Genomic DNA, 57,366 nt, shown 5'->3' with positions numbered 1-57,366 from the left:
AAGATACCTATGTGAAGTACAACGATATCGTGGCGAAATTGATCCACGATCCGCAGAAGCGCTTTAGCCAGCATTGGGATGATGAAGCAAAAGCACCGTGGCTGTCAGTGCAGTCTGTGGAGGGAAAAGCTCTCTTTGCCCTCTCTTATGAAAACCCGCGCTCGGTAGCGATCAAGGCTGACTACATCAAGAGCAAGGGGCTGGGAGGCGCCATGTTCTGGGAATACGGTGCAGATGACCAAAACCAGTTGGCGAAGCAGTTAGCCGATTCGTTAGGCATCAAACACTGATCCCAACGCCTGACACAATAGGTTATGATTATCGCATTCTGCTGCGCCAGCTTTTGGCGCAGCTTTTCATTTTCTACTGGAGGCATGAGCTTTATGGCTTTTATCCCTAAAAATTACGCCCGTCTGGAAGTCGGTTACCGGGAAAAGGCGCTTAAACTCTTCCCCTGGGTCTGCGGACGTTGTTCCCGTGAGTTCGTGTATTCAAATTTGCGCGAATTGACGGTACACCATATCGATCACGATCACTCCAATAACCCGGAAGATGGTAGCAACTGGGAAATGTTGTGCCTGTACTGCCACGATCACGAACATTCCAAATATACGGAAGCGGACCAGTATGGTTCAACGGTGGTTGCAGGCGAAGATGCACAGAAAGCGGTGGGCGAAGCAAAATATAATCCGTTCGCCGATCTGAAGGCGATGATGAACAAGAAATAACTTCAACTGCGGGCCCGACATAGATGTTTGCCGGGCCTGAGTAATCAGGATTTAAACGTCGCAATGGGTTCGGGCGTAATACCAAACTCCACTTTCAACTGCTGCTTACTCTTCATCACCATCTCACCGTTGGTATCAATCGTCATATGCTGCGCGTCAATATTGTTTCGCGCCTGCCACAGCATCACCAGTTGTAAGCAGTTCTCTTTTTGTTCTACAGTTAGCGCCACGCCATCCGGCCATTTTCCGAGTTCAACGGCAGTTGATAAGCGCTGATAAACTTCCGGCGTCATGCTGTTGATCATCTCATCAAGATTCATGTTAAATCCACTCTCCGTAGAATAATTTGCTGAATCGTTTCTTCAGCCTTTGGTCTGCTCACCGTTTTCACCATCGGTGAAGTTCAAAGAGGCTGAGTTAACGCAGTAACGTTCACCGGTAGGTTGCGGACCATCCGGGAAAACGTGCCCCAGATGCGCATCACAGTTACCACAGCGGATTTCAATGCGCTGCATACCGTGTGAAGTATCTTTAATGTAACGGATAGACTCTGCGCTGACAGGCTCGTAAAAGCTGGGCCAGCCGCAGCCAGAATCATATTTTGTCTCGGAACGAAATAGCGGTTTGTCGCAGACCAAACAGTGGTAGATGCCGTCACGCTTGTTGTGCAGCAAACGCCCGGTAAATGGTGGTTCTGTCCCGTGATTCTGCGTCACGTAGAACTGCATTTCGGTTAAATTTTTTTTTAGTTCTTCTGGAGAAGGTTGATTAGCCATTTGCTCACATCTCGCTTTATCTAAACTCACATCGCGAGACAGATTCTAACAAAACATTAACACCAGAGTGCGAACTTTTGTTCTAAACTTGATCCGTGCGAAATGGCAGCCTGCAATTCGTGATCACAATCACGTTTTTATCTTGATTGCCCTTTAAAATTCGGGCCGCCGACCCCATGTGGTTTCAAGCCCAAAGGAAGAGTGAGGCGAGTCAGTTGCGCAAAGCTTAAGCAGCAGATTGATTTGTCGCAATGATTGACACGATTCCGCTTGACGCTGCGTAAGGTTTTTGTAATTTTACAGGCAACCTTTTATTCACTAACAAATAGCTGGTGGAATATATGACTATCAAAGTAGGTATCAACGGTTTTGGCCGTATCGGTCGCATTGTTTTCCGTGCTGCTCAAGAACGCTCTGACATCGAGATCGTTGCAATCAACGACCTGTTAGACGCTGACTACATGGCTTACATGCTGAAATATGACTCCACTCACGGCCGTTTCAACGGTACCGTTGAAGTGAAAGACGGTCATCTGATCGTGAACGGTAAAAAAATCCGTGTTACCGCTGAACGTGATCCGGCTAACCTGAAATGGGACGAAGTTGGTGTTGACGTAGTAGCTGAAGCTACTGGCCTGTTCCTGACAGATGAAACCGCTCGTAAGCACATCACTGCTGGCGCGAAAAAAGTGGTTCTGACTGGTCCGTCCAAAGATAACACTCCGATGTTTGTTAAAGGCGCTAACTTTGACAAATACGAAGGTCAGGACATCGTTTCTAACGCTTCCTGCACCACTAACTGCCTGGCTCCGCTGGCTAAAGTTATCAACGACAACTTCGGCATCATCGAAGGTCTGATGACTACTGTTCACGCGACCACCGCTACTCAGAAAACCGTTGATGGCCCGTCTCACAAAGACTGGCGCGGCGGCCGTGGCGCATCCCAGAACATCATCCCGTCCTCTACCGGTGCTGCTAAAGCTGTAGGTAAAGTACTGCCAGAACTGAACGGCAAACTGACTGGTATGGCGTTCCGCGTTCCTACCCCGAACGTATCTGTTGTTGACCTGACCGTTCGTCTGGAAAAAGCTGCTTCTTACGAAGAAATTAAGAAAGCAATCAAAGCTGCTTCCGAAGGCCCGATGAAAGGCGTTCTGGGTTACACCGAAGACGACGTAGTATCTACCGATTTCAACGGTGAAGTTTGCACTTCCGTGTTCGATGCTAAAGCTGGTATCGCACTGAACGACAACTTCGTGAAACTGGTATCCTGGTACGACAACGAAACCGGCTACTCCAACAAAGTTCTGGACCTGATTGCTCACATCTCCAAATAAGTTGAGATGAAACAGTAATCTGTAAGAGCGACTCAGGTCGCTCTTTTTTTTGCCTGAAGATACCCGTCATACTTCAAGTTACCGGTGTGTTGGCAATGCTCTCTCACCCGAATCACTTACTTCTGTAAGCTCATCGGGATCGTTCACTTGCCGCCGTCCTGCAACTCGAATTATTTAGGGTAAAAAAAAGGATTGCGTAATGATTAATAAAATTTTTGCACTTCCGGTAATCGAACAAATTACCCCGGTCCTCTCCCGCCGCCAGCTTGATGAACTTGAGATTCTTGTGGTCGATCATCCACAGGTTAAAGCATCTTTCGCACTGCAGGGCGCACATCTTCTTTCCTGGAAACCCAACGGCGAAGAGGAAGTCCTGTGGTTAAGTAACAATACCCCGTTTAAAACCGGCGTAGCGCTGCGTGGCGGCGTACCAATTTGCTGGCCGTGGTTTGGTCCGGCTGCTCAGCAGGGCCTGCCTTCTCATGGTTTTGCCCGCAACCTGCCATGGACGCTGAAAGCGCACAATGAAGACGACAATGGTGTGGTGCTGACGTTTGAATTGCAAAGCAACGCTGAAACGCGTCAGCTATGGCCGCACGAGTTCTGCCTGCTGGCCCGTTTCAAAGTAGGTGCCACCTGTGAAATGGAACTGGAAGCCCACGGTGAATTTGAAACCACATCTGCGCTGCATACCTATTTCAACGTCGGTGACATTGCGGCAGTAAAAGTCAGTGGACTTGGCGATCGCCTGATCGACAAAGTGAATGATGCTAAAGAAGATGTGCTGGCTGATGGTATCCAGACCTTCCCGGACCGCACCGATCGTGTCTATCTGAATCCGCAAGCGTGCAGCGTTATCCATGATGATGCGCTCAACCGCAATATCGACGTCGTCCATCACCACCATCTGAATGTCGTGGGCTGGAACCCGGGTCCGGCGCTGTCCATTAGCATGGGCGACATGCCGGATGACGGCTATAAAACGTTTGTTTGCGTAGAGACGGCTTACGCGACCGCGCCGCAGAAAACCCGCGAAGAAAAACCATCACGCCTGGCACAAACTATCCGCGTTGCTAAACGCTAAAATTGTGTCTGTAGCCTGACGGAGCTTGCGCCTTATCCGGCCTACCAAACATTGCGTAGGCCGGATAAGAAGCGTGAGCATCGCCATTCGGTAAATCAGGCCATATCCAGCGCCGTTTTACCCTTTGGCGCTGGATATGCCTTATCTAACTGCTTCAGCTCATCAACAGAGAGCGTTATCTCCAGCGCGGCGGCATTTTGTTCGACATGCGCTACGCTTGCCGCTTTTGGAATCGCCATCACGCCCGGCAGACGAATCACCCATGCCAGCAAAATCTGCGCAGCACTAACATTGTGCGCGTGCGCGATGTCGTTCACCACAGAGTGAGAAAGCAAGTCACCGCGCAATCGCCCCGCCTGAGCCAACGGACTGTAAGCCATGACCGGCATCTGCTGCTGCTGGCACCACGGCAGTAAATCATATTCAATACCGCGCGATGCTAAATGATAAAGCACCTGGTTAGTGGCACATTCCCGCCCACCTGTGACTTGCCATAACGCCTGCATGTCATCGTAATCGAGATTAGAGACGCCCCAGCGGCGGATTTTCCCCTGCGCAATGAGTGCTTCCATGGCATCAACGGTCTCAGCAAATGAAAAACTGCCCGTCCAGTGGAGCAAATAGAGATCCAGATAATCGGTTTTTAGTCGACGCAGGCTCGCTTCACAGGCGGCAATGGCTTTCTGACCACCGGCATTCCAGGGGTATACTTTCGAGACTAAAAAAGCGCTATCACGACGCCCGATTAATGCTTCACCCACTACCTCTTCCGCTGCACCATCTGCATACATTTCGGCGGTATCGATCAACCGCAGACCGAGATCCAGACCAGCCCGCAGCGCTGAAACCTCTTCCCGACGTTGGCCAGGATCCTCGCCCATGTACCATGTTCCCTGCCCAATAGCAGGCAGCGATACCTGCTTTGTAAACATCACCTGTTTCGCTGTCATCGCACCCTCCTGTGTTAATGCACCACAGTAAAGCAAAACAACTGGCATGTGTCCTGTTAGGGTGCACAAATTGCATCTTCTAAGATTGGAAGTTGACCGCTATGGCAGCGGCAATAAAAAACCCGGGAACAAACAATGCTCCCGGGTCGAATGACAGAAAATCTTAACTGCACTGCGGTTATTTTAAGCGACCTAAATATTTCCCCTCTTTCATCGCGTTAATTTTCCCGTTTTTATAGACAATGACGGAAATCAAGCCCGCGCTATAAGACTGAGCGTCTGCATTGTTCTCATCATTTGCCGCAGCTTTGCCATTAATATAAGCAATACCATCAGCGCCACGTTTAAAGTCTACGCCCAGTTTATTCACATGCACGGGTGTGATTTTACTGGCGTGCACCGGAGCATTAGCATCGCTGACCATCGTTTTATGTTCATGCTGTAACTGCTGACGGTAAGCCTCGCTGATGGCATAGGCTGGTGCAGCAGCAGATGTTGCGACCAGTACAGCGATAATTATTAATTTCTTCATAAGTTACACCTTAATAATTATTGTGTTTGTGGTGATGACTGGAATTAGTATCATTTGAGTTATATACGTTTTGCGCGTTCTCCATAGCTTGTTTTTCAGCTACGGCATTGATTGTCGCCTGACGGTTTTGCTCAGCGATATAGCAGGCATCGCGGCTCACGCCCTTGCTTTCGCAAGCACTCATGCGTGAAGCCTCGGTGGAACATCCCGTCAGAATCCCACCCATCACTGCTATCATGATTAACTTTTTCATTATCTCTACCAGGTTTATTCGCAAGAAAACCACATGACATTTAATATCTGAGCCATGCAGCGTTACTGTCTTTACTTATTAAGTTGGAGTAATATCTGCAATCGTTTATTTAATGTCAATTTTAATTTTTTCAGATAAATACCTAAAAGATGTAAAATAAAAATTAACTTAATGAGTTTCTTTTTTTCAAATGAAAGTTAACTTTCATCGTTACATAAAATAGTCATCTTGCTATTTTTAGTGGCGAGAGTTTCACGATGAAGTTATACCGTGATTATAAAATAGAATATTATCAATATATTGCATAACCAGAAATCACTCTCCCAGAACAATGATTCGTGAAACTGTACAGATACTCTTCCATTCACAAACGAATAGATTTCAGTCTCATCAAAAAACAGGTTTAATTTTGGTAATTGCGGCAGGAAAAATACGTTAACTATTTGTTGCTGCCGATGTAATGCCAAAACAGCACAAAAAATCAAATCACATGTTTTGGATCAATATTCATCTCTGATATGCACAAAAAAGCCCGCATCTCTGCGGGCGAGTGTTTGACACGCAGTGGCATCAGAACTTGTAGGTAACACCCGTTGAAATCAGACCCGTCCAGGATTTGTCCACCATCGGGCTGTCTGTCACTTCATCAGACAGGCGGGTATAACGCGCAGTACCGTATACGCTCCAGTTGCCCAGGAAGTTATAGTTTGCGCTGAGCTCCAGATACGGGTTCCAGGAGCTTTCAGGATCGTAGCTACGCAAGCCGCTACGGGCAGATTCATGGCGTGAAACACCATAATAGTATTCATTCTGGTTTTCACTGTTCCACTCGACACCAATCCCCGGAGTCAACGTCAAACCGCCATTGGTATAGCGGTATAACCACGCCAGATCCCATACAATACCATTGCTGTTATCCAGCGTGTCCCCTGCAAGGCTGGTACGCAGGAAACCGTATTGCGTGTTGTGAATGTAAGAAAGGCCAGCCATCATGGTGCTCTTACGTTTATCCAGACTACGCAGACGGTTGTCGTCGCTGTCACCCGGTTTGAAGTACATTGGCGACCAATAGGCCATCACCGACAGCTTATCGGTATCGTCATTCCACAGGTAGTAACCACCGCCCAGACCACGGAACCAGAAGTTATCGCTTTCATAACTCACAACCGGGACCGGGTAAACGTCACTGTCGTAATCTTTGTAAGGGTGCTCAACCACACCAACGCCTGCGCCCAGCGTCAGGTTGCTCTCTGCCTGTGCGACGTTAGCGGAAGTGGCAATAAGCACGCTAAGTGCCAGAAGTTTGAGTTTGGTCACAGTCAATAATTCCTTATTTAAATGTGTAGCGGTCAAAGTTTAACCGTCAATACGCTTCAGCCCAACTATTTTACGGATTCGCCCCAGAATGTAACCCCCTAATTTCTCAGCGAGTGATGACATTTTGCTTGCAGGACAGTGAACACCGCATGAATCCTGCCCCATATATTTACAAAAGATATGCTTTTTTTGCTGATGAGTTATTGATATGCCATTGAAATTCATTTGCGCACACAGGCAAGTTTTGCAAATGCCATCTACGCTTAATTTTAGAAGGTGTATCACCGAATACGTTGATCTCCTGACCACCACAATGGCATGAGAGTTGCTTATTTCTTCAGCAGCGACGTCGTTCAGTTTACCTCTTCAGGGGCCTCTACTATTCATATGAACGGCTCTTAACATGTGCTAAAAAAACGAAAGGACGGCATACCATGAATATATTCGATCACTATCGCCAGCGTTATGAAGCTGCCAAGGACGAAGAGTTCACGCTGCAGGAGTTTCTTACCACTTGTCGGCAAGATCGCAGCGCTTATGCCAATGCGGCAGAGCGGCTATTAATGGCTATTGGTGAGCCTGTCATGGTCGACACTGCCCACGAACCTCGTCTTTCTCGACTCTTTTCGAATCGGGTGATTGCACGATACCCCGCTTTTGAAGAGTTTTATGGCATGGAAGAGGCCATTGAGCAGATTGTTTCTTATTTGAAGCATGCGGCTCAGGGTCTGGAAGAGAAGAAGCAGATTCTGTATCTGCTGGGGCCTGTGGGAGGGGGGAAATCATCTCTTGCTGAGCGGCTGAAGTCGCTGATGCAGCGAGTACCGATTTATGTCCTGAGCGCCAACGGCGAGCGTAGCCCGGTAAACGATCATCCGTTATGCCTGTTTAACCCACAGGAAGACGCGCAGATCCTGGAGAAAGAGTATGGGATCCCGCGTCGTTATCTCGGTACGATCATGTCGCCCTGGGCTGCAAAACGTCTGCATGATTTTGGCGGGGACATTACAAAATTCCGCGTTGTCAAAGTCTGGCCGTCTATTCTGGAGCAGATCGCTATCGCCAAAACGGAGCCTGGTGATGAAAACAACCAGGATATCTCTGCGCTGGTCGGGAAAGTGGATATTCGTAAACTCGAACACCACGCCCAGAACGATCCTGATGCCTACGGTTATTCGGGCGCACTGTGCCGCTCAAACCAGGGGATAATGGAGTTCGTTGAGATGTTTAAAGCACCGATTAAAGTGCTGCATCCTTTGCTGACCGCAACCCAGGAAGGAAACTACAACGGGACAGAAGGTATCTCTGCCCTGCCGTTTAACGGAATTATTCTTGCCCACTCGAACGAGTCCGAATGGGTGACGTTCCGTAATAATAAAAACAATGAGGCGTTCCTTGACCGTGTTTACATCGTCAAAGTGCCTTATTGCCTGCGGATCTCCGAAGAGATCAAAATTTACGAAAAACTGCTTAACCACAGTGAGCTGACCCATGCGCCTTGCGCACCGGGCACGCTGGAAACGCTCTCTCGCTTTACCATTCTTTCTCGCCTGAAAGAGCCTGAGAACTCGAGCATTTACTCGAAGATGCGCGTTTACGATGGGGAAAGCCTGAAAGATACCGATCCAAAAGCGAAGTCCTATCAAGAGTATCGGGATTACGCCGGGGTCGATGAGGGAATGAACGGTCTTTCCACGCGTTTCGCGTTTAAGATCCTCTCACGCGTCTTTAACTTTGACCACGCCGAAGTGGCAGCTAACCCGGTGCATCTGTTCTACGTACTGGAGCAGCAAATCGAGCGCGAACAGTTCCCGCAGGATCTGGCAGAACGTTATCTTGAGTTCCTGAAAGGCTATCTGATCCCGAAATATGCTGAGTTCATTGGCAAAGAGATCCAGACGGCTTATCTCGAATCCTATTCCGAATATGGACAAAACATTTTCGACCGTTATGTCACTTATGCGGATTTCTGGATTCAGGATCAGGAGTATCGCGACCCGGATACCGGTCAGCTGTTTGACCGCGAGTCGTTGAACTCAGAACTGGAGAAAATTGAGAAACCGGCGGGTATCAGTAACCCCAAAGATTTCCGTAACGAGATCGTCAACTTTGTTCTGCGTGCCAGAGCGAATAACAGCGGTCGCAATCCAAACTGGACCAGTTACGAAAAACTGCGCACGGTCATTGAGAAGAAAATGTTCTCCAATACCGAGGAGCTGCTGCCGGTCATTTCGTTCAACGCAAAAACCTCAACTGACGAGCAGAAAAAACACGACGATTTTGTGGACCGGATGATGGAAAAAGGCTACACGCGTAAACAGGTGCGTTTACTGTGCGAATGGTATTTGCGCGTACGTAAATCGTCTTAAAATAAGTGCCCGGAGGCGCATACGCTTGCCGGGCCGACAATACACATCCGTAGGCCGGATATGCTCAGCGCATCCGGCGTTACTGATGTAGCATAAAGTTGGCAAATGCAGTACGGGGGGCTTATGACCTGGTTTATTGACCGGCGTCTTAACGGCAAAAACAAGAGCACGGTAAACCGCCAGCGCTTCTTACGCCGTTATAAATCGCAAATTAAACAGTCGATCTCCGAGGCCATTAACAAGCGTTCGGTGACTGATGTGGATAGCGGCGAATCTGTCTCTATTCCGACTGATGATATTAGCGAACCGATGTTCCATCAGGGGCGTGGCGGCTTGCGCCATCGCGTGCATCCGGGTAACGACCATTTTGTGCAGAACGACCGCATTGAACGCCCGCAGGGCGGCGGCGGTGGTTCAGGAAGCGGACAAGGCCAGGCCAGCCAGGATGGCGAGGGTCAGGATGAATTCGTCTTCCAGATCTCTAAAGATGAATATCTCGATCTGTTGTTCGAAGATTTAGCACTTCCTAACCTGAAGCAGAATCAGCAGCGTCAGTTAACGGAGTACAAAACGCACCGGGCAGGTTTCACCTCTAACGGCGTGCCTGCCAACATTAGCGTGGTGCGCTCCCTGCAAAACTCACTGGCGCGCCGCACAGCGATGACGGCTGGTAAGCGTCGCGAACTGCATGCGCTCGAAGCGGATCTGGAAACCATCGCGAAAAGTGAACCAGCGCAGTTGCTGGAAGAGGAACGGTTACGCAAAGAGATTGCCGAACTACGGGCAAAAATCGAACGCGTGCCGTTTATCGACACCTTTGATTTACGCTACAAGAATTATGAAAAACGGCCCGATCCTTCCAGCCAGGCAGTGATGTTCTGTCTGATGGACGTCTCCGGTTCAATGGATCAGTCGACCAAAGATATGGCCAAGCGTTTTTATATCTTGCTGTATCTGTTCTTGAGTCGGACCTACAAAAACGTGGAAGTGGTTTATATTCGCCACCATACCCAGGCGAAAGAGGTGGATGAGCACGAGTTCTTCTACTCTCAGGAAACCGGGGGAACCATTGTCTCCAGCGCGCTGAAGTTAATGGATGAAGTGGTAAAAGACCGTTACGACCCAGCCCAGTGGAACATCTATGCCGCACAGGCCTCGGACGGTGATAACTGGGCGGATGATTCCCCGTTGTGTCATGAGATTCTGGCGAAAAAACTGCTGCCGATGGTGCGATATTATAGCTATATCGAAATCACCCGCCGCGCGCACCAGACCTTGTGGCGTGAATACGAACATCTGCAATCAACGTTTGAAAACTTTGCGATGCAGCATATCCGCGACCAGGATGATATTTATCCGGTATTCCGTGAGCTTTTTCACAAACAGGGCGCGTCAGTGAAAGATTAACTGAATCAGCACCATCCTGATAAACGACAATCCCAGCAGACGCTGGGATTGTCAGAATTCACTCAGGGAACTTCAAAGGTTACGGTAGCCGTCGCGCTAAAATCGCCACCACCAGATGGCTTGGTATCTGTCGTCATCGTCGGGTAGGCATAAAACGTCGCCATTGCCTTATTGCCAATGACCTCTGCTCCTTGCAAATTATCACCACCTAGCTTAACAGGCGTATTTCCTGAAGAATCGCTGGTGATTTTCACCCCCACCCCATCAATGGTGTTCCCATTGCTGGGTTTCGCGACCAGCACGCCATCCAGCCCTGAACCACTGCTGGCTGAGGTCGGTGAAATTGACCATTTCATCGCACCGTAGGTATCGCCAATGTCTCGTTTACAGGAAAATGTCAGGACTGTGGGTTTTGGCGTATACCCCGATGGTTTTCCCCCTTTCGTCGTAAACGTCGAACTGACGATGTTACCCAGAGGCACTTCCAGAACGACGGGACCATTACTAATTTGGCAGGACTGATCCATCCTCAAAGTACCCGATAAAAAAAAGTGAAAATAGTCATAGCCTTGGCTACCAACAACACTTTTCGAATAATCGCGGGCAGCGTACCAGCTATCAGTTGAATATGCTGAATGGATCTTGCCCCTGGCAATCTCTATACCGGTGAACGTTATATCATTGGTCGGTATTTTAGGCATATAAAAATAGATCGTACCATTACGCCCGGAAACTGTACCATTTTGATTGATATCAATAGTAAGACTACAAGTATAAGGATCTTCTGTATTGTTGTACGTGTTTACACAATCGGAGTAACTACTCATGGTCTGTATCTCCGTCACCGAGTTATTATGTTCCAGATAGGGTACAAAATAGTAACTCATGGCGTCTGCTGTATTGTCGTAGATACCTTGTCTAATAGCGACATAGAGAGGAATGTTACTCCCTACGTCTGTACTTACCTTATAATATTTAATACCGCCAAACGTTGTGGTACTGGACGTGTCTACTGCACTTGTGAAATCAACTTTAAAAACCTGAGGACCGAAAATATTCAACGTATTAATTTTGTTCGGAAATCTCCAATTCATAGCACCTGAAGGGGAACTAAATTCTGTCTGCTCGGCCAGCGAGCCGACAGTGCCGGTAAAAAGCTTATCCACCTGCATGGTGTAGTTAACATTTGGCACTCCCCCATTTAGGGTTGCAGAGGCTGTTACCGCAGAGGCATTTTCTGAAACAATATATAAACAGACTGCGGGTATCAGTAAAGAATAGTGACAACTACGTAGTTTTGATCTAATCAACTTAATCATAAAATGCACTCACTAACAATGTGGCTGTCACCTGCCCGGCGGTGATTGCGGTTCCCGCTTGCATATATCTGACATAATAATCACGCGGTGTCGCCAACGGAGCCTGAGGGGTAATCGGATACGTCAGAAGGCGACTCTGACCCGTATTATCTAACACGTTCTGATTATCCCGCTGGTCAAATACCGCAAAGCCCACGCCGTTATCAATACGTTGACCAGAACCGTCGACGGCCTGATTGGTAAATATGCCGGGCGCGGCTTTACCATTACTCGCCAACGCATCGAAGCTAATGCGAATGTTCGACGCGGTTATCGGAGACAATATACAGTTTTCAACTATCAACGAAAAATTTTTACTCAGGGAAGAGAGCCTTTGTTCTGAAAATTCCCCTACACCGATGGGTGATAAAAACAATACATCACTATTGAAACGGACATCGCAGGTTGTTTGAATTAGTTCACCGCCAAAATTTAAGCCATACCCACTACCGTCAGCAATAATACCGTCCGCCGCGACAGCATTCCCAGGCATAAAGTAAGGTGTCATCAGAAAGGCTAATGAAATAATTCCCTTTCTTTTCATTATCAACTCACTCACGGTAAACGCTCCAGAATATTCATATCAGATTAAAAAGCGCACGGCATACACGCTACCGCGCGCTTTTATCGGTATTACTCGTACGCAATATTTACATAAGCAGATGCGCTAAGATCTTTACCCGCACTGTTGGTATTGACAGCGGCAGAAGTGTTAAGCAGTGCGTTTTTAGTCACTACCATTTTGGCATACAGCGGTAATTTATAGGTTTCACCTGTCTTGGTCAGGTTGGCAAGCTCGAAAGATTCTGGTATGCCAGCTTTCATGCTAAGGGCTTCAAGATTCGATGTTGTTGTTTGATCTTTGAAAATGGCAAAACCAAGGCCAGATAATGCATTAGCATTAAGCGGATCCACGAAAGACGCCGCGGTACCGTTAAAACCATACCCTGAAAGTGCTGTACCGACAAAATCTAGTGAAACACGGGTAATACCGCCACCACAACCCGTCAATTGTATGGACACATCTTTTACCGGAGCTGCTGTAATAACAGTATTGTCTGCTTTGCCCACAATATCGGATGCGTTGATGTTACCAAAAGCAATATCTGTCCCCCCCGCCATACCGGTAAATGCAGCACTACAGGTTGGCTGGGTCAGCGTTCCTTTGAACGTTAAATCAACAGTTGCATCTGCTGCCAGAGCAGAAAGCGGTGCGCAAAACAGAACCGCAGAGATAATTTTTTTCATTGTAAGCGTCCCTTTCTTACTGATAAGTAATATTTACAACAGCGGTGGAGTTCAGAGAACCTGAAACCATGTTGCTATACGCTGCAACGGTCGGCACGATAGTGGACTTAATATAAACACTCCGTTGTGGCGCAAATTTATCTGTGCCAGTATTCACCGTTTGGTTATCTGCCTGCATCGGATAATAGGTCCCCGTTGAATCGTCTTTCACCTCGGTCTTGAACGCCACACCTGTCGCACCACCGGTGGCAGGGATAACCCATTTACCTTTATAGGCACCAGCGGCAATATCAGTAGTACTGGTGGAACTCAAAGAAAGGGTCATGTTGTTTACAGCGACACAGTTATTCAGTTTGAATGACTGCTCAATATTCCTTGTCCCGGCAAATGCCACAACAGGCGTCACCTCGCCAAAATCATATACCAGCCCTTCAGTCCCCGTACTCAGGGTACAGGTACCACGATTAATATGGGTGCTTGCCGTAAAGTCGACTCGTTCAGCCAGTGCGGAACCACTCAGCATCACTGCGCACAGCAAACCTGAAATAATTGCGGCTTTCCTACCCGCCAAATGCTTATTCATAATCATTCCTTTTTAATTTTAGAGAGTTTTTTACTCTCAAATAATTTGGCAGAAAATATCCTGCCCCTCATACGACAAGAGTGTTATAAGGCGAACACCCGCGCCGCATTTGAAAGAGTGTGTTGCACAACCCCGCTAGCGGGTATTAGTCATAAACAATATTTGCGTAAACATCTGCTTTAAGATCTTTTCCCGCACTGTTGGTATTAACAGCGGCAGAAGTGTTAAGCAGTGAGTTTTTAGTCACTACCATTTTGGCATACAGCGGCCAGGTATAAACTTCGCCCGTTTTGGCCAGGGTCTCCAGTGACAAAACGGTCGGTTCACCTGCTTTATCCGCACTAACGTAAACCGCATCATCAGTCGAGGTAGAGTCGGCATTTTTGAGTAATGCGACCCCCAGACCTGACTCTCTATCACTGGTATCACGGAAATTTACCGCTTTACGGACAAAGCCATAACCTGAAGTGGATGCACCAACAAAATTGACTTTAATATTAGTGATACTATTACAGCCAGAGAACTTCAGAGAGACGTTTTTGACTGGCGCAGCTGGAACAATCGTCCCTTCCGCTTTCCCCACGATATCAGATGCATTGAGGCTGCCAAACGCAATATCCACACCACTAGAACCAGTAAAAGAAGCCGTACAGGTTGGTGCGGTCAGTGTTCCTTTAAAGGTTAAATCAACCGTTGCATCAGCCGCCAGAGCGGAAAGCGGTGCGCAAAGTAACATTGCAGAAATAAGTTTTTTCATTGGTCGCCGCTCCCCTTACAGATAAGTAATATTTAAAACAGCGGCAGAGCTCAGAGAGCCTGAAACCATAGCCGAATACGCGCTAACTGTCGGAACGATAGTTGTTTTGATATAAACGCTCCACTGTGGTGAAAATTTTTGCTCGCCAGTATCCAGCGTGTTGTTATCAGCCTGCAGCGAATAATATGTCCCCGTTGCACCATTTTTTACTTCGGTCTTAAACGCCACACCTGTCGCGCCACCGGTAGCCGGTGCAACCCATTTCCCCTGATAAGTCCCGGAGGCGATATTGACCGTACTGGAAGAACTCAGAGAAACGGATATGTTGTTGACAGCAACACAGTTTTGCAGATTAAATGACTGCTCAATGTTCCTTGTCCCGGCAAATGCCACAACAGGTGTCACCTCGCCAAAATCATATACCAGCCCTTCAGTCCCTGAACTCAGGGTACAGGTACCACGATTAATGTGGGTACTTGCCGTAAAGTCGACTCGTTCAGCCAGTGCAGAACCACTCAGCATCACCGCACACAGGGAACCCGTAATGAATACTGATTTCCCTTTTAATTTGAATTTATTCACTAAAAACTCCTTTTTTAATTAAAGACATCAATGCTGATGTGGCTTAACTTAACGATGATGTTATTAATCACAGATTACGTTATCGACAGACAACGTCTTACTGTTGATATCTTCCTGAGTCGTTTCAGGTAACTGATAATTAAACCGACACTGTTCTTCGGTGTTATCGCCCCAGATAACAGATAACGTCCCGGACTGCTCTATTCCTCGAGTAAAGGCACGACCACCTTGTCCAACCGTGCCCACGACCTCATTATTTTCATTAAATATCTCAGACCCCAGAGGAATATTTTTACCATTTTTCAAACTAAGACGGAAAAATACCGAGCGACGATCGTCCGTAGCGAAAGGAACATAAATAATAGCCCCTGCACGCGGAACAACTTTCGTCGATGTCTCTTTTAATTCGGTATCCTGTTCCATTTTCGATGGATCGATACTCACATCATTAAAGCGGTAAGGTGACAGGCTAGAAACATAGGCATACCCGGCACTGTTAATTCGCGCAGCCCTGTCACCCATCGCCAGTGCGCCTTTCGCACCTTTCGCCTCAATCAATGCAACAGGCGTGTCACCGTTAATGGTTCGTCCGAAAGTTACGCCGCCCTTGTGAATTAAAACCCCACCGCTGCCGTTCACAGACATCTGACGGCTGTTCTCTGTATCGGCAGATATGTTCCCCCCCCAGCTACCGTAACGGGTATCCCAGGAGGCATTCGCCCCAATATTCTCAATCTTATTATCGTCGTAGCCGTTGCGGCGATAACTTGCGTTGACGCCATAGTTCATGCCTGCATCCTGGTTATAACCCGAGGTCGAGGTCGATAAATTACTGTCTCCCTTGCTGCTTCGGGTATAACTGGTGTTCAGATAATCAAACAGCGGCGCTTTATCACCGGAACGATCGCCAAGCGGTATAGAAAACGACAAATAAACCTGATCGTCTTTCTCATTACCGTCAGTGTAGTAACGGTTAACGGAAACGCTATAGCTGACTTGTCCCAGAGAGTTGCTGTAACCCAACTGATAACTTTTCTCTTTGCGCCCTGAACGCCAATACTCTGATAGCATCGCTGAAGAATAAAATGAGCCCCATCCATTTTCCAGCGACTGGTTGACGTTGAGTTGTACCTGTGACTTAAGGCGATCCTCCAGGTCCTTCCAGTCGGTTTCCGATAGTCGATCCACTGCCTCACTCAGCGTATAGAAATCTTTTGTCGAATAACGGTAAGCCGCAATATTGAAACTGGTATTTGTCGAGGAGATAAAACTGTTGTATTTAATCCCCACACTCTGCCCTTCCCGGCTGCCTTCTTCCGCTGACAAATGCGACTGTGTCAAGTCTATTGAGACTGCACCAATCGGCGTATTCAGCGCCACCCCGCCGAGAGCAGAGTAGTAGCCCGACATATATTCAGCACCAGTATATAAAGACAGATAATTATTCAGACCGTATTGCCAGGTTCCCTGGGTGACAACAGGTTTCTCTGCGCTGCTCGATCCGTTATATTCCCCCACCGCCAGCGAATAAAGGCTGACCCCTGGGTAAAGCAACTGCCCACTGCCATTGAAAGGGATAATCAACTGACGCGTCCGACCGTCCGCCTCCTGAATCGTAACGTCAAGCTGTTCGCTGGAGCTGATCGGATTATAATCGTCAATCGAAAATGCTCCCGGCGGCACGGTTGTTTCTAATATTTTAGTGCCAGCCTGGCTGATAATAATTTTCGCATTCGACTCCGCAACCCCACGAATAACCGGACGGAAGCTGTTCAGGGAGTCTGGCAGCATTCGCGTGTCGCTGCTCAGCGTCACGCCGCGTAATGGAAACCCATCAAAAAAGGTGCTGCTGCTATAGATCTCACCGACCCGTAGCCGTGACTTCAGCGGCGCGACATCGTGTTCCACGTACAGGTTCGAACTGTCGAACGTTGTTCCACTGTCTTTTGTGTAGTTCGCGTCGCCACGGACACGGACGCGCCAGCCCAGTAAATTCAGTCCACCATCAAGGCCGACCCAAGCGCTATCAGAGCTAACCCCACTGTAACTTGAACGATAATAACTGGTGTTATAACCGACAAACGCCGCGTTAACGCCGTCATCCCAGAGCGTATCCGGCACTTCATCAGGACGTGTTGCCAGTACCATGGCCTGTGGAATATTCAGCATAAAACGCTGATCGTTGATATCCATTTTCCATTTAGCCTGGGGGATCAGGGTTTTCAGCGAAATGCAGCTTTCCGCCTCTGCGCCAGAAACATTAATGGCACCAGGATCAACACCAAAATTCGCCAATTCTTTCAGGCTCAGGCAAGGAATTGCACGTAACGGATCTTTTGGGTTTTCATCAAACTGAATTTCAAACTTACCCATTTCGCGCTCGTTAAGTACAACGGTTGCGTAATGCTTCCCGGCGGTAACAGGGTTTCCTTTGGAAAAACGGCTAACGTCTATTGGCTGATTAGATAAAAAGATATTACTAAATTCTACCTCTTCATCTTCAGTACCGATTTCCTCACTTTCTTTATTTTCTTCTTTTTCCTGCACATTAGAATTTTCTACTGATGATGCAGGCGAAACACTATTTTGTGCAGGGGTTTCAGTAGCATTCGCTGTCCCGACAACATTCAATAAAATAAATGTGCTAGCAATACTCGACAAACGAAAACGATCGCTAATTAACATATCCATAGAAAAACCCGAACGTTCCATCGTGAAAAAATACTATTTGATAACAGCAGTACCCTCTACATCGTTACCATAATCCGAAATATAGCTATACGTCAGATTGGTTCCTACAGCTGCTTTAAACGTTTTGTTATCAAATGTGAACTTTTCCGTTGCAAAAGGTGCAACCATTCCTGGCTTCGCCGAATTATTACCAACTTTCATCATGTTGAAGGTCAGATAATAAGGGGAGTTATTTTTTGCAACTAATGTGCCATTTTCCGCACGCCATTCAACCTTACCTGCCGCATCTTGTGGTTTTACGGGTAAAGCATCTGGGCGATAAAACATCTTAATCCGAGTACGAAATGCCAGTTGTAATTTATTATTGCCAGCAGCCTCACCTTTTGCTTTTGGCGGAACCTCTAACACGTTCAGATAATAAATACTTTCACGATCTTTCGGCAAACTGGCGTCCATTTTAGAAATACGCAACGTCTGGCCTTTCTTCGCATCAATACGTGACACCGGAGGTGTTAACATAAATGGCAGATCGATATTTTCCGGCGATTCCGTTGCACGACCATCATCCAACCATGACTGCACCAGCAGTGGACGCGGCCCCTCATTGGTCAGGCGAACGTTAACTTCTTTGGCTGCTTCTTTATAAATCACACGCGTGGTATTAATGACGACATCGGCCCATACAGACGAACTGAAGGCCAAAGTCGCGGCCATAATTGCAGATAAATATTTGATGGACATTTAATTTATTACTCTCTGAAAAATAAGGCGGCAATAAAAACTGCCGCCTCAGTCTTAATCAATAATTACTGGTAAACTACGCTGAAGGTAGCTACCGTTTCGATATCACCAGCGACAACATCTGTACCCGTCTGGACATAACGAGTGTTAAAACTGTAGGTCTGGGCATTCGTCTGTGTACTTTTATAATCCGCTGGATCTACAGTATTTGGACCCATCGCCAGTGTTTTGGTAGCGTCAGTGTCTTTAGTGAAGCCAATCTGCACGCCTTTAGCAGCAGTATCCATGGTATTGACGGAGTCCAGCAGGACGTTACGATAGGTGCTGGTGCCTGAATCCGCATAACCAGTAGAATCAAAGCTAACCGCAACACCGGTTTTACCGGCTGGCATCACGCAGCCTTCCAGAGTGATATTTACAGTACGCATATCTCGAGAAGCATTCATATTGGTACCATTCGCGATCGCAACAGAATCCGTCATATCCACAGCAGCAATCGGATCAATCTGCAGCAAAGTAGAAGTCGGTGCACCGTTGATCGCCACAGCACACGTTTTGTTAATGACTTCGCCATTAATACGAATCTGGCCATCAGCCGCCATCGCATTCACCGCACTTAAACCACCTGCAACCAATGCAGCAACCTGAGCAATTTTAATAATTGAACGACACATAATTCATAACTCCATTTATTTACAAAAAATATAACTAATACTTACCGTGCATTATGCTGGCGTATACAAAAGCACCACATTTTAGTTCCACTGCAGCCCGCAATAGCGGTGTAGATCAAAAACAGTAGCAAAGATTATTAAGGGTAACGCCGTGAGCACATTATTATATTAATGGATGTAAATTGCAACCAATTGACACGCTACAAAATATATATGAAAGCATTCACAGACCGTATTTAAAATTCACTTAAAACATAGAAAAAAAGTCACACAAAAAATAAAATAATAAGTTAAAACAATTAGTTAAAGAAAACATAATATAATTTATAAATAGAAAAACCTATGACATCAATAGATGAAATACACTCTATTTTTAGGAATAAATCCAAGATCAATCGATCTCATGAATAAATTCACGAGATGAATTTAAAAAAAATATTGATACAATTACAATATAAGATATTTGAAAACAATTTTATTGTCGCAACTTATTTACCTTATCATTAATAAAACATATACATTAGGAACAATAACCACCGCCGTTATATTCCTCCCAACCCAGAACAATAAACGAGTCACTGGATGTCTGACTCTCCATTGCAAGCAATCTGCCTCTCGGCTTTTATAGATAACGTTGTTATCAGCGACCTTAGTGATAACTTCTGCCTATCTTTATGCCCGTATCAGCATGGTAAACACTCTGTTGCTTTAACGCCCCCGGACGCTGACGGGTTTTGCCCTGGCTGACTAAGAACACACGCGAATGATTTTTATTACAAAATGCCCTTCCCAGTAGCGTTAGAGCGGATGTATGGCGTGTGATAGACTGAAGTATCAGACTTACAGGGCTGTACATCATTATGCAATTGCATCATAAAGCGCTCAGGCTCTTTATCTCCGTCAGCGTCGTTGTTTTGACGTTTTCTTTTTTAGTTTATGAGCTCATTGCCAGCGATAAAGCAATGAATGCGTACATGCGCTATATCAATGAGAAAGCCGACTCATCGTTTCTCTATGATAAGTATACTAATCAAAGTATTGCAGCCCATCTGATGCGCACATTTTCATCCCCCCAGGTACCCGCTTCTATCGAGCAACAAAAAGCACTTTGCAACGCTTTCGACAGCGTTAACGGCACTCATGGGCTCAACCTCACCCAGCATAACTACCTACCATTACACGGTACGTTGCAAACCCCCACCACAAAATGTAGCGAGAAACTTGAAGACATATTTCTACTGCCCTCTTTTGACCGGGCGGTAAACGTTAATCGTGAGCAGAAAGATTACGGTCATGGTTTAGGTATGCAGGAGTATAAATTTCGATATTACGTCGATCTCAAAAATAACTACGTCTATTTCTTTGATCTGGTCGACTCGCGGAAATTTGCGATACACAACTGGTCGTTTTTGCAAAAAGGAAACCTGGGTATCAACCAGAATGATATTGACGGTATTTTCACTGGCCGCACGGTAATCTCCCGTATTTATGAAGATAACCTGACCGAGAAAAAAGTGATGAGCTTTTTAACACCGGTCTACTATGCCGGTAAGTTAAAAGGCGTGGTGATGGTGGATATCAACAAAGAGAATTTAAAGAATATTTTCTATACCAGCGACCGCCCTCTCGTCTGGCGCTATCTTAACGTGACGCTTTCGGACATCAACTCAGGTAAAGAGATACTCGTTCACCAAAGTGAGAACAACCTGTTTAGCTATGTTCACTACCAGGAGGACATGCCCGGCGGTATACGCATCACCTTATCGCTTGATTTTATGTACTTTATTGTCTCCTCCTGGAAAGTATTCGCCTTCTATCTGCTGGCGACAATACTGTTGCTGAATATGGTCAGAACGCATTTCCGGCTGTATCACAACGTCACGCGTGAAAATATCAGTGACGCGATGACCGGGCTCTACAACCGCAAAATTTTAACGCCGACGCTCGAACAGCGTTTACAGCAGTTGGTAAACGCGGGCACCCTCGTGACCTTTATCGCCATTGATTGCGATAAACTAAAAGTCATTAATGATACGCTGGGGCATAAGGAAGGCGATCGAATTATCACCATTCTGGCTAGAGCCATTCAAACCTCGATTCGCAAAAACGACTATGCCATCCGCCTCGGTGGGGATGAATTTTGCATTATCCTCATCGATTACCCCGCTGAATTAACGCCTCGTCTGCTGGAGAGGATTCGCTATAACTTACAAATTATTGCGCAAGATAGAGCAATCAGCTTCTCCGCAGGGATTTATAATATGCAGCCAAACGACACCATTGATGATGCCTACAAAGCATCCGATGCACAGCTCTACCTGAACAAACAGAAAAAACGCGCGGATGCGTAATCATTTTTCTGACAGGATTTTCATTGTTGTACCAGGAGTAAGTCATGACGGAAGTGAACAAAGGTAACGCAACGCATCAGCGTTTAATTTCGCTGTTGTCAGAACAAGGCGCGACGTATCGCGTGGTAAGCCATGAAGCGGTCGGCAAATGTGAAGCGGTTTCTGAAATTCGCGGTACCGCACTGGGCCAGGGAGCAAAAGCGCTGGTTTGTAAGGTCAAAGGCAACGGCGTTAATCAGCATGTCCTGGCGATTCTTTCTGCCGACCAGCAGGCTGACCTGAGCCTGTTAGCCAGTCATATCGGCGGGTTAAGAGCATCACTTGCCAGCCCGGCGGAAGTCGATGCACTGACAGGTTGCGTATTTGGCGCTATCCCACCGTTTAGCTTCCATCCAAAACTTAAGCTGGTCGCCGATCCGCTATTGTTTGAGCGTTTTAATGAAATTGCGTTCAATGCCGGAGTGCTGGAAAAATCCGTGATCATGGATACCGCAGATTACCTACGTATCGCGCAACCGGAATTACTCCCGTTCCGCCGCGTACAATAGCCGCCCGAGTCAGGTGTAAAAACGTAGCATCGTGCATTAGCCCAAAAAAAATCATAATCATTAAAAAAAGCCTGTTCCGTCACGCGTTTACGCGTACAGTAAGCAGGCTTATTTTTTCTTTTGGCAAGGAAACTACGATGTTTGATGTCACTCTGCTGATCCTGCTCGGACTGGCAGCTCTGGGCTTTGTCAGCCACAACACCACTGTCGCTGTTTCAATTCTGGTGCTGATCATTGTCCGTGTTACCCCTCTGAATACGTTCTTTCCATGGATAGAAAAACAGGGCCTGACCGTCGGGATTATAATTCTAACCATTGGCGTCATGGCGCCGATCGCCAGCGGAACGCTCCCCCCCTCCACGCTCATCCACTCCTTTGTGAACTGGAAATCACTGGTCGCTATTGCCATCGGGGTATTCGTCTCCTGGCTTGGCGGGCGCGGTGTCACGCTCATGGGTAGCCAGCCTCAGCTTGTGGCCGGTTTACTGGTGGGTACGGTACTGGGCGTGGCGCTATTTCGCGGTGTGCCGGTGGGACCGCTCATTGCGGCAGGTCTGGTGTCATTGATTGTTGGGAAGCAGTAGCCAGTCCAGCCAGATAACGGCCTGGCGTCTGTCCCAGGCCTTTTTTGAACATGGTGATAAATGCCGTGGTCGAATCGTAACCGAGCATGTGCGCAACCTGTTGCACGTTATGGCCATCTATCAGCGCCTGCAGCGCCAGAATTAATTGAAGCTGGTGACGCCAGCGGCGAAAACTCAACCCCGTTTCTTTAACGACCAGACGGGCGAGGTTCCGCTCACTCATCGCAAATACGCTGGCCCACTGTCCCAGCGTCTGCCACTGCGCGGGCTCCCGCGCCATCGTCGCGACCATTCTGCGGATTTTCGGGTGATCGGAAACCGGCAACTGCATTTGCTCCTGCGGTTGCTGCGGGAGTTCATCAAATAGCACTTGCGTCAGCCGCTGGGTAGACGGCTCCAGCCGTTGATCATCCGTTTTGGACGCCAGCGCCAGAATGAGCTCCCGACATAATGGGGCGATTTTCAGGGTGCAGCAGCGTTCAGGCATCACGACTGCCTGCGGCTCAATAAACAAAAAGCACAATTGCGCCCCAACGGTAACGTGATTGCTGTGTGGAATTTCACCGGGGATCCATACCGCATATTGTGGAGGCACCATCCACATAGCATTTTCAACCTCACAGGTGATCGCGCCATGCAAGGCCAGAATCAACTGCCCCTTACGGTGCTGATGCAGCGGACTGAAGAGTTCATCTTCCCGGGCCTGAATACAAAACGCCACCGCCGCATCGTGGTAAAGGTCGGGCTCATACCCATCCAGCCTCAGTCCTAACATAAAAATGTCCGTTTTTAGCGATAAACTGTCATTTTAGCTTGATTCATCCATTGAGTAAAAACGCTAAAGTATCGCCTCGCCTGACGACATGAGAAAAAAATGACAAATATGCCTTCCTCCCGCGGCAAAAACGCAGCCTGGCTGATCGCGGGGATCCTGATGATTGCCACCACGCTGCGCGTCACCTTTACCGGAGCCGCCCCGTTGCTGGATGCAATTCGCACCGACTACGGCCTGAGTACCGCCCAGACGGGACTTCTGACCACCCTGCCGCTGCTGGCCTTCGCACTGGTATCGCCTCTGGCCGCCGCCGTTGCACGCCGTTGGGGTATCGAACGCAGCCTGTTTGCCGCAATGCTACTGATTTGCGCAGGTATTGCGATACGTTCTCTGCCCACGCCAGGTTTCCTGTTTAGCGGCACAGCTATCATTGGTTGCGGAATCGCGCTGGGAAATGTGCTGTTACCTGGGCTGATTAAGCGTGATTTTGCTCAGCATGTGGCAAAACTCACTGGCGCATACTCGCTGACTATGGGCGCAGCGGCGGCACTGGGTTCAGCTATTGTGGTTCCGCTGGCGCTGAACGGGTTTGGCTGGCGCGGTGCGCTGATGGTACTGATGGTCTTTCCGCTGCTTGCGCTGATTATCTGGTTACCCCAATGTCGCCAGACGGCCAATGCCAGTTTGAGCAACTCGCGCGCTTTGCATTCCCGCGCGATCTGGCGCTCGAGCCTCGCCTGGCAGGTGACGCTGTTTCTCGGGATCAATTCACTTATCTACTACGTGATCATTGGCTGGCTACCCGCCATTTTAATCAGCCACGGCTACAGCGAAGCGCAGGCCGGTTCGTTACATGGTTTACTGCAACTGGCAACCGCCGCGCCGGGGTTATTGATCCCTCTCGTCCTGAACAGATTTAAGGATCAGCGCGCCATCGCCGCACTGGTTTCGTTAATGTGCGCCGTCGGCGCAGCCGGATTCGCGGTAATGCCCGGGCAGGCTTTGCTGTGGACCATACTGTTTGGCTTTGGCTCAGGCGCCACAATGATCCTTGGTTTGACCTTTATTGGCCTGCGCGCAAGCTCAGCGCATCAGGCCGCGGCCCTGTCCGGCATGGCACAATCCGTCGGGTATTTACTTGCTGCCTGTGGGCCACCGCTGATGGGTAAGATTCACGACCTCAATGGTAGCTGGCTGATTCCATTAGCTGGGGTCGCCGTGTTAGCGATACTGATGGCAGTGTTTGGTCTGTGCGCAGGGCGTAATCGGGAGATCGCAAGCGCATAATGCAGCGGGCAGGTTTGGGAACAACCTGCCCGTTTTTTTATCCTCGCGCAGCGCGCAGCATTGCCTGAACTAACGGCACGGGTTTTCCCGCCAGCGCTCCACGTTCATGCTGAAAGAGTGTGCCGACAAAAAAAGGATGCGTCACCAGCTCAACGGCACGGATATCACCAGCCTCATCCCAGCCAGTCACACGAAGATCACCGCTCTCAAGCTCGGCGGCAAAATCTTCCGATACGCCATAGTTGCAGTGATACCCCTCGGATATAACACCCCGTCCGTAGGCTTTGGCAATCAGCGTATTGGCCCTCAGTTCAATATCATCCGTTTTCTCTACCAGCGAGCAGGTCAACGGTGCGATGACCATCCGCCCCCTGGTATCCGTTTCCGCATGGGCAGCATCACTCCAGCCCAGCACGTTGCGGGCATACTCCAGAATCGCATGTTGAAAACCGCCACAGGTCCCGAGGAATGGGATGCTGTTTTCACGCGCGTAGCGTATCGCGATCAGTGCGCCTTCCAGGTGCCGATATGGACTGCCAGGAACGACCCAAATAGCATCATAGCCAATCAGATCTTCACTGCTGCTAATATCAGAGGTGGTTAGCCAGTCATAATCAGCCACTAATTCCAGGACGGCAGCGGCATCATCGATAGCAAGAGGAATGGCCTGATGCACCACAATATCAGGGCTGTAATCACCCACCAGCGCAATGCGAAGCGTATCTTTAAACGGGGAAATTTCCATTAAGCTTTCCTTATGTCCAGACAATGAGGGACAATATAAGGAGCCTCAGCCTACCGATTTTTTGTTGGTATCACAATCCCTTAAATTGGGAGTCAGGACGGGCAGAATGTTACAATTGTCACGTTTTACGATCTTATTTAACCGTAATAAAGGTGTCGAAATATATCAAAGCAGTGGATTAATGGAGCAGATGAAAAGATGAAAATTCAATGTAAACGCGTGTATGACCCAGCAGAAAAAAATGATGGTTATCGCGTACTGGTCGACAGGCTGTGGCCTCGCGGGGTAAAAAAGACCGACCTTATTTTTAACGAATGGAATAAAGCGCTTACGCCGTCATCTGATTTACGCAAGGCGTTCCACGCAGAATTGATTGATTTCACACACTTTTCCGAGCAATATCGCGCTGAACTCGCCCTACAGCAGCAGGAAGGAAAGCGTCTCGCAGAGATTGCCCGACAGCAAACCTTAACGCTACTGTATGCGGCGAAAAACACCCAGCAAAACCACGCGCTGGTGCTGGCTGAATGGATACGTCAATGCTAACCGGATTTCATTTGCCCGTTGTCGGATGATCTCTGCGCCAGAGCGCCCATTCATCAATCACTTCCCCGCCCGGTAATTTGCAGTCCGACCTTACGCCTTGCGGGGTCTGCACCGCAATCAGCGAGCCGCCCTTTTGTTCGCAATACACCGATGCCGGATTCGCCAGACCAATCTTCGGCGGTTTGGGGGCTTCGGGCTGAGTGGTACATCCCGCTAGCACCAACAAGCCGGGCAAAATAATAGACGCCAGTTTCATATCGACTCCTGTTAAAAACCTTATCCCGGCAGGTTACCCCGACTTTCCATCTATCTCCATGTTTTACTGTCAGCTTTCAATTTAATGTTTAAGTTTTGAGCGGGATGGCGTGTTTCATCTTTCATCTTGATGTTCTATCATGCGGGCCACGTTAGCCCAGTCATTACTCAGGAGCATTTACACCTCATGTCGGACATGATCCTTGCCAGAGTCTCACAATCCTTAGCCACGGAGCAGTCAGTTGAGAGCCTGGTTCGGCAACTTCTGGAGATGCTGGAAGTGGTGACTGAGATGGAATCCACCTATTTAACCAAGGTCGATTTAGATGCCCGCCTGCAGCATATTTTGTATGCACGCAATAGCAAGCAGATGCAGATCCCTGAAGGGCTGTCCGTACCCTGGGATGAGACGCTATGCAAACGCGCCATAGACGAAAACTGTCTGTACAGCGACAACGTCCCCGCTCGCTGGCCGGAGTGTACCGCCGCCCGCGCGCTGGAGATAACCACTTTCCTGAGCACGCCGGTTCATCTTCCCGACGGAACGTTTTACGGTACGCTCTGCGCCACCAGTCGCCACCAGCACGCATTAAGCCAACGTGGCGAACAGGTGTTACATCTGTTTGCAGGCCTGATCGCCCAGTCAATTCAAAAAGAGTCGCTGGTTGCTCAGTTACGCGAAGCGAATGCCGCGCTGATTGCGCACTCTTACACCGATGCCCTGACCGGATTACCGAATCGGCGCGCCATTTTTGAAAATGTTGAAACTCTTTTTTCCCTTGCCCGACATCTCAGGCAGAAGATTATTTTTGCCTATATTGATTTGGATGATTTCAAATTGATCAATGACCGCTTTGGCCACGAGGTTGGCGACCAGTTTCTGATCCAGATTGGTCAGCGTCTGCTTCGCGAATGCGGTGACAACGATATCCTTGGCCGACTGGGTGGTGACGAATTTTTAGTCGTGAGCCTGTCACAGGAAGATGACAGGGAGCCGCGAGACCGCCTGCAGCAGGTGAAAAATCAGCTACAACAGCAAATTTGCGGTGACTACCATCTGGGTGACATTCATCTATTTTATCCTGGCGCCAGTCTGGGCGTGGTGGAAATTAATCCGTTGGAGACTGATGTAAACTGCGCGCTTCACCTCGCAGACAGCGCAATGTACAAGGATAAAAAGCGTCAGGATAAAACCACTTTTGTCGTACATTAAGCCCTGCTATGCTAACCCGTCTTTAAATAACTCTGGCAGATAATCGTATGCGACTCGGTATTATTTTCCCCGTCATCATTTTCATTTCCGCTGTCGTTTTCTTATCCTGGTTTTTTATTGGCGGCTACGCTGCGCCGGGAGCATAACGATGAAAAAAACAACGCTTATTATGATTGGCGTGGCTATCATCGTCGTTCTGGGAACAGAATTCGGCTGGTGGTGACCTAAGAAAAAGGCCACATATTAGTGGCCTCTATTGTCTGTATGTTTACTTAGCTTTTGATTTTTCTGTAGATAAACAACACCACAATCGCACCGATCACCGCCACGGCGAAACTGCCGAAGTTGAAACCATCGACTTTACCAAAACCAAATAAGGTGCTGATCCAGCCACCCACTACCGCACCGACAACCCCTAAGATAATGGTCATAAAGAATCCGCCGCCATCTTTACCCGGCATAATCCATTTTGCCAAAATCCCAGCAATAAGACCGAAAACCACCCATGAAATAATGCCCATAATTTCCCTCACTTATGTTTTTAAATTAACGATTCACTCGTCGTATAAAAGCATAGCATAGCGCTGAAAAATTAAAATTTGTGATCGCTATCACTTCTGTTTTTCATCTTTTTCCGATGTTTCATAAGGTTACACCGCTGACCGGCAGACTAATTTTGTCGCGCCTCGTCATTAATGTCGAATCGTCAGTCATTCTGCTTAACGCTTTGGCCGTCAGCCCCTGCTATTGCTGGGTTTTCACTTCTGGCACACTTTATGCTTAAACAGCCCGTCACTACGACACATCGTAGTCCGCGATGCGTATCGCGTGACTGCGTCTACAATTCGCGCTATTTCAGCATTTAACAGGTCTGTTATTGATGAAAAAAATCACCAGTGTATGCCCATACTGTGGGGCCGGGTGCAAGCTCAAGCTTGTTGTTGAGAATAACAAAATCATCCGCGCTGAGGCCGCAGAGGGTGTAACGAACCAAAATCAGTTATGCCTGAAAGGTTATTATGGTTGGGACTTTCTTAACGACACTCGCCTTCTGACTCCCCGTCTGACTCGCCCGATGATCCGTTATGAAAAAGGTGGAAAATTCACTCCCGTTAGCTGGGATGAAGCCATTCGTTACACCGCAAAACGCTTAACTGAAATCAAAAATACCTATGGCCCTCGTGCCATCATGACCACCGGATCTTCCCGTGGAACAGGGAATGAGACCAACTACGTGATGCAAAAATTCGCACGTGGCGTGCTCCATACCAACAATGTCGATTGCTGTGCCCGCGTCTGTCACGGCCCTTCCGTGGCCGGGTTACAGGAAACGTTAGGCAATGGCGCCATGAGCAATTCCATCAGCGACATTGAAAACTCAAAATGCCTGCTGATCTTTGGTTATAACTGTGCCGATTCACACCCAATTGTGGCCCGCCGGGTAATTAAAGCTCGCCAGAACGGCGCAAAAATCATTGTCTGCGACCCACGCCGGATTGAAACTGCCCGTATCGCTGACCAACATTTGCAGTTGAAAAACGGTTGCAATATGGCGCTGGTCAACGCGTTTGGCCATGTTCTCATCGAGGAGCAACTCTACGATCGCGAGTATGTACAAAAGCATGCGGAAGGACTGGAAACATACTGGGAAACCGTTAAGGAGTATGCGCCTGAAGACGTTGAACATTTAACCGGTGTTCCCGCACAGCAGGTTCGTCAGGCGATGCGTACATTTGCTGCGGCGCCATCGGCCACCGTGATGTGGGGGATGGGCGTCACCCAGTTTGGTCAGGCCGTTGACGTGGTTCGTGGTTTGTCGAGCCTGGCCTTGCTGACCGGAAATCTGGGACGCCCTAACGTCGGTGTTGGCCCGGTGCGCGGGCAAAATAACGTGCAGGGCGCGTGCGATATGGGGGTGCTGCCTAACCAGTTTCCAGGGTATCAGGACGTAACCGATTTCGCCGTCAGGGACAAATTTGCCACCGCATGGGGCATTGACGTTAATCAGATGGATGACAAGGTTGGAACCCGCATCACCGAAGTTCCGCATCTGGCTATCGAAGGCAAAATCAAAGCCTACTACATCATGGGAGAAGATCCGCTGCAAACCGAGGCCGATTTGGGTCTGGTCCGCGAAGGATTTAACGCGCTCGATTTTATCGTCGTGCAGGATATCTTCATGACCAAGACGGCGGAAATGGCCGATGTCCTCTTGCCAGCCACCTCATGGGGCGAACACGGTGGCGTCTTTACCTGCGCCGATCGCGGTTTCCAGCGTTTTGAGAAAGCGATTGAACCCACTGGTGATGTAAAGCGTGACTGGGAGATTATCAGCCTGCTGGCCAGCGAAATGGGCTATCCAATGCAGTATCAAAATAACCAGCAAATCTGGGATGAGATGCGCGAGCTGTGTCCACTGTTCTACGGCGTGACCTATGAGAAAATGGGTGAGATGGGTCATGTTCAGTGGCCATGTCCGGATCTCGATAGTCCTGGTACGCCCTACCTTTACGCGCACAGCCAGTTCGATACCGCCAATGGCAAAGGCAAACTGTTTGCCGCACCGTGGCGAGCGCCAGCAGAAGTTCCTGATGAGCAATATCCGCTGGTGCTGTGTACCGTGCGTGAGGTTGGGCACTACTCCTGCCGTTCGATGACCGGCAACTGCGCAGCGTTGCAAGCACTGGCAGACGAGCCAGGGTATGTGCAAATCAATACCCATGATGCTGAAAAAATGGGTATTCGTCATCGCGATCTGGTATGGGTCAGCTCGCGCCGCGGTAAGGTCATCAGCCGCGCGGATGTCTCCGAGCGCATCAATGTCGGAACGGTCTATATGACCTATCAATGGTGGATTGGCGCGTGTAACGAGTTAACCCAGGACAATCTCGATCCTATTTCGAAAACGCCGGAAACCAAATATTGCGCCGTAAATATTGAGCACATTACCGATCAGGGGTGGGCAGAAAAATATGCCGCACAAACGTATAGCGATATGAAGTCACGTCTGTGTGAGGCTATTGCGTAAGTCACCGCCATCATCGCCTGAGTCTGGCTTTCCAGACTCAGGCCTTGTCTCATGACTTCGCCAGCTGTGGTTCACTGAAGCGGATGGATGCAGCTTCCTCCTGCTTATCCCGCCGCATAAAGCCGAGGTTCATCAGAAACAATCCCGCCATAAACGGTAGTTCGTACAGTTCTTCAATCAGATCGCCATACTGAGCATTGTGCAGAAAGATGGGAGCCAGCAGACGATGATGCTCTACCGTATCGGAGATCAAAAATGCACAGGTGGTGATCGCTAACAGCCACAGAGGTAGCGGTTCATTGCGCAAGCGACGGGCAATATCCTGGCGTAAGCGCTTCGAAATCAGCACTGGCAGAATAATCATGGCAATCAATACCACTGAGATAGCCCGGAACAGGAGTTTGGGATGCTCAGGAAAATAATCGCGGCCCCAACTTGTGCTTCGGCCCAGTAATACCAGCCACCACGCTGCCGCCCAAAGCCAAAATTGCTTCTCGCCTTCGGGACGTGATAAGGGCCTGATGTAGCTGAGTGTAAATATGGCACCAAACAGCAGCCACAGCGCCTGGCCATTTTCAATCCAGCTGACGACAGTACCGTTGAGTAGCGGGAGATGCCAGTTCGCGGCGAACGGGATCGCCACGATGGCTAATCCGAGAATGATTGTGGGTAATGTAAGTCGGGTATTGAGTTTCATAAGCGCGATGTTCTGTTTTATATCTGTTTCGCGATCATAACCCCTGTGAATGATCAACTATTAGCAATCAATGCGAATCTCTTAAGGTATTCTTAAGGAATCCTTGCAGGATATTTCCCTGTTTCGCCCAGATAAAAAAACGCACTGCGCCGTCAAAGCGCAGTGCAGTTTTTAGATTAAAAACTAATATATTCAATCAGTAGCAGTGACTAATGCCTACCACCCGCAGACTTCGTGCTCATTTTCGGTATCGTACGAACGCACGGTATTGACCAGATCTTTGACCACTTCAGCTGCCACATCCGGCACCAGTAATGTCATTGGTGCCTCTGTTTCATAATCAACAGAAACACCGTTGCTGTTATTGGTCACGGTTACGGTATAGGTTGCTTTACCCATGATTTACTCCTTGCCGGTGCGCACGACTTTTCGTTGATTTGCACTCTCCATCAGAACTTCCGGGGCGACGAAAAAATCGATATTAAAGTAAGTGTCGTCGGTCATCACTTCGATGTTATGCCATTTTTCCGGTGGAAAAACGCCAAACTGACCGGCTTCAATAATCATCACCTCTACTGGCTCCGGACTGTGTTCGTCTGCGTATCCGAGATATTTGACCGCCCCCTGCATAACCGAAAGTCGAGGATAAACCCCGGCTCGGGTCCCTTTATCAAGGTGGCGTTCGAAAATTCCGGCAGGCGCCGTTTCTTTGTTCCAGAATGGCGTAGAGCGTGTATGGATATGATTCTGTGGAATTTGAAGCATTTTTCTTCCCTTTTCCAGTCGACAACCAGCGAGTCATATTGAACCGCTGCTGTACACAGGGTACGCCTCAAAATATATATTTAAAATACCATTTATTGGTTATAACCGTACGATTATAAATGAAAAGCAGAGCGCAATATTAAAGGCCCGCCGCAATCAGCGGGCCGATGACATCACGATTGAAGCGTGGCCAGACGGGCGGCAAAACCAACGAAAATCAGGCCGATAAGGGAATTCCCCACTTTGGCCAGTTTCTTCTTCGTACGGATATATTGCGTCACAAACGCGCCGGAGAAAATAAGGAAGCTCAGATAGAAAAAGCTCACTATCTCAAGCGTAATAGCCAGAATAAAGAATGACAGCCCTGAATGCGGCGCATTGACATCAATAAACTGCACGAAGAATGACACATAAAACAGAATAGCTTTGGGATTGGTCAGGCTCAGGATTAATGCGCGCTTAAAAATAGCGCCAAACGGGACTTCCTCAGGCGCGGCGTCGCTTGCTTTCGATTTCAGTGTTGCATACAGGATCTTCGCGCCAAGATACAGTAAATAGAAAGCGCCAAGATAACGAACGATATTGAACAAAACGGGCGTTGTTTTAATCAATGCAGCAACACCGGCATAGGCCAAAAACATCAACACGGCATCACCAATAAACACACCGCTGGCGGCGAGATAACCCCCCTTTACTCCCCTACCGACGCTGTTCTTCAGCACAAATATCGTATTTGGCCCCGGTACCAGCACGATAAAAATAGCCCCCACCAGATACGTCCAGTAATTCAGAACTCCATACTCTGCGAACACGTTAACCTCTTCCTGAAAAAACACATGCACTTGCTGCGATACAATATGCTAACGAATGCGACAGGTGATGGAAAGAGCAGGTTATTAATTAAAAAAACCCGCCACTGGTGGCGGGTGTGTACAGATAAGGTTAGCCCAGATTAATGGTGCAGCATCTCATCCACTACTTCTTCGCCCTTCAGCTGATAAGGGTAGTAGGTAGGCCAGTTTTCCATCTCCTCAAGCAAGGCAGCCTGCGAGGTATTTCCCATAAAGATATGGAAGTGGCTCGATTTACGCGGCGCGATAATATGATCGCTGAATTGCACGTATTTAGGCGCTTTGCTGTCAGCGGCTTTACACTCAAACAGATACCGTACACCTTTCTTGCCTGATTTATAGTGCAAGATTTTATACCCGGCATAATCGTATTTGCACGATGCGACCTGATTACCGGTGTGAAATTCCATCACGCCATCTTCGATGCCGATGGTGTCTACATTGGTTGCATAGCCTGTACGGTAATAAGCTTTAATTTGTTCTGCCGTTTTGCTTTTATCTTTCTCCGCTTTCTTTTTGAAAACCGGATCAAGTTCGCCACTGACCAGATACGGATAGACAGATTGCCACATGCCATCCCAGTCGGACAGCGCCCGGTTCTGCACCTGGTTATCATCAAATACCCCTTCCGACGCCTTTTGTTCTGCTTCACTCATCGGCGCACCATGGGAATGATGACCATGGGCCAAAACCTGCCCACTGACCAAAAGCATCCCCAGAGCGATTGTCAGTTTGTTAAAACGAATAGCCAAAATTTCACCCTCAAATCGTTTGCGAGTGAATTGTTATAATATAACGTAACAGTTTAATCAATAGACATTACTGCACGTTATTGCCTCACGCTTCAATGAGTTTTCTGGAGCAAATCTGCTCAAGCAGAGCCTGCTGATGGCTGATAATGAGCATACCTAATGGCCGACGCTGGCACTCTTCAAGCAGCAATACCCAGATATCTTTTTGAATGGAAGGATCGAGCTGGGCGGTAATTTCATCGGCAATAAGAAAACGTGTCCGCGGATCCAGCGCGCGAAGTAAAGCAATTCGCGCCAGTTCACCGCCAGAAAGCTGTCCGGGACGGCGAGTTAACCACTCAGGGTTGATGTGAAGACGGGTAAGCAGTTCAGCATCAGGTCGCCAGGCATCATGAACCGCATCGCCGGTGCTGCGCCGCGGATTAAAGGTTAATTCCGGATGCTGTGGCACCAGTTGCACCGGGCAATACTGGTGCATTGGCAGCGGTTGGTCATCAACCAGAATGTCACCCGAGGTCGGTTTTTGCCAGCCCGCCAGTACGCGTCCCAGCGTTGTTTTGCCGGTTCCGCTGGGTGCACAAACCCCAATGCGTTCTCCGGGGCGCAGAGAGAAGTTCAGATTTTGCCAAAGCACCTTTCCTCCCTGACAAATCGTCACTTCACGACAGCACAGCATCGCGCTCTCCAAAAAGTTGATTTCTTTCAGGCAGGGCCCGCCATTGGCGTTGCAGATGCTCGCTGATCTCTCCGCGTAACAGCTGTTCCCGGCTGACGTTATCCGACACCCTTCCCTGGTGCAGCGCGACAATGCGGTCCGCGTGGCGAGCGGCAAGCGTGAGGTCGTGCGTTACCCATAAAACGCCAGCCCCTTGCTCACATTGCTCACGTAGCTGTTCAAGCAGTTGATTAGCCAGCGGTGCATCAAGCCAGGCGGTAATTTCATCCGCCAGAATATAGCGAGCCTGACTCAGCGACGCGTGACAGGCCAGAACACGTTTCGCCATCCCCCCTGAAAGCTGGCGTGGGAAGGCATCTAATACGCGACTTTCCAGTTGGCTACGCTGGAGCAATCGTTCAATTTTTCCGGCATTCCAGGCCTGGCCGGAGAGCTGACTTGCCCTGCGCAGATGTTTTTCAATCGAGAGCAGCGGGTTAAGCGCCTGAACACCTTGCGGGACATAGCTGAAAGTATTGCCACGACATTTGCGAATATCATCACTGTCCAGCGTTTTCCCCTCCAGGGTGATGGAGCCGTTGAAGCGCAAATTGTCCGGTAAGAGATCAAGCAGACATTGCAGCAACAGGCTTTTACCTTCCCCACTTCCCCCAACTAACGCCACCATCTGACCTGGCGCTACGTCGAAAGAGATATCCTGCAACAGCGAAGACCAGTTTCTCGCGCCGTACCAGCGATAACGCGCCACGTCCAGCGAGACCTGTCTTAAACTCAACATGCGTCACCTCGTAACCATAAACGATGCACTGCCCTTGCGAGCTGATCGAATAACATAACCAGACTGAATAGTATCAGCCCGGGAAACAGCACTAACCACCAGTCGCCATGACTGATAAACCTCAGCGCATCAGCCAGCAACAGGCCCAGCGATGGTTCATGCGGCGCCAGCCCAAAACCGAGGAAGCTCAACGCCGCGCTGTGCAACACCGCGTGGGGAAACATCAGCAAGGTTCCCGTTAACCACTGGGGTAACAATGCCGGGAGATAGTGATGCCGCCAGCAGTAAAAATGTCCGTGTCCCAGACGCCAGGTCAATGTCAGATAGTCACTGTGGGCCACGCGCTGCGCTTCGGCACGCAGGATTAGCGCCAGCCGCGGCCAGTGGGTCAACGCAACCGCCATAATCACCCCATTTTTTCCGCCGCCCAGCGTGAAACAGATCAATATGAGCAACAGCAGATGCGGCATTGACAGCATGGCATCGGTAATCAGACGCATTAGTACATCCAGACGCGGATGTATACGTGAAACCGCTGCCATCAGTAATGCGATGAAGCCGCTGCACAACGCCGCGCCAATACCAATTTGCAGACTGGTTAACGCGCCCTGAAAGCAACGAATCCACAGATCGCGACCGAGGTTATCGGTGCCAAACCAATACAGCGCATCAGGCGGTAAATGACGGGCAAGCAGATTAACGCTCAATGGGTTATCCAGCGTCGCTGCGCCATACACCGCAATGCATAGCAGGCAGCTAAAAGAGAGCAGAAGACGAATCAGCGTCGGCGTCGGATTATAGAGCATCAGGTCGCTCCAGAGCACGGTTCAACACATGGACAAGCCAGGTAGACAACGAGTTGCCAATGAACACCAGTACGGTACTGAACAACACAATCCCCATCAGTAACGGCAGATCGCCGCGTAATCCGGCATCAATAGTGGCCTGTCCCAGTCCCGGATAAGCAAAAACTTTTTCCGCCAGCAATGCGCCGCCCAGCAGTTCTCCCAACGAGGCGAACTGCAGGCACAGCGCGGGCGTGATAGCGTGGCGCAGAACCTGATGACGCAACAGCGACCAGCCTTTATCTCCCTGAGAACGCGCAAAACGGACAAAATCGCTTTTCATCACGCTGGCGATACTTTCCCGCGTATGAAGTGTAATTTGGCCAAGTCCCAATAAACTTAGCGCGCAAACGGGCAGCACTAAATGGCGCAGACGCTCAGCCAGCGTGGCCATATCGCCACTGTTGCCCGGCTCCCACGCGCAGCAGACCGGAAATACCGGCCAGCGCACGGCAAATAACGCCAGCAGCAGCATGCCAATCCAGAAGGTCGGCAACGACGAAAGCAGATAGCTGAGTCGACAGATTGCTTTATCCGGCCAGCGATTCAGATAACGACCCGCGACAAACCCCATTGCCGTTCCCAGTATGCCGGAGAGCAGCCACGCGCCGCCAAGCAAGGCAAACGAAGTTGCAAAGCGCTCCTTGATTACGCTGGCAACCGGTGCATTAAACAACATTGAGTAGCCGAGATCGCCCTGCAATACACGTATAAACCAGTGACCAAAACGCTCCCATAACGGCTGGTCTAATCCCCAGCGAGCAGCGATACGCGCATATTGTTCCGGTGGCACGTGCAGGAGATCGTTGCCAATATAGGCGCGAATCGGATCGACAGGAGAAAAGCTGAGCAGCGTAAAAGTGCCAGCCGCAACCAGCACTAATAACACTATCAGCCGTAGAAAATGGCCTACAACAGACTTCATCAACGGCAGGTCCAGGTCCATTCATCCAGATTATTGAGCAGGGACCAGCTACCGTGGATCTCCGGCGCGCCTTTGCCTAAGTCAATACACGGATTTGCCAGATAAGTGTGCTGAATGTTCAGCAGCCATGCCCAGGCGGCATCGCCCTGCACCCCAGCCCCTTGCTTGCCATCCCACTCCACCTGTTGCCAGAAAGGCAACGCTTTTTGCCAGTCCGGAGCATCAATGGCCTGTTTAAGATGTTGTTCAACGACGGGATTGCTGTAATAGCCTGGATTGTAGTATTCCACGCCCGCGGCCTGATTGCTGTAGTGATGGAAAAGCTCCATCGGATCCAGACTTCCCCAGCCAAACAGCGTCGGGTTCGCATGCATATGCCGCTCAACGGTTTCCCAGCTTCCGGATTGCAGCGAGACCTGAATACCCACGGGCTCCAGCATCGCACGTACGGCCTCGGCTAAATCCCGGCGCGTACTGTCACCGCTGGCGTACCATAGAGTCAGGCGAGCCTCTTTACCGTCTTTCACACGTACGCCGTCTTTCCCCACCTTCCAGCCGGCTTCTTCCAGAATCATCCGTGCTTTTTCGCTGTCGCCATCTTTGAACGCAACTGACTGTCCCTGCCATGGCAGGCCCTGAACCGCGCTATACGCTGGAATCGCATGACCTTCCATGACCTGATCGGCAAGTTGTTTACGATCGATGGCGTAGTTGATGGCGCGTCTGATGGCAATATCAGCCGTGATATCGTTGCCGACCGGATAACCATTGGCGTCTTTTTTACCCGCTGGAACCATCGGGAACACAATGCCACGGTTTTCCACGCTGTCGCGTACCCACAGCTTCAAATTCTGCTGTTGAGGGGCGACCGCCATCGAAGGCGCAATACGCACGAGTCCCAGTTGACCACTGCGCGCTGCGGCATAAGCGTTATCTTCATCAAGGAAGACAAACACCAGCTTACTGAAATCATTTTTCTTACCGGCATACCAGGGGTTCGCCTCCACGATCAGCTGCTGCCCCGGCTGAAAACTCACCAACCGATAAGGGCCCGCGCCAATCGGATTTTTGGCGAATGTTTTTTCGTCATACCGTTTTTCGGGAACAATACCCAAAGAGCCCAGCACGTTCACAAAGGTGCTCTGCGGGCTGCGCAGCGTGATTTCTACCGTGCGGTTATCTTTCAGGCTGGCATGAGTAAAGTTTCCCATGTCGATTTTGCCGCCGCTCTTTGCGGCTTTATTATAGGTGAACACCACATCTTCAGCGGTTAGCGGGGAACCATCGGAGAATTTAAGGTCGGGTTTTAACGTCAACGTCCAGGTTTTGCCGTCAGCACTGGTTTCAACTTTTTCCGTCAGCAGGTTACCCCAGCTCATATCTGCGTTTTGTTTTAATAATGGTGCATGCAAAAGCAAATAGCTGCCATGACTCCAGCCCAGCATCGGGTCAAACCCTTCCGTTGGCTCAGGTCCAATTGCCAGCTTCAACGTCTGCCCCTCGCTCACATTTTGCGCGGCGAGAAGTGGTGAGGTTAATGCGAGAGTCAATGCGCACGTAAGCAGTGCCAGCTTGCCTTTAATCATTATGTTATCCAGATTTGCGTTATTTTTATGCCGCTCAACGATTCATTGCCGTTAAACGGTCTCCTGGGGAAGGGATTATGGCGGACTGAAATGACGAAAAAAATGATGCGGCGCAGAAAAGTATGACGATTTTCTAAAATTATCATACTTTTTTCTGATACTCCTAATTGAGTACCCTCTGAATCACAGAAAATAGATTAAATGTTAGCCATTCAATTAATGGCAAATTAATTACAACCTAATGATTACAAATACTAATTATTGGTCATTTCCGCTATTTACTTAGCTAAAACTAATGACAATTTATGTATATTTATTCAAGAAAAACACCAGAAGTGATAAGTTATGTAAACATATAATGATAATTATTTTTATTATCATTCCCATCAATTATCTTACTTCCTTTGAATTTTTAACAAAGGAAGTTTGACTATGCGTTTAAAACCTGTTGCTTCTGTTGTTCTGTCCTGTTTAGGATTTTCCAGTCCCCTGGCCTTTGCTGAAGATGTTATGGTGGTAACCGCTTCCGGTTACGAAAAGAAAATCACCAACGCTGCCGCCAGCGTCTCCGTTATTTCACAGCAAGAGTTACAAACCAATAAATATAATGATTTAGGCGAAGCCTTGCGTTCTGTTGAAGGGGTGGATGTCGAAAGCAGCACCGGTAAAACCGGTGGTCTGGAGATCAGCATTCGTGGCATGCCCGCCAGTTATACCCTGATCCTGATTGATGGTATTCGTCAAAACGGCAGCAGCGATGTGACGCCAAACGGCTTCTCAGCTATGAATACCAGCTTTATGCCTCCACTGGCGGCAATCGATCATATTGAGGTGATCCGGGGCCCGATGTCGACGCTTTATGGCTCCGACGCAATCGGTGGCGTGGTGAATATCATCACCAAAAAAAGCACCGATAAATGGAGCACCTCCATCAATACCGGCGTTAACCTGCAAGAGAGTAATAAATGGGGTAACAGCACGGTCGCCAACTTCTGGTCAAGCGGCCCGTTAATCGCTGGCGTACTGGATATGCAGGTTCGGGGTAGCACCACCCAACGTCAGGGTTCCAGCGTTACCTCCCTGAGCGATACCTCCTCCACCCGCGTACCTTATCCTACCGAGTCAGAAAACTATAACTTCGGCACGCGACTCGACTGGAAAACGAATGAAAGCAATACGCTATGGTTAGATCTCGACTCCGCCAGACAGCGCTATGATAACGATGACGGTCAGTTGGGTAACCTGACGGGGGGTTACGATAAAACGTTGCGCTATGAGCGTAACAAAGTCACCCTCGGCCACGATACCGCCTTAACGTTCGGCACCTGGAAATCCTCCCTCGGCTGGAATGAAACTGAGAACAAAGGACGACAACTGGTCTCCTCCGCACTCACGCCAGAGAACGCAGGCCGGGCCGGTGACGCACGTGAACTGAAGAACACCAACGTCATTCTGGACTCAGTACTGCTGACGCCATTAGGTGATTCGCACCTCTTAACCCTCGGCGGGGAATATTGGGATGCGCGCATGAAAGACGGTGTGGTGCTGGCCAATACCGGCGAAACGTTCCATCAAAAAACGTGGGCGGCCTATGTAGAAGATGAATGGCATATTCTCGACTCGTTGGCCTTAACCGCAGGGACACGCTACGAGCATAACGATGTCTTTGGCGGTCATCTCAGCCCACGCGCGTATATGGTTTGGGACGTATCCGACGAATGGACGCTCAAAGGCGGCGTGACGACAGGTTATAAAGCGCCATCACTGAGCCAGTTACATAACGGGATCAGCGGCGTAACCGCGCAAGGAACCGTGAATACGGTCGGTAATCCGAACCTAAAACCTGAGGAAAGTATCAGCTACGAAACCGGGCTGTATTACGAGAACGACACCGGGCTGAACGCCAACATTACCGGCTTCTATACCGAATACAAAAATAAAATTGTCTCGTATTCTATCGATGATAATACCAACAGCTATACCAACAGCGGCAAGGCAAGGACCGATGGCGTTGAATTTGCCAGCACCTTCCCTCTGTGGTCGGATGTGCTGACTTTATCCCTCAACTACACCTACACCCAGAGCAAGCAAAAAGATGGTGACAATAAAGGCGCGCCGTTAAGCTACACGCCAAAACATATGGCTAACGCTCGCCTGAACTGGCAGGCAACGGAAGATATGAATGCCTGGCTGAGCGCACGTTATCGCGGTAAAGCTCCACGCTTTACCGAAAATTACAACAACCTCAGCGCAGTACAAAAGGCCGTCTATGACGATAAAGGCGCGGATTTAAAAGCCTGGACCGTTCTCGACATGGGAATGTCTTATAAGCTGACCAAAGATCTGACGCTGAATACGGCGGTCAATAACGTGCTGGATAAAGACTTTAGCGAGGTTAAACTTTACCAGGTGGGCCGTAATAGCACCTACGCAGGAGATTACTATCAGACTGCACAATCCACTACCGGATACGTAAACCCGGGCCGTAACTATTGGGTATCATTAAACTACCAGTTCTGATTTAGTTTTTTCCTACCAGACGGGCTGTCAATGATAGCCCGTCTACCACTGGGTTTCATCAAATGCCCGGCACTGTTCTTTTTGCCAGCCAGCGGGGCTCCAATGTTTTTACCAGAGATAAAGCGGCAAGGAATATTTTCGTCCCCGGCAGAGAAAAATGGCGAAATGAGAGATAAAGCAGAACTGGGACAGAATATGCTGGGTGAGGCTTTAATCGATAGCTTTAAATAGCCATTATGTTTTATGAGTCACGGAGCAACGGGTGCCCCGTGACAGTCATTAACTTACTTCAAATACTCTCCGCTGCGCAGCGCTTCAATACGTTTATCCAACGGCGGGTGAGTCATAAACAGCTCACTCAACGACTTGGATTTACCGTTGATGCAGAACGCCATCATGCTGGTCGCTTCCTGCGGCTCATAGCTGGTTTTCAGACGCTGCAGCGCGGCGATCATTTTCTCACGCCCCACCAGTTTTGCTGAACCGGCATCCGCATGGAATTCACGATGACGTGAGAACCACATGGTAATAATGCTCGCCAGAATACCAAACACCAGTTCCAGCACCGTCGCCACTGCGAAGTAGATCAATGGGTTGCCGTTACTGCCCTCACCCTCATCGCGGTTTCCGCCCATAAAGCCAGCGGCAATTTGCGCCAGAATACGTGAGATAAAGATAACGAAGGTGTTCACCACACCCTGAATGAGCGTCATGGTAACCATATCGCCATTAGCAATGTGGCTGATTTCATGCGCGATAACGGCTTCGGCTTCGTCCGGGCTCATGTTTTGCAACAGGCCTGTACTCACAGCCACCAGCGAAGCATCCCGGCGCGCACCGGTAGCAAACGCGTTAATATCTGGCGCATGGTAGATTGCAACCTGCGGCATAGCGATCCCAGCCTGGCGAGCCTGATTCGCTACCGTATTCATCAGCCAGCGTTCTCTTTCATTGCGAGGCTGTTCGATCACTTCCCCACCAACGGATTTTAACGCCATCCATTTGGACATCAGCAGCGAAATGAAGGAACCACCAAAACCAAACAGCAGTGCCATGATCAACAAGCCTTGAACGCTGCTTGACTGAATCCCTGTCAGGCTCAATACCAGCCCGAAAACGACCATCACAGCCAGGTTCGTCAGCAGGAAGAGCGCGATTCGCATCATAATTTTCTTTTAACCTCAATTTAACAAAACGCACTATGCGATTACCCATATCGTATGGGTCTTATGGCTATTTTCAAGCATCCATAGGTGCTAAGTCACCAGAAAGACACAACTTTACATTTTATCGTATCACACTGACGTCTTCATGCGTTTGTTAAAAAAACAGGCACAATTTCTTGTGCCTGTTGGAGGTTATTTACTGGTTGCGGGCTGTTCCGCTGGCTTTTCTTTTTCAAGATGCGCCAGGTCAAGCGCAATTTTTACCGTTTCATCCAGGTAGGGATCTGGCTCCTGGTAATCCTTCGGTAAATCGTCCAGTTTTTTCAGCGGCGGCTTACCTTCTCGCTTAAACCGATCGTTGATACGCGCCAGACGCATTGCGTCATCTTCGTTATTCTCTTTCTCACGCTGAGCGTAATTGAGAGAAGCGATGTTGCGTTTATCCTTCATCGCATTGAAACGCGCAATATCCTTCATGATGTACTGGAACTCAGGATCGTTGGCAATACGTGCATTGTGCTCTTTTAACAATTCAGGTCCAAACGGCGTCAGATTCTCTGATTTGGTGTAAGTCGCAGCATCAATGCTATCCCATGGCAGCGCGTTATCTTCAAACTTCTCACCGGTTTCCGTTTCTTCATTACCTGTCGGCATGATGATGTCCGGCGTAACGCCCTTACGCTGTGTACTGCCACCGTTTACACGGTAGAATTTCTGGATCGTATACTGAACAGAACCCAGCGCCGGCCATTCCGGACGCAGCATCTGATCATAAATACGGTTCAGAGAGCGATACTGCTGTACAGTGCCTTTCCCGAAAGTCGGTTCACCAACGATCAGCGCACGACCATAATCCTGCATTGCCGCAGCAAAAATCTCTGATGCCGAAGCACTGAAGCGATCGACTAACACTACCAGCGGACCTTTGTAGTACACAACGCCGTCGGTATCGCTGTCTTCACGCACTTTACCGTTATTGTCACGAACCTGAACCACCGGGCCGGAAGGAATGAACAGACCGGAGAGCGAAACGGCTTCGGTCAGCGCGCCGCCACCGTTGGTGCGCAGATCAATAATGATGCTGCTGACGTTCTGTTTTTCCAGCTTCTGCAACTGAACTTTGACATCATCCGTCAGGCCAACATAGAAGCCAGGGATATCCAGTACGCCGACTTTTTCTTTGCCAACGGTTTTCACGGACATTTTCACGGCGCGGTCTTCGAGACGAATACGCTCACGCGTTAACGTGACGGTGCGCGTCTTGGTTCCTTTACCGGCAGGCAGGATTTCAAGGCGAACTTTGCTGCCTTTGGGTCCTTTGATCAGCGCTACAACGTCATCCAGACGCCAGCCAATCACGTCGACCATTCCCTTACCGGTCTGACCCACGCCGACAATACGGTCGCCAACGCTTATTGCTTTGCTCTTGGCTGCCGGGCCGCCCGCCACCATGGAGTTAATGACGGTGTAGTCATCGTCCATTTGCAAAACCGCGCCAATACCTTCCAGAGACAGGCTCATTTCAGTATTGAACTGTTCGGTATTGCGTGGAGAGAGATAGTTAGTATGCGGGTCGATCTCACGGGCGAAAGCCGTCATCGCCAGAGAGAAAACATCTTCGCTGTTGGTCTGTGCCAGACGGCGAATCGCAAACTTGTAGCGACGCGTCAGCGTTTCACGAATTTCCGCATCGGTTTTGCCGGTCAGCTTCAGGCTGAGTTCGTCAAATTTAACCTTGCCGTCCCACAGCGCGTTAAGCTCTGCTTCGCTCTTCGGCCATGGCGCTTTGCTCCGGTCGAGGTTAAAGGTGTCGGTACCGGTGAAATCCATTGGACGTGCCAGTACGCTTAAAGCGTACTGATAACGTTCAAATCGGCGTTTTTGCGCCAGATTATAGAGATCGTAAAAGACATCCAGCTTGCCGGTACGCAGTTCATCGCCAAGGACCGTTTTCTTTTTTGCATACTGTTCGATATCGCTCGCCAACAGCACGTTGTGGCTGTAGTCGAGCAGATTCAAATAGCGGTCAAAAATTTTTGCCGAAAACGCCTGATCCAGATCGAACTGGCGATAGTGCGAACGCGTAAAACGCGATGTCACACGTTCACTTACCGTCGCATGCTGGGTTTCTTCCTTTAAAACGGGGATTTGATCGGCACGCGTGATATCTTCCACAGCAAGTGCCTGGCCTGCTAATGCAAGCAGACCAGCTAACGCAGTAAGCCTAAAAAAAGTGTTCATGCCAGGCCTGGCCTCCGTTTCAGAACACCAGGTGTTCTGCGCGTACAATCAAAGACATACCCGAATTCAGCTGTACACGGACGCCATCTTTGGTGATTTCTAATACGGTGGCATCCATCGCATTATTACCTGCTTTCACCTTCAGAGACTGCCCTACCGTCAGTACTGAAATATCAGATACCGGGGTATGCTGTTCTTCACGAGGAGCACGCGGTGCTTTTGCTGCTGGTTTCTCAGCGCGAGGTTTACGCTCAGCGCCTTCTTTACGACGCGGTGCAGGACGCGGCTTACGCTCGCGACGCGGTGCGTCTTCTTTTTCACCGGCAGCAGCGGCTGCTTCGCGTTTTTTCGCCTGTTGCTCTGCACGTTGCGCCTGAACGCGGGCTTTAGCTTCTTCCAGCTGTTTGCGAGCATGTTCAACGTGCTGCTCATCCAGCTCACCACAAGGGTTGCCGTCGAGATCAACACGCGTTGCGCCCAATTTAACGCCATACAGATAGCGCCAGCTTGAAGTATAGAGACGTAAGGCAGAGCGGAGCTGCGTCTTGCTGAGGTTCATTTCGCCCTCAACACGCTCTACCAGATCCTGAAAAATGCCAATTTTCAGTGGGCGCGCTTCGCCTTCCGCACTAAAACACTGCGGGAAGCGTTCGGCCAGAAACGCGATGACTTCTTTACTGCTATTCAACTTAGGTTGATTTTCCATGAAATTTCCTGATTACAACGGACGTAGCCAACAAGCGCAGGCATGAACAGGCGACATTATAATGACGTCATCAGTAATTGCTACGTTATCCGTTGATTATCCTGCGACGCGCGCAAAGAATTTTTTGTAATCCGTCGTTGCAAGCACGGTTTCAAGCTGTGCCACCAGCGTTCGCAGCCCCTGTTCATCCTCGTCAGTAAAGCGGCCAAACGCCGTGCTATCGATATCCAGCACGCCGATTATCTGATTTTCGACGGTGATTGGCAGGACGATTTCAGCGTTGCTGGCGGCATCACATGCGATGTGTCCGTCAAAAGCATGAACGTCCTCAATGCGCTGAACCTGGTTCTGCGCTACTGCGGTCCCACACACCCCGCGTCCTACTGGGATCCGCACGCAGGCGATTTTTCCCTGGAAAGGCCCCAGCACCAGCGTATCGTTTTCGAGCAGATAAAAACCGGCCCAGTTCACTTCTGCAAGACGTTCGTACAACAACGCGCTGGTATTTGCCAGCGTTGCCAGAAAACTGGTTTCACCTGCCATTAATGCCTGAAAGTCACGGTTCAGATCCGTGTATAGCTCTGTTTTGTTCATTATGTAATCACTTAGTTGTCTTACTTAAAGCTGCAGCCTACTAAAATAAACATTAAATGCGTTAATGCTCAAGATCATTCCCGTCATGAGTTAAGATAACATTACTTCAACAATTTGATTCGCGATACATGGCCTTAACGACACCACGCATCACGCCGACTAAAAAAATAGCCATCAGGTCCATTGGTGATGCACTCCCTCGTGCGCATTACCATCGTTGCCCTGAATGTGACCTGATCTTTAGCTTGCCTAAAATGCGTTCGCATCAAAGTGCATTTTGCCCACGCTGTCAGGCAAAAATTCGTGACGGACGCGACTGGTCATTAACACGACTGGCGGCTATGGCTTTCACCATGCTGCTGCTGATGCCCTTTGCCTGGGGAGAACCGCTCCTGCACATCTATTTATTAGGTGTGCGCATTGACGCCAATGTGCTGCAAGGCATCTGGCAAATGACCCGACAAGGCGACCCACTCACCGCATCCTTCGTACTCTTTTGCGTTGCCGGTGCGCCCATCATTCTCGTGACCTCAATCGCTTATCTGTGGTTTGGCAATATTCTTGGGATGAACCTGCGCCCAGTGCTGCTGATGCTGGAAAGGCTCAAAGAGTGGGTGATGCTTGATATCTACCTGGTGGGCATTGGCGTCGCATCAATCAAAGTTCAGGACTATGCTTTTTTGCAACCCGGTGTAGGTCTGTTTGCTTTTATTGCGCTGGTGATCCTCAGTGTTTTGACGCTGTCGCACCTTAACGTTGAGCAGCTTTGGGACCGTTTCTATCCGCAAAGACCAGCCCGTCGGCCCGATGAAAAACTTCGCGTCTGCCTCGGTTGCCACTTTACAGGTTATCCGGACGCCCGAGGTCGCTGCCCTCGCTGTCATATCCCGTTACGCTGGCGCAGGAATCAAAGTATCCAAAAGTGTTGGGCTGCTCTGCTGGCCTCGATCGTCCTGCTTTTGCCTGCTAATCTGCTGCCCATCTCGGTAATTTATGTCAATGGCGGCCGCCAGGAAGACACGATCCTGTCAGGCATAATGTCCCTGGCGAACAGCAACGTCGGCGTGGCGGCGATTGTTTTTATCGCCAGTATTCTGGTGCCATTCACCAAAGTGATTGTGATGTTTACGTTGCTCATCAGCATCCATTTTAGATGTGAGCAAGGATTGCGTACCCGCATCAAACTGCTGCGTATGGTGACCTGGATTGGTCGCTGGTCGATGCTGGATCTCTTTGTTATCGCTTTAACCATGTCGCTGATTAATCGCGATCAGATACTTGCTTTTACTATGGGGCCAGCTGCGTTTTATTTCGGCGCAGCGGTAATATTGACTATTCTTGCTGTGGAATGGCTGGACAGCCGCTTACTTTGGGATGCACATGAGTCAGGAAACGCCCGCTTCGCAGACTGAAGCGCAGATTAAAACTAAACGCCGTATCTCTCCGTTCTGGCTGCTGCCGTTCATCGCGCTGATGATTGCAGGATGGCTTATCTGGGGAAGCTATGAAGATCGCGGCAATACCGTAACCATTGACTTTATGTCTGCTGACGGCATTGTACCGGGCCGTACTCCCGTTCGTTATCAGGGCGTTGAAGTGGGCACCGTGCAGGATATCAACCTCAGCGAAGATCTACGCAAAATTGAAGTGCGCGTCAGCATCAAATCGACCATGAAAGATGCTCTGCGCAAAGATACCCAGTTCTGGTTGGTCACGCCGAAAGCGTCGCTGGCGGGGGTTTCTGGTCTGGATGCGTTGGTTGGCGGCAACTATATCGGCATGATGCCCGGAACCGGCGAGCCGGAAGATCATTTCGTCGCCCTCGATACGCAGCCCAAGTATCGTCTGGATAATGGCGATTTGATGCTGCATCTGCGCGCCCCCGACCTCGGGTCGCTCAATAGCGGTTCGCTGGTTTATTTCCGCAAGATTCCGGTGGGCCGGGTATATGACTACACCATCAACCCAAATCATCAGGGCGTAACCATCGACGTGCTGATCGAACGTCGCTTTACCAACCTGGTGAAAAAAGGCAGCCGTTTCTGGAACGTGTCCGGTGTGAATGCGGATGTCAGCCTCAGCGGAGCGAAAATCAAGCTGGAGAGTCTGGCGGCGCTGGTCAATGGCGCCATTGCTTTTGATTCGCCCGAAGACTCTAAACCCGCGGTGGCCGATGACACGTTTGGTTTGTATCAGGATCTCGCGCACAGCCAGCGGGGAGTGATCGTCAAGCTTGAGTTACCCAGCGGTGATGGACTCAAGGCCGGCTCAACGTCGCTGATGTATCAAGGATTAGAAGTCGGGCAACTGACCAAACTGGATTTAAATCCGGGCGGTAAAGTGACCGGCGAAATGACGGTCGATCCCAGCGTAGTAACGCTGCTGCGCGACAATACGCGGATTGAATTACACAGCCCTAAATTATCGTTAAACGATGCCAATATCAGTTCCCTACTGACGGGCAAAACTTTCGAGTTGGTACCTGGCGAAGGCGAGCCGCGTAACCAGTTTGCGGTTATTCCTGCTGAGAAGTCGTTGTTACACGATCCGGGCGTCATGACGCTTACGCTGACCGCGCCGGAGAGTTACGGTATTGATGCCGGTCAGCCGCTGATTCTTCACGGCGTACAGGTCGGTCAGGTGATTGATCGCACGCTCTCTGGCAAAGGTGTTTCATTTACCGTTGCCATCGAACCACAGCATCGCGCCCTGGTGCAAGGTGACAGTAAGTTCGTGGTCAACAGCCGCGTTGACGTCAAGGTCGGGCTTGATGGCGTGGAATTCCTTGGCGCCAGCGCCAGCGAATGGCTCAGCGGCGGCATTCGTATTTTGCCCGGTACCAGGGGTGAAATGAAAAAAAGCTACCCGTTGTATGCCAACCTGGAAAAAGCGATTGAAAACAGCCTGAGCGATCTGCCAACTACCACGCTCAGCCTGAGCGCCGAAACGCTGCCTGATGTGCAGGCCGGTTCGGTGGTGTTATACCGCAAATTCGAGGTCGGTGAAGTGATTAGCGTTCGCCCACGCGCCGATGCGTTTGATATCGATCTGCATATCAAACCGGAATATCGCAACCTGCTGACCAGCAACAGCGTATTCTGGGCCGAAGGCGGGGCAAAGGTTCAGCTTAACGGTAGCGGATTGACCGTACAGGCATCTCCCCTGTCGCGAGCGCTCAAAGGGGCGATTAGCTTCGATAACCTAAGCGGCGCCAGCGCCAGCCAACGCAAAGGCGACAAGCGTATTCTGTATGCTTCCGAAACCGCCGCGCGTGCGGTGGGCGGCCAGATAACCCTGCACGCGTTCGATGCCGGTAAACTCGCGGCCGGCATGCCAATTCGCTACCTGGGGATCGATATCGGCCAGATCCAGACGCTTGAGCTAATCACCGCCCGTAACGAAGTTCAGGCAAAAGCAGTTTTGTATCCGGAATACGTGCAGACTTTTGCCCGTAGCGGTACCCGCTTCTCCGTGATCACACCGCAAATCTCAGCGGCAGGCGTCGAGCATCTGGATACGATCTTACAGCCGTATATTAACGTTGAACCAGGACGCGGTAACCCGCGCCGTGATTTTGAACTGCAGGAAGCCACCATTACCGACTCTCGTTACCTCGATGGTCTGAGTATTGTGGTAGAAGCGCCGGAAGCAGGTTCGCTGAATATCGGTACGCCAGTCCTGTTCAGAGGCATTGAAGTGGGGACCGTCACCGGGCTGACGCTGGGCTCGCTTTCTGACCGCGTGATGGTGGCGATGCGCATTAGCCAGCGCTATCAGCATCTGGTGCGGAACAACTCCGTGTTCTGGCTGGCATCAGGATACAATCTCGACTTTGGTTTGACCGGCGGCGTCGTGAAGACCGGTACCTTCAATCAGTTCATTCGCGGCGGAATCGCCTTCGCTACGCCACCGGGTACGCCGCTGGCCCCGAAAGCGCAGGCAGGTAAACACTTCCTGCTGCTCGAAAGCGAACCAAAAGAGTGGCGTGAATGGGGAACCGCCCTGCCACGTTAATCTCTCCCCTTGCTCCGGCGTACATACTCGCGCCGGAGCACTTATGCTACACTGCGCACCTGTTTTTTTGCCGGTGGTACCAAGTGGCTTATTTTCCCGACGCCTTTCTAAACCAAATGCGTGAAGCAATGCCTTCCACGCTCTCATTTGATGATTTTCTCGCTGCCTGCCAGCGTCCGCTTCGTCGCAGCATCCGCGTCAATACGCTGAAAATCTCCGTTGCCGACTTCCTCACTCTGACAGCACCTTACAGCTGGTCGCTCACTCCGATACCCTGGTGCGCTGAAGGTTTCTGGATCGAACGCGATGATGAAAAGTCAGTACCGCTCGGCAGTACCGCGGAACATTTAAGCGGCCTGTTTTATATTCAGGAAGCCAGCTCAATGCTGCCGGTAGCCGCGCTGTTTGCCGATGGCAATACCCCGGATCGCGTGATGGATGTCGCGGCAGCCCCCGGCTCCAAAACCACGCAAATTGCCGCAAAAATGAAAAATCAGGGTGCGATTCTGGCGAATGAGTTTTCCGCCAGTCGCGTCAAAGTCCTGCATGCCAATATCAGCCGATGCGGGATAGCCAATGTCGCGCTAACCCATTTTGACGGGCGGGTATTTGGCGCAGCGTTGCCAGAAGCCTTCGATGCCATTTTGCTGGACGCGCCGTGTTCCGGTGAAGGCGTGGTGCGTAAAGATCCCGATGCGCTAAAAAACTGGTCGCCAGAAAGTAATCTGGAAATTGCCGCAACCCAGCGCGAACTTCTCGACAGCGCCTTTCATGCCTTGCGTCCCGGCGGCACGTTGGTTTACTCGACCTGCACGCTGAACCGTGACGAAAATGAAGACATTATGCAGTGGTTGATTGAGACCTACCCGGACGCCGTCGAGTTTTTACCACTGGGCGATTTATTCCCGCAGGCTGAACGCGCCCTGACCCCGGAAGGATTCCTGCATGTGTTCCCGCAGATCTACGATTGTGAAGGTTTTTTCGTCGCGCGTCTGCGCAAAACTGCCGCGATCCCTGCACTACCGACGCCAAAATACAAAGTCGGTAACTTCCCGTTCACCCCGCTTAAAGGACGTGAATCCGCGCTTGTCACTCAGGCCGCTAACGCCTGTGGATTGCAGTGGGAAGACACTCTGCGCCTGTGGCAGCGTGATAAAGAGATTTGGCTATTCCCAACCGAGATTGAACCCCTGATCGGCAAAGTCCGCTTTTCCCGACTTGGCATCAAACTCGCTGAAACGCACAATAAAGGGTACCGCTGGCAGCATGAAGCCGTCATTGCTCTCGCCAGCACAAATCACAGCCATGCGTTCGAACTGACCCTTGCCGAAGCCGAAGAGTGGTATCGCGGACGGGATGTCTACCCGCAGACCGCACCGACCACCGACGATGTGCTGGTTACGTTCCAGCATCAGCCGATTGGCCTGGCGAAACGTATTGGATCGCGATTAAAGAATAGCTACCCGCGCGATCTTGTCCGGGATGGCAAACTCTTTACAGGATAACGCACGTTTTTACTGGCGCTTTTGCTAACGTTGACTACGCTGAAAAATGGACGGCCTAACTGGTCGTACCACAACCAGCAAATAAACGGAGAGCACGATGATGAAAACCAGTGTGCGCATTGGCGCTTTTGAAATCGACGACGCCGAGTTACATGGCGAATCGCCAGGGGACCGAACGTTAACCATTCCGTGTAAATCCGATCCGGATTTATGCATGCAACTTGATGCCTGGGATGCCGACACCAGCGTCCCGGCTCTTCTTAACGGAGAACATTCAGTTCTATTTCGCGAGCACTACGATCGTAAGTCAGATGCCTGGATCATGCGCCTTGCCTGATTCAAAAAGAACCCGTCGCCAGACGGGTTATTTCTTGGTTAATTTCCCTCATCTATCAACATCTTCTACACTACAGTCATGGCTTTACCATTTGAGGATGGAATGTTCACGCTGGTTCTTTTTGTGTGCTACCTGGGTGGCGGTTGTGAAGATATCGTTGTTGATGTCTACAAAACTGAGCAGCAGTGCCTGATATCGATGGACGATCAGCGTATTCGTAACGGCGGATGTTTACCCGCGGATGACTACATCGACAGCTTCTGGCGTCCGGCCCAGGAATACAGCGATTTTTGATTATTGCAGTTGCACCAGCGTCAACTCGCCGCCAAACACCGCACCAGTATCAATATAGTGCAGATTCTCGTGGTCCAGCCGCTGACGCAGAGGCGTATGGCCAAACCAAAAGTGATCCGCGCCGCGAATGCCGTTGCCTTTATTCATCAACCTTGTGCGATCCCACAGTACCCGCTGTAAATCGACCTCTTTTTGCCACTGATAATTATCATCAGGGTAATCTGCGTGAGCAATAACGTGTATGCCGTTCTGGCAACGCAGCTCCAGAACCCAGGGTAATTGCCGACACGTTTCAAGAGCGGCTGTCGCCGCTGGCTGCTCCGCCTGCGCAAACCACGAACCGCCATTCATAAACCACAGGAATTGCTCCCCGGTTGCCAGCGCGTCCAGCCCCATCTGTTCATGATTCCCTCTGACCGCGATAATCCAGCGTTTACGCAGTAGTTTCAGGCAACGCAGACTGTCTGGTCCGCGGTCGATAACATCCCCCACTGAAACCAGCAGGTCCTGCCACGGATCAAAATGACACAGGCGCAATTTCGCCATCAATAATGAGAAGCAACCGTGGATATCCCCGACCACCCAAACATGTCGCCAGCGCGTCGCTTCCACTCTTTGATAAGCATTGTCAGGCAGTCCCATTTGACCTCCTGTACACAAATATTGCCCTGTTCTAAATTAAACCATAGCAGTAAAAAACAGAGCGACCGAATCATACATCACGGTCCTACGCTATCCACGCGTCGACGAGGTACTAACGCAACAGCTTCCAGTTCTGCTTCCAGTTCAGCTACTATAGATTGCAGGTCATAAGTGGGTGCATTACGCGCACGAGCTCTTTCTTCTCTTTTCTGTTTACAACACAATTCCTGATAGAAATCATTAACCGCAGGGATATCCCCGGTAATTTTTATCACATCATGTTCATGATAAAACAGCAACGGCGGCCCACCTTTGGTATCAAATGCAACGGCCTTAAGCGGCGTGAGCTCCATCGCCTCAATAAAACCTTTGTCACAAGTCAATATTCCAGGGAAAAAATATCGCTCATCATTTCTTGTATTGAAGGTAAGTGCTTGCTCTAAATACCGACAATGAGTCAGATCCCAGGCCATACCATGTAATGCCGACCACATATTTTTCGACTTTTTATGTATTTTGTTAAAAAACCTAAATTCTGTCCCTCGTATAAAAAACTCACTCGCTAGAATTAACTCTCTTGTCGCCAAAAAGCATACTTTGGTGTGAGCAAAACTTAATAGATCGATCAATTTATTTTTGAGCGATCTGGCAGGCGATTTGATTTGGATGATACTCATCATAAGAACATAAGCGTAAATACTATCGTGCCTGTCTCTTAACGCACGCCTGAACTCAGAGTCTTTGTTTTTAGTGAGCAGTGAGCTAAAATGTCTGTCGGTATTAATAAAAAGCTCACCTTGCGATATTTTTGAGGTCAATATTCCGCTGGTTCCTGACTTAACGAGATCAACATCTTTTATAAATTCGTAACCCATCAACTTATCGAATATTTTATGGTGATTCTCTTTCTCATCCAGATTTTTAAGGTTCTCCAGCTCATATAACACAGAGTCTACTTGTGTATTCTGATGAGAAATAAATTTAAATATTTCTTCGATGTCATCATCCAGACCAGAACCTTTACCATTGATATATGGTCTGAGATAACTTAATGCCTGGCTATCAAGAGATATTGAGTAATCTATTTTAAATGTGGAGTGTCCTTTATCGCTGAACATTTCCTCTATGGTTTGAGGATCCATAACGAAAACATTTTCATCATTGAATAAAGAGCGTATAGACGCCCCATGCTTGAATTTCTTGTTAGTTTGAAACCCTGGATATGGCCCTTTAGGCGATGAAAAGACAAATTTATACTCTGGGATTAATAGATAGAAACTGGTGTATAGTTTTAATGCTGCAGAGAGATCTTCAGCATTACCAATCTCCATCACGAGTCTTTCTTTTAACTTTTCCATTTCTTATATCTCGTTATTGAGAAACTGAGTCCATGTATCAGGGGCCAGAACGGCATCAATTGATGGATAATTATACCGCTATTGATACAAGTGAGTCTAAACCTCTCGGCACTAGTGACAACTGAAATGCTGGCGCATAAGCAGACCATACGCCTGGAGAACAGGAAAAAATGGGCATCACGATCTGATCTTTTTCTGCGCAAATGAAGTGTAAATGTTAAAAGCAGTGTGGTATAAGGAAGAAATCCCGAATTGTGATATGCGGACAAATTTCGGAAACTTTCGGACATGATGTCCTAAGTGATTGAAATAAAATCCACACAAAAAGAGACCGAATACGATTCCTGTTTACAACTCAAAACGCAATAACCTATAAACTTCAATAGGTTAGCATAAAAAGCCCACTAAAAAATACCTCCTGATACTTACTATTGCACCCGTTCAAGATCAATCAGTTGCTATTGGTTTCGTGGCGTCGTCGGGAAAAATTCGGGATCGCTTTCAACGAGCGCCCATCCATTTTTAAGAATTCATCAATTCACAAAACCATCATTTCGATTTACCTTACAAATTCCTTTTAAATCATTACCGGGCGCACCACTTTTTCTTCCTGCCCTATACTTTCAGTCTGACATATGGCTGGAGGTTTCTATGTGTGGCCGTTTTTCACAGTCAATGACACGAGAGGACTATCTTGCCCTGCTCGCTGAAGAAGCCGAACTAGACATTCCATATGACCCGGAACCCATCGGAAGATTCAACGTAGCGCCTGGCACCAAAGTCCTGCTTCTGAGCGAACGTGATGAGCAACTGCACCTTGACCCTGTCATTTGGGGATATGCCCCTGGGTGGTGGGATAAGCCACCGCTAATTAATGCTCGATCTGAAACTGCGGCCACCAGCAGAATGTTTAAACCGCTCTGGCAGCACGGTCGTGCAATTTGCTTTGCTGATGGCTGGTACGAATGGAAAAAGGAAGGTGACACGAAGCAGCCTTACTTCATTCATCGGGCCGACGGACAGCCGATATTTATGGCGGCGATTGGCAGCACGCCATTCGATCGAGGAGATGAAGCAGAAGGTTTCCTGATAGTTACAGCTGCAGCTGACAAAGGACTGGTAGATATTCACGACAGGCGGCCGCTGGTACTGTCACCAGAAGCCGCTCGCGAATGGATGAGGCAGGACATTGGAGGAAAAGAAGCTGCGGAAATTGCGGCTGACGGTTCCGTTCCGGCTGATAAATTTATATGGCATGCCGTAACGAGTGCCGTTGGAAATGTGAAAAATCAAGGTGCCCAGTTAATCCTGCCAATGTAACGCAGCATTACATCGCCACAACTCTCATAACACTATAATAAATATTAAATTATAATGTTTACATTTTGCAAAATGTACCATATCTACCTTTTTCAACTCATTGATTATCCGAGCTATGTTTTTTGTTTTGGGGAGAGTTTTCACCAAGAATCCAAGTTTTTCACGCCGGCACATTCAACACGCTACCATTACTGGCAAACCTCGATGGTACAGATTTTACAGTCGCTGCAATCCACTATGAGCAATTAGCGGAAATTAAAGATTTTGAACATTACATAAATTGTTATTCTGCCCGCTTCTTTTAATCAAATATGATCAATTAACAGTCAGTCGCAATGCTAAATCTTGCGGGTAGGGATCAAAGTAATTCTGCGTCAGCAGATAACCGTCCGGGTATTCCGCCAGATAATGTTTCAGCAGCGTCATAGGAGCCAGTATGGGCAGTAGTCCTGCGCGGTAATTAAGGATCACCTCGCGCAACTCGCCGCGCTGACGCATTGTTAACTGATTACGGAAATATCCCTGAATGTGCATCAGCACGTTAGTGTGGTTTTTACGTGAGGCGGGTTTCTTCAGAAGCGTCATTAATTTATCCCGGTAGACCGCAAAGAAAGCTTCCAGATCCTCCCATTCATGCAGTGATGCGACGAATGGGCCAATTTCCCGGTATCCGGCCTGATGGTGAGCCAGCAATTGCAATTTATAACGGCTATGAAAATCCAGTAGAGCCCGACGCGTCAGGCCATTTTTGCGCAGCATATTTAGCTCATGTAGCGCGAAAACCCTTTCGACGAAGTTTTCGCGCAGGACCGGATCGTGCAGCCGCCCGTCCTCTTCTACCGGTAGCCACGGATATTTCTCCATAAGCGTGGCGGTAAACAGTCCCACCCCGTCTTTGCGCCCGCGATTGCCTTTCTCGTCATATAAGCGCACGCGTTCCATACCACAACTGGGTGATTTGGCGCAGACGATAAACCCGGACAGAGTGTCCAACCCGGCCAGATACCGCTGGCAAAAGTCAGCCATTTTGTCGGTCACGTCTTCGTGAGGTGCGTGGCTAAATCGCATGCGAATATCGCCGACAGCCGTTTGTACCAGGCGCAACGCCGGTCTTGGGACAGGCAAGCCAATCGCCATCTCCGGGCAAATGGGCCGGAATGTCACCCACTGTGCCAGCCTGTCCATCACAAACTGCGCCCGCTTATGCCCGCCGTCAAAGCGGACGGCAGACCCCGTTAAACAGCCGCTGATCCCAACGATGGGTTGCATTTTCATTGCGTCTTCCTCGCTAGTGCGTTTTACGGGAGAAGAAGAGTGTCACCGTGCCGACGGTGACGCCAAATTTCTTCATCTCAGTTTTATTAAACAGATGATTGGCATCCTGCAGGTACATCCAGTCATCAAAATTTAGCAACCAGGTTCTGCCGCTGGCTTTCACATTCATGCTGTAATGCCAGTTGAACGCGTTGCCCGCCGCCTGTCCCTTCGCAACACCTTCAATGTCGCCGGCGGTGCCTTCGTAACGATCGGCGCTGACTTTACGGATATGCCACACACGCTGCTGTTTCTCGCCATCGTCGTACACAAAGCGTTCGTTGAGGGTCAATGTGTCTCCCACCACATCGCCGTTAATGTCGACGTGGAAGCGACGAAGCTGTTTACCGCTGCGGTCCTGAACCATCCCCCATGCTTGCGTTTCTCCCTGAAAATACTGAAAGATATCCAGCGTCGGCTGTTGTTGTCGATAGTCGGCAATTTCAGCGCTACAACCAGCCAGTTGCATCAGCAAGGGCAGGCTCAGGGTCAATAAACGTTTCATTTTTCACCTCCAGTAAGCTGCTGACGCAGCTCAGGATATTGCGTGCGGGAACCCAGCCAGACAGCGAGAAAGTTTTCGCTGAACGCCGCCGACTGCGGTGGGCCAAGCGGGATAAATTGCCTTTGTGTCGCTGACATGCGATACCAGAACTGCCCCTGCTTATCTTGCAATACAAAAGCCAGTTGCGTACCCGGCGCGACGTCTGGCCATAGCTCACCCAACATGCGAAGCCAGGACTCGCTCTGCGCTTCCCGCG

60 protein-coding genes and 1 pseudogene (2 of these 61 cut by a window edge) are annotated in these 57,366 nt (G+C 49.4%); 23 read left to right on the top strand and 38 right to left on the bottom strand.

The features are described from left to right. Both N0B36_RS05515 and yajD read left to right on the top strand, forming a co-directional pair. Positions 1-290 carry the 3' end of a glycoside hydrolase family 18 protein gene (locus N0B36_RS05515; RefSeq protein ID WP_259686165.1) on the top strand. 964 nt of this gene lie to the left of the window's left edge, so 290 of the gene's 1,254 nt are visible here — the last part of the coding sequence; the start codon falls outside the window, past its left edge; it ends in the stop codon at positions 288-290. A 93-nt stretch (positions 291-383) separates the two neighbouring features. Continuing rightward, complete coding sequence (gene yajD, locus N0B36_RS05510) at positions 384-728, top strand: HNH nuclease YajD (protein ID WP_003832478.1); 345 nt, start codon at positions 384-386, stop codon at positions 726-728. Positions 729-772: 44 nt separating this feature from the next. Here the strand turns inward: yajD and N0B36_RS05505 are convergent, their stop codons facing one another. Together N0B36_RS05505 and msrB are read right to left on the bottom strand one after the other, a co-directional pair. Beyond that, positions 773-1,048, bottom strand: a complete 276-nt coding sequence (locus N0B36_RS05505; protein ID WP_047498910.1) for a YeaC family protein — start codon at positions 1,046-1,048, stop codon at positions 773-775. Between the two features lie 42 nt (positions 1,049-1,090). Next, positions 1,091-1,504 carry a peptide-methionine (R)-S-oxide reductase MsrB gene (gene msrB / locus N0B36_RS05500; protein ID WP_049282061.1) on the bottom strand — a complete coding sequence of 138 codons (414 nt, stop codon included), beginning with the start codon at positions 1,502-1,504 and terminating at the stop codon, positions 1,091-1,093. Positions 1,505-1,845: 341 nt separating this feature from the next. Here msrB and gapA point away from each other — a divergent pair, with 341 nt between their 5' ends. Then, positions 1,846-2,841: a glyceraldehyde-3-phosphate dehydrogenase gene (gene gapA, locus N0B36_RS05495; RefSeq protein WP_003030697.1), complete on the top strand. Its 996-nt coding sequence runs from the start codon at positions 1,846-1,848 to the stop codon at positions 2,839-2,841. A 199-nt stretch (positions 2,842-3,040) separates the two neighbouring features. Then, positions 3,041-3,925, top strand: coding sequence for a D-hexose-6-phosphate mutarotase (locus tag N0B36_RS05490; RefSeq protein ID WP_259686164.1), 885 nt, complete (start codon positions 3,041-3,043; stop codon positions 3,923-3,925). A gap of 95 nt (positions 3,926-4,020) precedes the next feature. On the opposite strand, the gene N0B36_RS05485 is transcribed toward N0B36_RS05490, so the two are convergent. From N0B36_RS05485 to N0B36_RS05470, 4 genes are all read right to left on the bottom strand, one after another. Next, positions 4,021-4,875 carry an aldo/keto reductase gene (locus N0B36_RS05485; RefSeq protein ID WP_259686163.1) on the bottom strand — a complete coding sequence of 285 codons (855 nt, stop codon included), beginning with the start codon at positions 4,873-4,875 and terminating at the stop codon, positions 4,021-4,023. A 178-nt stretch (positions 4,876-5,053) separates the two neighbouring features. Beyond that, positions 5,054-5,407, bottom strand: coding sequence for a hypothetical protein (locus tag N0B36_RS05480; RefSeq protein ID WP_016152813.1), 354 nt, complete (start codon positions 5,405-5,407; stop codon positions 5,054-5,056). Between the two features lie 10 nt (positions 5,408-5,417). After that, a complete protein-coding gene (locus N0B36_RS05475) occupies positions 5,418-5,660 on the bottom strand; it encodes a hypothetical protein (RefSeq protein WP_019076610.1) in 243 nt (80 codons plus the stop codon). A gap of 570 nt (positions 5,661-6,230) precedes the next feature. Beyond that, a complete protein-coding gene (locus N0B36_RS05470; protein WP_200046510.1) occupies positions 6,231-6,977 on the bottom strand; it encodes a MipA/OmpV family protein in 747 nt (248 codons plus the stop codon). Positions 6,978-7,411: 434 nt separating this feature from the next. On the opposite strand from N0B36_RS05470, the gene yeaG reads away from it, so the two are divergent. Both yeaG and N0B36_RS05460 read left to right on the top strand, forming a co-directional pair. Further along, positions 7,412-9,346, top strand: a complete 1,935-nt coding sequence (gene yeaG / locus N0B36_RS05465) for a protein kinase YeaG (protein ID WP_047498919.1) — start codon at positions 7,412-7,414, stop codon at positions 9,344-9,346. Between the two features lie 123 nt (positions 9,347-9,469). After that, a complete protein-coding gene (locus N0B36_RS05460) occupies positions 9,470-10,753 on the top strand; it encodes a YeaH/YhbH family protein (RefSeq protein WP_047498921.1) in 1,284 nt (427 codons plus the stop codon). A 62-nt stretch (positions 10,754-10,815) separates the two neighbouring features. Here the strand turns inward: N0B36_RS05460 and N0B36_RS05455 are convergent, their stop codons facing one another. The 9 genes from N0B36_RS05455 to N0B36_RS05415 all read right to left on the bottom strand — a co-directional run bounded on the left by N0B36_RS05455 (position 10,816) and on the right by N0B36_RS05415 (position 19,387). Then, positions 10,816-12,072 carry a fimbrial protein gene (locus N0B36_RS05455; protein WP_216403311.1) on the bottom strand — a complete coding sequence of 419 codons (1,257 nt, stop codon included), beginning with the start codon at positions 12,070-12,072 and terminating at the stop codon, positions 10,816-10,818. After that, a complete protein-coding gene (locus N0B36_RS05450) occupies positions 12,065-12,670 on the bottom strand; it encodes a fimbrial protein (RefSeq protein ID WP_047498925.1) in 606 nt (201 codons plus the stop codon). The genes N0B36_RS05455 and N0B36_RS05450 overlap by 8 nt, the downstream gene beginning before the upstream one ends. A gap of 74 nt (positions 12,671-12,744) precedes the next feature. After that, positions 12,745-13,359 (bottom strand): fimbrial protein, encoded by a 615-nt coding sequence (locus tag N0B36_RS05445; protein WP_200079653.1) that lies wholly within the window; start codon positions 13,357-13,359, stop codon positions 12,745-12,747. A 16-nt stretch (positions 13,360-13,375) separates the two neighbouring features. Then, on the bottom strand, positions 13,376-13,942 hold the full coding sequence (locus tag N0B36_RS05440) for a hypothetical protein (protein ID WP_259686161.1): 567 nt from the start codon (positions 13,940-13,942) through the stop codon (positions 13,376-13,378). Between the two features lie 145 nt (positions 13,943-14,087). Further along, positions 14,088-14,699, bottom strand: coding sequence for a fimbrial protein (locus N0B36_RS05435; RefSeq protein WP_200079652.1), 612 nt, complete (start codon positions 14,697-14,699; stop codon positions 14,088-14,090). A gap of 15 nt (positions 14,700-14,714) precedes the next feature. Continuing rightward, on the bottom strand, positions 14,715-15,281 hold the full coding sequence (locus tag N0B36_RS05430; protein ID WP_153690442.1) for a hypothetical protein: 567 nt from the start codon (positions 15,279-15,281) through the stop codon (positions 14,715-14,717). Between the two features lie 63 nt (positions 15,282-15,344). Continuing rightward, complete coding sequence (locus tag N0B36_RS05425; protein ID WP_259686160.1) at positions 15,345-17,972, bottom strand: fimbria/pilus outer membrane usher protein; 2,628 nt, start codon at positions 17,970-17,972, stop codon at positions 15,345-15,347. Positions 17,973-18,005: 33 nt separating this feature from the next. Beyond that, positions 18,006-18,713: a fimbria/pilus periplasmic chaperone gene (locus N0B36_RS05420; protein ID WP_047498933.1), complete on the bottom strand. Its 708-nt coding sequence runs from the start codon at positions 18,711-18,713 to the stop codon at positions 18,006-18,008. A 65-nt stretch (positions 18,714-18,778) separates the two neighbouring features. Next, complete coding sequence (locus N0B36_RS05415; RefSeq protein WP_216404019.1) at positions 18,779-19,387, bottom strand: fimbrial protein; 609 nt, start codon at positions 19,385-19,387, stop codon at positions 18,779-18,781. Between the two features lie 860 nt (positions 19,388-20,247). On the opposite strand from N0B36_RS05415, the gene dgcJ reads away from it, so the two are divergent. The 3 genes from dgcJ (at position 20,248) to N0B36_RS05400 (ending at position 22,870) form a co-directional block, all read left to right on the top strand. Then, positions 20,248-21,738 carry a diguanylate cyclase DgcJ gene (gene dgcJ, locus N0B36_RS05410; RefSeq protein ID WP_016156302.1) on the top strand — a complete coding sequence of 497 codons (1,491 nt, stop codon included), beginning with the start codon at positions 20,248-20,250 and terminating at the stop codon, positions 21,736-21,738. Between the two features lie 44 nt (positions 21,739-21,782). Continuing rightward, positions 21,783-22,286 carry a YbaK/prolyl-tRNA synthetase associated domain-containing protein gene (locus tag N0B36_RS05405; protein WP_046275927.1) on the top strand — a complete coding sequence of 168 codons (504 nt, stop codon included), beginning with the start codon at positions 21,783-21,785 and terminating at the stop codon, positions 22,284-22,286. 137 nt (positions 22,287-22,423) lie between these two features. Then, the gene (locus N0B36_RS05400) at positions 22,424-22,870 is read left to right on the top strand and encodes a DUF441 domain-containing protein (RefSeq protein ID WP_016152803.1); all 447 of its coding nucleotides are present in this window, start codon (positions 22,424-22,426) and stop codon (positions 22,868-22,870) included. Here N0B36_RS05400 and N0B36_RS05395 read toward each other — a convergent pair. Next, positions 22,847-23,645: pseudogene (locus tag N0B36_RS05395) on the bottom strand (AraC family transcriptional regulator). The gene N0B36_RS05400 and the pseudogene N0B36_RS05395 overlap by 24 nt on opposite strands. Before the next feature lie 99 nt (positions 23,646-23,744). Here N0B36_RS05395 and N0B36_RS05390 point away from each other — a divergent pair. Then, positions 23,745-24,932 carry a CynX/NimT family MFS transporter gene (locus N0B36_RS05390; RefSeq protein ID WP_047358591.1) on the top strand — a complete coding sequence of 396 codons (1,188 nt, stop codon included), beginning with the start codon at positions 23,745-23,747 and terminating at the stop codon, positions 24,930-24,932. 37 nt (positions 24,933-24,969) lie between these two features. Here N0B36_RS05390 and N0B36_RS05385 read toward each other — a convergent pair whose 3' ends face one another. Further along, a complete protein-coding gene (locus N0B36_RS05385; RefSeq protein ID WP_200079648.1) occupies positions 24,970-25,677 on the bottom strand; it encodes a CTP synthase in 708 nt (235 codons plus the stop codon). A gap of 198 nt (positions 25,678-25,875) precedes the next feature. Between N0B36_RS05385 and N0B36_RS05380 the strand changes: the two genes are divergently transcribed. Further along, the gene (locus N0B36_RS05380) at positions 25,876-26,223 is read left to right on the top strand and encodes a DUF488 domain-containing protein (RefSeq protein WP_016152799.1); all 348 of its coding nucleotides are present in this window, start codon (positions 25,876-25,878) and stop codon (positions 26,221-26,223) included. 7 nt (positions 26,224-26,230) lie between these two features. Here the strand turns inward: N0B36_RS05380 and N0B36_RS05375 are convergent, their stop codons facing one another. Next, on the bottom strand, positions 26,231-26,479 hold the full coding sequence (locus tag N0B36_RS05375; protein ID WP_016152798.1) for a DUF333 domain-containing protein: 249 nt from the start codon (positions 26,477-26,479) through the stop codon (positions 26,231-26,233). Between the two features lie 186 nt (positions 26,480-26,665). On the opposite strand from N0B36_RS05375, the gene N0B36_RS05370 reads away from it, so the two are divergent. From N0B36_RS05370 to yoaJ, 3 genes are read left to right on the top strand one after another with little or no spacing between them, the layout of a single operon-like run. Continuing rightward, a complete protein-coding gene (locus tag N0B36_RS05370; protein ID WP_047498944.1) occupies positions 26,666-27,691 on the top strand; it encodes a sensor domain-containing diguanylate cyclase in 1,026 nt (341 codons plus the stop codon). Positions 27,692-27,738: 47 nt separating this feature from the next. Next, the gene (locus N0B36_RS05365) at positions 27,739-27,837 is read left to right on the top strand and encodes a YoaK family small membrane protein (RefSeq protein ID WP_032941789.1); all 99 of its coding nucleotides are present in this window, start codon (positions 27,739-27,741) and stop codon (positions 27,835-27,837) included. Positions 27,838-27,839: 2 nt separating this feature from the next. Beyond that, positions 27,840-27,914 carry a protein YoaJ gene (yoaJ, locus tag N0B36_RS05360; protein WP_101700011.1) on the top strand — a complete coding sequence of 25 codons (75 nt, stop codon included), beginning with the start codon at positions 27,840-27,842 and terminating at the stop codon, positions 27,912-27,914. A 49-nt stretch (positions 27,915-27,963) separates the two neighbouring features. Here the strand turns inward: yoaJ and N0B36_RS05355 are convergent, their stop codons facing one another. After that, positions 27,964-28,212, bottom strand: a complete 249-nt coding sequence (locus N0B36_RS05355; protein WP_047498947.1) for a GlsB/YeaQ/YmgE family stress response membrane protein — start codon at positions 28,210-28,212, stop codon at positions 27,964-27,966. A 359-nt stretch (positions 28,213-28,571) separates the two neighbouring features. Between N0B36_RS05355 and fdhF the strand changes: the two genes are divergently transcribed. After that, positions 28,572-30,719 carry a formate dehydrogenase subunit alpha gene (fdhF, locus tag N0B36_RS05350; RefSeq protein ID WP_200013757.1) on the top strand — a complete coding sequence of 716 codons (2,148 nt, stop codon included), beginning with the start codon at positions 28,572-28,574 and terminating at the stop codon, positions 30,717-30,719. A gap of 49 nt (positions 30,720-30,768) precedes the next feature. On the opposite strand, the gene N0B36_RS05345 is transcribed toward fdhF, so the two are convergent. The 10 genes from N0B36_RS05345 to N0B36_RS05300 form a co-directional block, all read right to left on the bottom strand. After that, entirely contained in the window at positions 30,769-31,416 is a 648-nt protein-coding gene (locus tag N0B36_RS05345) for a hypothetical protein (RefSeq protein WP_047498949.1), read from the bottom strand. A gap of 216 nt (positions 31,417-31,632) precedes the next feature. Further along, positions 31,633-31,815, bottom strand: coding sequence for a DUF1869 domain-containing protein (locus tag N0B36_RS05340; protein ID WP_003832433.1), 183 nt, complete (start codon positions 31,813-31,815; stop codon positions 31,633-31,635). 3 nt (positions 31,816-31,818) lie between these two features. Beyond that, positions 31,819-32,181, bottom strand: coding sequence for a DUF1971 domain-containing protein YeaR (gene yeaR / locus N0B36_RS05335; RefSeq protein ID WP_005120376.1), 363 nt, complete (start codon positions 32,179-32,181; stop codon positions 31,819-31,821). Between the two features lie 173 nt (positions 32,182-32,354). Continuing rightward, positions 32,355-32,993 carry a leucine efflux protein LeuE gene (leuE, locus tag N0B36_RS05330; protein ID WP_016152793.1) on the bottom strand — a complete coding sequence of 213 codons (639 nt, stop codon included), beginning with the start codon at positions 32,991-32,993 and terminating at the stop codon, positions 32,355-32,357. Between the two features lie 140 nt (positions 32,994-33,133). Further along, positions 33,134-33,784, bottom strand: a complete 651-nt coding sequence (zinT, locus tag N0B36_RS05325; protein WP_016152792.1) for a metal-binding protein ZinT — start codon at positions 33,782-33,784, stop codon at positions 33,134-33,136. A gap of 85 nt (positions 33,785-33,869) precedes the next feature. Beyond that, entirely contained in the window at positions 33,870-34,460 is a 591-nt protein-coding gene (locus N0B36_RS05320; protein ID WP_047417943.1) for an ATP-binding cassette domain-containing protein, read from the bottom strand. After that, positions 34,444-35,238 carry an ATP-binding cassette domain-containing protein gene (locus N0B36_RS05315; RefSeq protein ID WP_016152790.1) on the bottom strand — a complete coding sequence of 265 codons (795 nt, stop codon included), beginning with the start codon at positions 35,236-35,238 and terminating at the stop codon, positions 34,444-34,446. The genes N0B36_RS05320 and N0B36_RS05315 overlap by 17 nt, the downstream gene beginning before the upstream one ends. Continuing rightward, positions 35,232-36,044, bottom strand: a complete 813-nt coding sequence (locus tag N0B36_RS05310) for an ABC transporter permease (RefSeq protein WP_259686159.1) — start codon at positions 36,042-36,044, stop codon at positions 35,232-35,234. The genes N0B36_RS05315 and N0B36_RS05310 overlap by 7 nt, the downstream gene beginning before the upstream one ends. After that, entirely contained in the window at positions 36,034-37,008 is a 975-nt protein-coding gene (locus tag N0B36_RS05305) for an ABC transporter permease (protein ID WP_141875082.1), read from the bottom strand. The genes N0B36_RS05310 and N0B36_RS05305 overlap by 11 nt, the downstream gene beginning before the upstream one ends. Continuing rightward, entirely contained in the window at positions 37,008-38,594 is a 1,587-nt protein-coding gene (locus N0B36_RS05300; protein WP_046275918.1) for an ABC transporter substrate-binding protein, read from the bottom strand. The genes N0B36_RS05305 and N0B36_RS05300 overlap by 1 nt, the downstream gene beginning before the upstream one ends. A 432-nt stretch (positions 38,595-39,026) precedes the next feature. On the opposite strand from N0B36_RS05300, the gene N0B36_RS05295 reads away from it, so the two are divergent. Both N0B36_RS05295 and N0B36_RS05290 read left to right on the top strand, forming a co-directional pair. Continuing rightward, positions 39,027-41,114, top strand: coding sequence for a TonB-dependent receptor (locus N0B36_RS05295; RefSeq protein ID WP_103766190.1), 2,088 nt, complete (start codon positions 39,027-39,029; stop codon positions 41,112-41,114). A gap of 30 nt (positions 41,115-41,144) precedes the next feature. Then, complete coding sequence (locus N0B36_RS05290) at positions 41,145-41,345, top strand: hypothetical protein (protein WP_049282075.1); 201 nt, start codon at positions 41,145-41,147, stop codon at positions 41,343-41,345. 53 nt (positions 41,346-41,398) lie between these two features. Here the strand turns inward: N0B36_RS05290 and htpX are convergent, their stop codons facing one another. From htpX to N0B36_RS05270, 4 genes are all read right to left on the bottom strand, one after another. Further along, on the bottom strand, positions 41,399-42,280 hold the full coding sequence (htpX, locus tag N0B36_RS05285) for a protease HtpX (RefSeq protein WP_003034964.1): 882 nt from the start codon (positions 42,278-42,280) through the stop codon (positions 41,399-41,401). A 192-nt stretch (positions 42,281-42,472) separates the two neighbouring features. Next, a complete protein-coding gene (prc, locus tag N0B36_RS05280; protein WP_029139508.1) occupies positions 42,473-44,521 on the bottom strand; it encodes a carboxy terminal-processing peptidase in 2,049 nt (682 codons plus the stop codon). A 19-nt stretch (positions 44,522-44,540) separates the two neighbouring features. Beyond that, entirely contained in the window at positions 44,541-45,227 is a 687-nt protein-coding gene (proQ, locus tag N0B36_RS05275; protein ID WP_003833781.1) for an RNA chaperone ProQ, read from the bottom strand. Between the two features lie 96 nt (positions 45,228-45,323). Further along, positions 45,324-45,821 (bottom strand): GAF domain-containing protein, encoded by a 498-nt coding sequence (locus N0B36_RS05270; RefSeq protein ID WP_016152783.1) that lies wholly within the window; start codon positions 45,819-45,821, stop codon positions 45,324-45,326. A 128-nt stretch (positions 45,822-45,949) separates the two neighbouring features. Between N0B36_RS05270 and yebS the strand changes: the two genes are divergently transcribed. From yebS to N0B36_RS05245, 5 genes are all read left to right on the top strand, one after another. Further along, a complete protein-coding gene (gene yebS, locus N0B36_RS05265) occupies positions 45,950-47,233 on the top strand; it encodes a membrane integrity lipid transport subunit YebS (protein ID WP_016152782.1) in 1,284 nt (427 codons plus the stop codon). After that, positions 47,202-49,835, top strand: a complete 2,634-nt coding sequence (locus N0B36_RS05260; RefSeq protein WP_047498962.1) for a PqiB family protein — start codon at positions 47,202-47,204, stop codon at positions 49,833-49,835. Before yebS ends, N0B36_RS05260 begins: the two co-directional genes overlap by 32 nt. A gap of 83 nt (positions 49,836-49,918) precedes the next feature. Further along, positions 49,919-51,340 (top strand): 16S rRNA (cytosine(1407)-C(5))-methyltransferase RsmF, encoded by a 1,422-nt coding sequence (gene rsmF / locus N0B36_RS05255; protein WP_259686158.1) that lies wholly within the window; start codon positions 49,919-49,921, stop codon positions 51,338-51,340. Between the two features lie 100 nt (positions 51,341-51,440). Continuing rightward, the gene (locus tag N0B36_RS05250) at positions 51,441-51,677 is read left to right on the top strand and encodes a YebV family protein (protein ID WP_029139506.1); all 237 of its coding nucleotides are present in this window, start codon (positions 51,441-51,443) and stop codon (positions 51,675-51,677) included. 102 nt (positions 51,678-51,779) lie between these two features. Next, positions 51,780-51,971, top strand: a complete 192-nt coding sequence (locus tag N0B36_RS05245; protein ID WP_016152779.1) for a YebW family protein — start codon at positions 51,780-51,782, stop codon at positions 51,969-51,971. Here the strand turns inward: N0B36_RS05245 and pphA are convergent, their stop codons facing one another. Continuing rightward, positions 51,972-52,613 (bottom strand): protein-serine/threonine phosphatase, encoded by a 642-nt coding sequence (gene pphA, locus N0B36_RS05240; RefSeq protein WP_259686157.1) that lies wholly within the window; start codon positions 52,611-52,613, stop codon positions 51,972-51,974. Between the two features lie 77 nt (positions 52,614-52,690). Next, positions 52,691-53,971, bottom strand: coding sequence for a hypothetical protein (locus N0B36_RS05235; protein WP_259686156.1), 1,281 nt, complete (start codon positions 53,969-53,971; stop codon positions 52,691-52,693). A gap of 651 nt (positions 53,972-54,622) precedes the next feature. Here N0B36_RS05235 and N0B36_RS05230 point away from each other — a divergent pair. Then, the gene (locus N0B36_RS05230) at positions 54,623-55,291 is read left to right on the top strand and encodes an SOS response-associated peptidase (protein ID WP_101699978.1); all 669 of its coding nucleotides are present in this window, start codon (positions 54,623-54,625) and stop codon (positions 55,289-55,291) included. 315 nt (positions 55,292-55,606) lie between these two features. On the opposite strand, the gene N0B36_RS05225 is transcribed toward N0B36_RS05230, so the two are convergent. The 3 genes in view from N0B36_RS05225 to N0B36_RS05215 are tightly spaced (at most 13 nt apart) and all read right to left on the bottom strand, a layout consistent with a single transcriptional unit that may run on beyond the window. Next, positions 55,607-56,566 carry a DUF523 and DUF1722 domain-containing protein gene (locus tag N0B36_RS05225; protein ID WP_101699977.1) on the bottom strand — a complete coding sequence of 320 codons (960 nt, stop codon included), beginning with the start codon at positions 56,564-56,566 and terminating at the stop codon, positions 55,607-55,609. A gap of 13 nt (positions 56,567-56,579) precedes the next feature. Further along, positions 56,580-57,110, bottom strand: coding sequence for a DUF3833 domain-containing protein (locus N0B36_RS05220; protein ID WP_101699976.1), 531 nt, complete (start codon positions 57,108-57,110; stop codon positions 56,580-56,582). Next, positions 57,107-57,366, bottom strand: the final stretch of a protein-coding gene (locus tag N0B36_RS05215; protein WP_101699975.1) for a hypothetical protein. The gene runs 268 nt beyond the window's last position; the window shows 260 of its 528 coding nt (coding positions 269-528); its start codon lies beyond the right edge, outside the window; the stop codon is at positions 57,107-57,109. Before N0B36_RS05215 ends, N0B36_RS05220 begins: the two co-directional genes overlap by 4 nt.

The organism is Citrobacter sp. XY323 (assembly GCF_025106035.1).
GTDB classification, from domain to species: Bacteria; Pseudomonadota; Gammaproteobacteria; order Enterobacterales; family Enterobacteriaceae; genus Citrobacter; species Citrobacter braakii.
This window is presented reverse-complemented; position numbering and strand designations above follow the sequence as displayed.

Bases quoted from the DNA above. Each gene is read 5' to 3' on its own strand.
- yajD (WP_003832478.1), top strand. From the start codon at position 384: ATGGCTTTTATCCCTAAAAATTACGCCCGTCTGGAAGTCGGTTACCGG.
- N0B36_RS05505 (WP_047498910.1), bottom strand. From the start codon at position 1,048: ATGAATCTTGATGAGATGATCAACAGCATGACGCCGGAAGTTTATCAG.
- msrB (WP_049282061.1), bottom strand. From the start codon at position 1,504: ATGGCTAATCAACCTTCTCCAGAAGAACTAAAAAAAAATTTAACCGAA.
- gapA (WP_003030697.1), top strand. From the start codon at position 1,846: ATGACTATCAAAGTAGGTATCAACGGTTTTGGCCGTATCGGTCGCATT.
- N0B36_RS05490 (WP_259686164.1), top strand. From the start codon at position 3,041: ATGATTAATAAAATTTTTGCACTTCCGGTAATCGAACAAATTACCCCG.
- N0B36_RS05485 (WP_259686163.1), bottom strand. From the start codon at position 4,875: ATGACAGCGAAACAGGTGATGTTTACAAAGCAGGTATCGCTGCCTGCT.
- N0B36_RS05480 (WP_016152813.1), bottom strand. From the start codon at position 5,407: ATGAAGAAATTAATAATTATCGCTGTACTGGTCGCAACATCTGCTGCT.
- N0B36_RS05475 (WP_019076610.1), bottom strand. From the start codon at position 5,660: ATGAAAAAGTTAATCATGATAGCAGTGATGGGTGGGATTCTGACGGGA.
- yeaG (WP_047498919.1), top strand. From the start codon at position 7,412: ATGAATATATTCGATCACTATCGCCAGCGTTATGAAGCTGCCAAGGAC.
- N0B36_RS05460 (WP_047498921.1), top strand. From the start codon at position 9,470: ATGACCTGGTTTATTGACCGGCGTCTTAACGGCAAAAACAAGAGCACG.
- N0B36_RS05455 (WP_216403311.1), bottom strand. From the start codon at position 12,072: ATGATTAAGTTGATTAGATCAAAACTACGTAGTTGTCACTATTCTTTA.
- N0B36_RS05445 (WP_200079653.1), bottom strand. From the start codon at position 13,359: ATGAAAAAAATTATCTCTGCGGTTCTGTTTTGCGCACCGCTTTCTGCT.
- N0B36_RS05440 (WP_259686161.1), bottom strand. From the start codon at position 13,942: ATGAATAAGCATTTGGCGGGTAGGAAAGCCGCAATTATTTCAGGTTTG.
- N0B36_RS05435 (WP_200079652.1), bottom strand. From the start codon at position 14,699: ATGAAAAAACTTATTTCTGCAATGTTACTTTGCGCACCGCTTTCCGCT.
- N0B36_RS05425 (WP_259686160.1), bottom strand. From the start codon at position 17,972: ATGGATATGTTAATTAGCGATCGTTTTCGTTTGTCGAGTATTGCTAGC.
- N0B36_RS05420 (WP_047498933.1), bottom strand. From the start codon at position 18,713: ATGTCCATCAAATATTTATCTGCAATTATGGCCGCGACTTTGGCCTTC.
- N0B36_RS05415 (WP_216404019.1), bottom strand. From the start codon at position 19,387: ATGTGTCGTTCAATTATTAAAATTGCTCAGGTTGCTGCATTGGTTGCA.
- dgcJ (WP_016156302.1), top strand. From the start codon at position 20,248: ATGCAATTGCATCATAAAGCGCTCAGGCTCTTTATCTCCGTCAGCGTC.
- N0B36_RS05405 (WP_046275927.1), top strand. From the start codon at position 21,783: ATGACGGAAGTGAACAAAGGTAACGCAACGCATCAGCGTTTAATTTCG.
- N0B36_RS05400 (WP_016152803.1), top strand. From the start codon at position 22,424: ATGTTTGATGTCACTCTGCTGATCCTGCTCGGACTGGCAGCTCTGGGC.
- N0B36_RS05390 (WP_047358591.1), top strand. From the start codon at position 23,745: ATGACAAATATGCCTTCCTCCCGCGGCAAAAACGCAGCCTGGCTGATC.
- N0B36_RS05385 (WP_200079648.1), bottom strand. From the start codon at position 25,677: ATGGAAATTTCCCCGTTTAAAGATACGCTTCGCATTGCGCTGGTGGGT.
- N0B36_RS05380 (WP_016152799.1), top strand. From the start codon at position 25,876: ATGAAAATTCAATGTAAACGCGTGTATGACCCAGCAGAAAAAAATGAT.
- N0B36_RS05375 (WP_016152798.1), bottom strand. From the start codon at position 26,479: ATGAAACTGGCGTCTATTATTTTGCCCGGCTTGTTGGTGCTAGCGGGA.
- N0B36_RS05370 (WP_047498944.1), top strand. From the start codon at position 26,666: ATGTCGGACATGATCCTTGCCAGAGTCTCACAATCCTTAGCCACGGAG.
- N0B36_RS05365 (WP_032941789.1), top strand. From the start codon at position 27,739: ATGCGACTCGGTATTATTTTCCCCGTCATCATTTTCATTTCCGCTGTC.
- N0B36_RS05355 (WP_047498947.1), bottom strand. From the start codon at position 28,212: ATGGGCATTATTTCATGGGTGGTTTTCGGTCTTATTGCTGGGATTTTG.
- fdhF (WP_200013757.1), top strand. From the start codon at position 28,572: ATGAAAAAAATCACCAGTGTATGCCCATACTGTGGGGCCGGGTGCAAG.
- N0B36_RS05345 (WP_047498949.1), bottom strand. From the start codon at position 31,416: ATGAAACTCAATACCCGACTTACATTACCCACAATCATTCTCGGATTA.
- N0B36_RS05340 (WP_003832433.1), bottom strand. From the start codon at position 31,815: ATGGGTAAAGCAACCTATACCGTAACCGTGACCAATAACAGCAACGGT.
- yeaR (WP_005120376.1), bottom strand. From the start codon at position 32,181: ATGCTTCAAATTCCACAGAATCATATCCATACACGCTCTACGCCATTC.
- N0B36_RS05320 (WP_047417943.1), bottom strand. From the start codon at position 34,460: ATGCTGTGCTGTCGTGAAGTGACGATTTGTCAGGGAGGAAAGGTGCTT.
- N0B36_RS05315 (WP_016152790.1), bottom strand. From the start codon at position 35,238: ATGTTGAGTTTAAGACAGGTCTCGCTGGACGTGGCGCGTTATCGCTGG.
- N0B36_RS05310 (WP_259686159.1), bottom strand. From the start codon at position 36,044: ATGCTCTATAATCCGACGCCGACGCTGATTCGTCTTCTGCTCTCTTTT.
- N0B36_RS05305 (WP_141875082.1), bottom strand. From the start codon at position 37,008: ATGAAGTCTGTTGTAGGCCATTTTCTACGGCTGATAGTGTTATTAGTG.
- N0B36_RS05300 (WP_046275918.1), bottom strand. From the start codon at position 38,594: ATGATTAAAGGCAAGCTGGCACTGCTTACGTGCGCATTGACTCTCGCA.
- N0B36_RS05295 (WP_103766190.1), top strand. From the start codon at position 39,027: ATGCGTTTAAAACCTGTTGCTTCTGTTGTTCTGTCCTGTTTAGGATTT.
- N0B36_RS05290 (WP_049282075.1), top strand. From the start codon at position 41,145: ATGATAGCCCGTCTACCACTGGGTTTCATCAAATGCCCGGCACTGTTC.
- htpX (WP_003034964.1), bottom strand. From the start codon at position 42,280: ATGATGCGAATCGCGCTCTTCCTGCTGACGAACCTGGCTGTGATGGTC.
- prc (WP_029139508.1), bottom strand. From the start codon at position 44,521: ATGAACACTTTTTTTAGGCTTACTGCGTTAGCTGGTCTGCTTGCATTA.
- proQ (WP_003833781.1), bottom strand. From the start codon at position 45,227: ATGGAAAATCAACCTAAGTTGAATAGCAGTAAAGAAGTCATCGCGTTT.
- N0B36_RS05270 (WP_016152783.1), bottom strand. From the start codon at position 45,821: ATGAACAAAACAGAGCTATACACGGATCTGAACCGTGACTTTCAGGCA.
- yebS (WP_016152782.1), top strand. From the start codon at position 45,950: ATGGCCTTAACGACACCACGCATCACGCCGACTAAAAAAATAGCCATC.
- N0B36_RS05260 (WP_047498962.1), top strand. From the start codon at position 47,202: ATGAGTCAGGAAACGCCCGCTTCGCAGACTGAAGCGCAGATTAAAACT.
- N0B36_RS05250 (WP_029139506.1), top strand. From the start codon at position 51,441: ATGAAAACCAGTGTGCGCATTGGCGCTTTTGAAATCGACGACGCCGAG.
- N0B36_RS05245 (WP_016152779.1), top strand. From the start codon at position 51,780: ATGTTCACGCTGGTTCTTTTTGTGTGCTACCTGGGTGGCGGTTGTGAA.
- pphA (WP_259686157.1), bottom strand. From the start codon at position 52,613: ATGGGACTGCCTGACAATGCTTATCAAAGAGTGGAAGCGACGCGCTGG.
- N0B36_RS05235 (WP_259686156.1), bottom strand. From the start codon at position 53,971: ATGGAAAAGTTAAAAGAAAGACTCGTGATGGAGATTGGTAATGCTGAA.
- N0B36_RS05230 (WP_101699978.1), top strand. From the start codon at position 54,623: ATGTGTGGCCGTTTTTCACAGTCAATGACACGAGAGGACTATCTTGCC.
- N0B36_RS05225 (WP_101699977.1), bottom strand. From the start codon at position 56,566: ATGAAAATGCAACCCATCGTTGGGATCAGCGGCTGTTTAACGGGGTCT.
- N0B36_RS05220 (WP_101699976.1), bottom strand. From the start codon at position 57,110: ATGAAACGTTTATTGACCCTGAGCCTGCCCTTGCTGATGCAACTGGCT.